Annotated in this window: 34 protein-coding genes (1 of these 34 only partly in view); 15 read left to right on the top strand and 19 right to left on the bottom strand. The window is 55.6% G+C overall.

Annotated elements, in window-relative coordinates:
• The first annotated feature begins 240 nt into the window (after positions 1–240).
• Positions 241–651, top strand: coding sequence for an Imm63 family immunity protein (locus ACIQUH_RS13280; protein WP_400815680.1), 411 nt, complete (start codon positions 241–243; stop codon positions 649–651).
• Between the two features lie 352 nt (positions 652–1,003).
• A complete protein-coding gene (locus ACIQUH_RS13275) occupies positions 1,004–1,462 on the top strand; it encodes a hypothetical protein (RefSeq protein ID WP_400815678.1) in 459 nt (152 codons plus the stop codon).
• 131 nt (positions 1,463–1,593) lie between these two features.
• Here ACIQUH_RS13275 and ACIQUH_RS13270 read toward each other — a convergent pair whose 3' ends face one another.
• Positions 1,594–2,649, bottom strand: coding sequence for an aldo/keto reductase (locus ACIQUH_RS13270; RefSeq protein WP_400815675.1), 1,056 nt, complete (start codon positions 2,647–2,649; stop codon positions 1,594–1,596).
• Positions 2,650–2,814: 165 nt separating this feature from the next.
• Between ACIQUH_RS13270 and ACIQUH_RS13265 the strand changes: the two genes are divergently transcribed.
• Entirely contained in the window at positions 2,815–3,720 is a 906-nt protein-coding gene (locus tag ACIQUH_RS13265) for a LysR family transcriptional regulator (RefSeq protein ID WP_400815673.1), read from the top strand.
• Positions 3,721–3,799: 79 nt separating this feature from the next.
• Here the strand turns inward: ACIQUH_RS13265 and ACIQUH_RS13260 are convergent, their stop codons facing one another.
• Positions 3,800–4,585 carry a 2-keto-4-pentenoate hydratase gene (locus ACIQUH_RS13260; RefSeq protein WP_400815671.1) on the bottom strand — a complete coding sequence of 262 codons (786 nt, stop codon included), beginning with the start codon at positions 4,583–4,585 and terminating at the stop codon, positions 3,800–3,802.
• A gap of 283 nt (positions 4,586–4,868) precedes the next feature.
• Between ACIQUH_RS13260 and ACIQUH_RS13255 the strand changes: the two genes are divergently transcribed.
• Positions 4,869–6,053: an AGE family epimerase/isomerase gene (locus tag ACIQUH_RS13255; RefSeq protein ID WP_400815668.1), complete on the top strand. Its 1,185-nt coding sequence runs from the start codon at positions 4,869–4,871 to the stop codon at positions 6,051–6,053.
• Between the two features lie 150 nt (positions 6,054–6,203).
• Positions 6,204–7,490, top strand: coding sequence for a glycosyltransferase family 4 protein (locus tag ACIQUH_RS13250; RefSeq protein WP_400815665.1), 1,287 nt, complete (start codon positions 6,204–6,206; stop codon positions 7,488–7,490).
• 230 nt (positions 7,491–7,720) lie between these two features.
• Here ACIQUH_RS13250 and ACIQUH_RS13245 read toward each other — a convergent pair whose 3' ends face one another.
• The 5 genes from ACIQUH_RS13245 to ACIQUH_RS13225 all read right to left on the bottom strand — a co-directional run bounded on the left by ACIQUH_RS13245 (position 7,721) and on the right by ACIQUH_RS13225 (position 13,687).
• Positions 7,721–9,655, bottom strand: coding sequence for a hypothetical protein (locus ACIQUH_RS13245; protein WP_400815663.1), 1,935 nt, complete (start codon positions 9,653–9,655; stop codon positions 7,721–7,723).
• A 126-nt stretch (positions 9,656–9,781) separates the two neighbouring features.
• Entirely contained in the window at positions 9,782–10,519 is a 738-nt protein-coding gene (locus tag ACIQUH_RS13240) for an SDR family oxidoreductase (RefSeq protein ID WP_400815660.1), read from the bottom strand.
• Positions 10,516–11,841, bottom strand: a complete 1,326-nt coding sequence (locus tag ACIQUH_RS13235) for an FAD-dependent oxidoreductase (protein WP_400815658.1) — start codon at positions 11,839–11,841, stop codon at positions 10,516–10,518. Before ACIQUH_RS13235 ends, ACIQUH_RS13240 begins: the two co-directional genes overlap by 4 nt.
• Positions 11,838–12,260 (bottom strand): GtrA family protein, encoded by a 423-nt coding sequence (locus ACIQUH_RS13230; protein ID WP_400815656.1) that lies wholly within the window; start codon positions 12,258–12,260, stop codon positions 11,838–11,840. Before ACIQUH_RS13230 ends, ACIQUH_RS13235 begins: the two co-directional genes overlap by 4 nt.
• Positions 12,257–13,687, bottom strand: a complete 1,431-nt coding sequence (locus ACIQUH_RS13225; RefSeq protein WP_400815654.1) for a UbiA family prenyltransferase — start codon at positions 13,685–13,687, stop codon at positions 12,257–12,259. Before ACIQUH_RS13225 ends, ACIQUH_RS13230 begins: the two co-directional genes overlap by 4 nt.
• 281 nt (positions 13,688–13,968) lie before the next feature.
• Between ACIQUH_RS13225 and ACIQUH_RS13220 the strand changes: the two genes are divergently transcribed.
• The 7 genes from ACIQUH_RS13220 to ACIQUH_RS13190 all read left to right on the top strand — a co-directional run bounded on the left by ACIQUH_RS13220 (position 13,969) and on the right by ACIQUH_RS13190 (position 23,778).
• Positions 13,969–14,949, top strand: a complete 981-nt coding sequence (locus tag ACIQUH_RS13220; protein ID WP_111817904.1) for an NAD-dependent epimerase/dehydratase family protein — start codon at positions 13,969–13,971, stop codon at positions 14,947–14,949.
• 34 nt (positions 14,950–14,983) lie between these two features.
• Positions 14,984–16,336: a UDP-glucose dehydrogenase family protein gene (locus ACIQUH_RS13215; RefSeq protein WP_400815650.1), complete on the top strand. Its 1,353-nt coding sequence runs from the start codon at positions 14,984–14,986 to the stop codon at positions 16,334–16,336.
• Entirely contained in the window at positions 16,333–18,159 is a 1,827-nt protein-coding gene (locus ACIQUH_RS13210; protein ID WP_400815648.1) for a hypothetical protein, read from the top strand. The genes ACIQUH_RS13215 and ACIQUH_RS13210 overlap by 4 nt, the downstream gene beginning before the upstream one ends.
• Positions 18,160–18,307: 148 nt before the next feature.
• Positions 18,308–19,090, top strand: coding sequence for a class I SAM-dependent methyltransferase (locus ACIQUH_RS13205; RefSeq protein WP_400815645.1), 783 nt, complete (start codon positions 18,308–18,310; stop codon positions 19,088–19,090).
• Between the two features lie 66 nt (positions 19,091–19,156).
• A complete protein-coding gene (locus ACIQUH_RS13200; protein WP_400815643.1) occupies positions 19,157–19,699 on the top strand; it encodes an NUDIX hydrolase in 543 nt (180 codons plus the stop codon).
• On the top strand, positions 19,617–21,707 hold the full coding sequence (locus ACIQUH_RS13195; RefSeq protein ID WP_400815641.1) for a class I SAM-dependent methyltransferase: 2,091 nt from the start codon (positions 19,617–19,619) through the stop codon (positions 21,705–21,707). Before ACIQUH_RS13200 ends, ACIQUH_RS13195 begins: the two co-directional genes overlap by 83 nt.
• Entirely contained in the window at positions 21,682–23,778 is a 2,097-nt protein-coding gene (locus ACIQUH_RS13190; RefSeq protein ID WP_400815639.1) for an NAD(+) synthase, read from the top strand. The genes ACIQUH_RS13195 and ACIQUH_RS13190 overlap by 26 nt, the downstream gene beginning before the upstream one ends.
• Positions 23,779–23,855: 77 nt before the next feature.
• Here ACIQUH_RS13190 and ACIQUH_RS13185 read toward each other — a convergent pair whose 3' ends face one another.
• Positions 23,856–25,286 carry a mannose-1-phosphate guanylyltransferase/mannose-6-phosphate isomerase gene (locus ACIQUH_RS13185; protein WP_400815637.1) on the bottom strand — a complete coding sequence of 477 codons (1,431 nt, stop codon included), beginning with the start codon at positions 25,284–25,286 and terminating at the stop codon, positions 23,856–23,858.
• A gap of 36 nt (positions 25,287–25,322) precedes the next feature.
• Positions 25,323–27,086, bottom strand: coding sequence for an ABC transporter ATP-binding protein (locus tag ACIQUH_RS13180; protein WP_111817297.1), 1,764 nt, complete (start codon positions 27,084–27,086; stop codon positions 25,323–25,325).
• Positions 27,087–27,563: 477 nt separating this feature from the next.
• Between ACIQUH_RS13180 and ACIQUH_RS13175 the strand changes: the two genes are divergently transcribed.
• Positions 27,564–28,856 carry a glycosyltransferase family 4 protein gene (locus tag ACIQUH_RS13175; protein WP_400815634.1) on the top strand — a complete coding sequence of 431 codons (1,293 nt, stop codon included), beginning with the start codon at positions 27,564–27,566 and terminating at the stop codon, positions 28,854–28,856.
• A gap of 42 nt (positions 28,857–28,898) precedes the next feature.
• Here the strand turns inward: ACIQUH_RS13175 and ACIQUH_RS13170 are convergent, their stop codons facing one another.
• The 5 genes from ACIQUH_RS13170 to ACIQUH_RS13150 all read right to left on the bottom strand — a co-directional run bounded on the left by ACIQUH_RS13170 (position 28,899) and on the right by ACIQUH_RS13150 (position 33,749).
• Complete coding sequence (locus ACIQUH_RS13170) at positions 28,899–29,795, bottom strand: MurR/RpiR family transcriptional regulator (RefSeq protein WP_269343237.1); 897 nt, start codon at positions 29,793–29,795, stop codon at positions 28,899–28,901.
• A 97-nt stretch (positions 29,796–29,892) separates the two neighbouring features.
• Positions 29,893–30,855, bottom strand: a complete 963-nt coding sequence (locus ACIQUH_RS13165; RefSeq protein ID WP_400815631.1) for an ABC transporter substrate-binding protein — start codon at positions 30,853–30,855, stop codon at positions 29,893–29,895.
• A gap of 7 nt (positions 30,856–30,862) precedes the next feature.
• The gene (locus ACIQUH_RS13160) at positions 30,863–31,900 is read right to left on the bottom strand and encodes a FecCD family ABC transporter permease (RefSeq protein ID WP_400815629.1); all 1,038 of its coding nucleotides are present in this window, start codon (positions 31,898–31,900) and stop codon (positions 30,863–30,865) included.
• Positions 31,897–32,940, bottom strand: coding sequence for a FecCD family ABC transporter permease (locus tag ACIQUH_RS13155; RefSeq protein ID WP_400815627.1), 1,044 nt, complete (start codon positions 32,938–32,940; stop codon positions 31,897–31,899). The genes ACIQUH_RS13160 and ACIQUH_RS13155 overlap by 4 nt, the downstream gene beginning before the upstream one ends.
• Positions 32,937–33,749, bottom strand: coding sequence for an ABC transporter ATP-binding protein (locus tag ACIQUH_RS13150; RefSeq protein WP_400815625.1), 813 nt, complete (start codon positions 33,747–33,749; stop codon positions 32,937–32,939). Before ACIQUH_RS13150 ends, ACIQUH_RS13155 begins: the two co-directional genes overlap by 4 nt.
• 282 nt (positions 33,750–34,031) lie before the next feature.
• On the opposite strand from ACIQUH_RS13150, the gene ACIQUH_RS13145 reads away from it, so the two are divergent.
• Complete coding sequence (locus tag ACIQUH_RS13145; protein WP_400815623.1) at positions 34,032–36,203, top strand: TonB-dependent siderophore receptor; 2,172 nt, start codon at positions 34,032–34,034, stop codon at positions 36,201–36,203.
• A gap of 59 nt (positions 36,204–36,262) precedes the next feature.
• Here the strand turns inward: ACIQUH_RS13145 and ACIQUH_RS13140 are convergent, their stop codons facing one another.
• From ACIQUH_RS13140 to ACIQUH_RS13120, 5 genes are all read right to left on the bottom strand, one after another.
• Positions 36,263–38,329 (bottom strand): ATP-dependent helicase, encoded by a 2,067-nt coding sequence (locus ACIQUH_RS13140; protein WP_400815621.1) that lies wholly within the window; start codon positions 38,327–38,329, stop codon positions 36,263–36,265.
• 321 nt (positions 38,330–38,650) lie between these two features.
• Positions 38,651–39,388, bottom strand: a complete 738-nt coding sequence (locus ACIQUH_RS13135) for an ABC transporter ATP-binding protein (protein ID WP_400815618.1) — start codon at positions 39,386–39,388, stop codon at positions 38,651–38,653.
• On the bottom strand, positions 39,385–40,230 hold the full coding sequence (locus ACIQUH_RS13130; protein ID WP_400815616.1) for an ABC transporter ATP-binding protein: 846 nt from the start codon (positions 40,228–40,230) through the stop codon (positions 39,385–39,387). The genes ACIQUH_RS13135 and ACIQUH_RS13130 overlap by 4 nt, the downstream gene beginning before the upstream one ends.
• Entirely contained in the window at positions 40,217–41,116 is a 900-nt protein-coding gene (locus ACIQUH_RS13125) for an ABC transporter permease (RefSeq protein ID WP_400815613.1), read from the bottom strand. The genes ACIQUH_RS13130 and ACIQUH_RS13125 overlap by 14 nt, the downstream gene beginning before the upstream one ends.
• Positions 41,113–42,141, bottom strand: coding sequence for an ABC transporter permease (locus ACIQUH_RS13120; RefSeq protein WP_400815610.1), 1,029 nt, complete (start codon positions 42,139–42,141; stop codon positions 41,113–41,115). The genes ACIQUH_RS13125 and ACIQUH_RS13120 overlap by 4 nt, the downstream gene beginning before the upstream one ends.
• A gap of 206 nt (positions 42,142–42,347) precedes the next feature.
• On the opposite strand from ACIQUH_RS13120, the gene ACIQUH_RS13115 reads away from it, so the two are divergent.
• Positions 42,348–42,589 carry the beginning of a FadR/GntR family transcriptional regulator gene (locus ACIQUH_RS13115; RefSeq protein ID WP_269343259.1) on the top strand. 472 nt of this gene lie beyond the right edge of the window, so only the first 242 of its 714 coding nucleotides appear in the window; the start codon lies at positions 42,348–42,350; the stop codon falls past the right edge of the window.

Here is a 42,589-nt window from a genome sequence, read left to right as displayed (position 1 = left end):
CGCTTAAACTCTTCGCTGAAATTCGATTTGCCCATGATGCTCTTCTTGCCTCAAAATTAGGAAAGAAGGTGTCTACAAATCTTGGGGCTATTCAGAATATGAAACTTCTTTCACAAGAATTCACAAAATAGCTGGTCGTACACCCAGGCACCGAAACCTAGTTCCGATAGCCGGAGCGCTGTCGGCTTGATTGTTCCTGCAGTCTGTTTTTTTTGACGAGAAAAGTTCATAAGCAAAAAAATGGAAATAACAGCTTCCGATTTATTCAAGAATATCGAAGACGAGTATATTCGTTATCGCAAGAAATGGGGACAAAACGTTGACCGTCTCCCATTTGGCAGGCGTCCAAATGGTGCTGGCGGTTACCATCTGGAAATCCATGATGACGGGAGGATGGCGCTTGTTGGAACAGATCGAGATATGGAGACGGAGAGGCGGGAGACCTGTTCAATAGACGAACTGCTGTATTGGATTTTTCAAGGTAGTGCGAATTCCAGAGCCGGGATGTACCAGCCCTCCGAGATGAAAGATCCTCGGCAGGCTTGGTTTCCCAAGGCCCTTGACGAAATCGAAAAACTCAATCCAGCCTGGCGCCACCGGTTGGAGCTTGAGCAGCAGGAGATCTTGCGAAAGCATCCGTTTTCCAATTGATAATCGGCTCACGGAGATTGAAATAAGACGAAGCAAGTCGTCATAGGGCCTTCGCAGCGTCAAATTTGGAAAGATGCGATGTCGATTGCCAGGAATAAACTTCAGTGAAAACTAAAAGATAGTCCACAGAAGGAGTAGGCGCGGGCGTTCGCCGCGCACTCGGCCGTTGCACCGGATAGCTACGGATGGATCATCCTGTCGTTCTCAGCGACATCGAGTTTTCCATTCTTATTGAGGATGTCCACGTCGTCTTCGCGTGATCGTTAGAGAGGCCACTTTTAATTAAATGACAATGTCCAAATCATTCTCAACTATTATTGTCGGTTCTCTTTTCCTGTGTGGATGCACCCCGTTGAATACAACATCTTCGGCGATCAACGGAGTGAATGATGGTTTCGTTACCACCATGTTGTCACCATACCGCAAGCTGGATGAACAATGGCGAGGCAAGCCACTTGCAGACTTTCAGAGCAGGTTCGGGGCGTCGACAGGTGAGGACAAGGAAGGGAACCGCCTGTGGTCTCGCACCATTGTCGCGCATATTCCGGGACAATACGTTGAGACAGCGGACTATATGCAAAATATGACAATTAGACGCAGGGAGTTCGTTCCGGCGCACGAGGCGCAGAAAAGTTGCGAGATCGCCGTCAAGGTGAAAGCAGGACGGATAGCAGCGATAAGCGCGGCGCGATATCGGTATTCCGACGGACAGCTATCGCCTGTCTTCAGGCATGGAATCGACGTGCCAGCGGATATTTGGCTTATAATCTTTGGACGGGCGGAACAAACCGCTGGAAGCAAGGCGGTCTGAACCTCCTTGCCGTAAGATCACCCGCCGCCAGGCAAGTCTGCCAGCCGCTCGCCCTGTCAAAAAGATGCGGGGAAGCCCGGCCGCTCAAGGCAGGGCTTGGCAGGGCCGCGTCTCTCCCTACCGCGTCCCGCTCAAAAGGACGCGTTCTGGTGCGTCACAGTCGATGGATTAAGCTGCGCAAAACCCGCCTGCCGCTGGTACGGGAAATGCGGATAGGGCGCCGTCGTCTCACTCGCCTCGTCCAGCCTTGCCACCTGCGCAGGCGTGAGTTCCCATCCCACCGCACCGAGGTTCTGGCGAAGCTGTTCCTCGTTGCGGGCGCCGATGATGACCGTGGAAACGGTGGGGCGCCGTAGCAGCCAGTTGAGTGCGACCTGCGGCACGGTCTTGCCGGTTTCTTGCGCCACGGCATCCAGCGCATCGATCACGCGGAAGAGATGCTCGTCATTCACAGGCGGCCCGAAGCTGGTGGTCTCATGCAGGCGGCTCCCTTCGGGCAACGGCGTGCCGCGGCGGATTTTCCCGGTGAGGCGTCCCCAGCCAAGCGGGCTCCAGACCATGGCGCCAAGACCCTGATCGGCGCCGAGCGGCATCAGATCCCATTCGTAGTCACGGCCAATCAGCGAATAATAGACCTGATTGACCACATAACGCGGCCAGCCATAACGATCCGCAACGGCGAGCGATTTCATGATCTGCCAGCCTGAAAAATTCGAAACGCCGGTATATCTGACCTTGCCGGAGCGGACGAGTATATCGAGCGTCGACAGCACTTCTTCAACCGGTGTGAAGGCATCGAAGGCATGGAGCTGGAGGATATCGATATAATCGGTCTTCAGCCGCAGCAGCGCATCTTCCACCGCCCGCAACAGCCGAAAACGGGAAGAGCCGGCATCGTTCGGCCCATCGCCCATCGGCAGGCTTGTCTTGGTCGAAATCAGAACGCCGTCGCGCCGACCGCTTATGGCTTCGCCGAGTACCTCTTCGGATGCGCCGTTGGAATACACATCGGCCGTATCGAACAGATTGACGCCGGCCTCCAGGCAGATATCGACAAGACGCCGGGCCTCCGTGGCATCAGACGTGCCCCAGTTGCTGAAGAGCGGGCCAGTGCCGCCGAAGGTTCCCGTGCCGAAGCTCAAGACGGGCACCTTCAGGCCGGATTTGCCGAGGGAGCGATATTCCATTGGGGCATTCCTTTCATGCTTTGTGGTCGTGCCGCGCCCTGCCGTTCATGCGTGACGGTGCGGCCGTGTCGGGCTTCTATGGCCTGACCGCACTCTGAAGGTAGACGCCATCACTCCCATGAAATAGAATGCCGAAAATACTATCACTTGTGAGATGAAGTCATCATGGCACGACTGGAGATTAATCGGGCAGGGGAGATGGAAATCTTCGTGCGGGTCGTCGAGCTCGGCGGTTTTTCCCGCGCGGCCGCGGCGGCAAACATGACGCCTTCTGCGGTGAGCAAGCTCATCGCCCGGCTGGAAAGCCGGCTTGGCGCGCGTCTCCTCAATCGCTCCACCCGCCAGCTTCAGATAACGCCGGAAGGATGCGCCTTCTATGAAAGGGCCACCCGCATCCTCGCCGATCTCGAAGAGGCAGAACGCGCCGCCGGAGAGGGCGAAAAGCCCATCGGCCGCGTGCGGATCAACACCAGCGCGTCCTATGCGACCCATATTCTCGCGCCGATCCTGCCGCGGTTTCTTGCGCTTCATCCGGGTGTTACGCTTGATATCGTCCAGACCGATCTGGTGGTCGATCTTCTTGCGGAGCGCATGGATGTTGCGGTGCGCGCCGGGCCTTTGAAAAGCTCAAGTCTCGTTGCCCGGAAGCTCGGTGAGACAAGGATGATCATTGCCGCCGCCCCGGATTATCTGGAGCGCTGCGGCGTGCCGCAAACCATTGATGATCTTGAAGTGCATAACCGCCTTGCGCTTGGATATGCCCGGTCGACCGATGGCTGGCCGCTGCGAGAGGACGGCAAGACCGTCGTCATTCCCGCAACGGGGCGTGTGCAGGTCAGTGATGGCGAAGGCCTTCGCCGTCTGGCGCTTGCCGGTGTCGGGTTGGTGCGCCTTGCTGCCTTCACCGTAAGGGAGGACATCGCCGCCGGCCGACTGGTCTCAGTGCTCGATCATCTCGATACGGGTGAAACGGAAACGTTTCACGCGGTTTATGTCGGCCAGCGCGGACCGCTGCCCTCACGCATCCGGGCGCTGCTTGATTTTCTCGGCGAATATGGGCGAGTTAAATGACCTTTCGATGGCATCGGAAGTCGTGGCGGCGATGAAGACGGTAGACGGCTGAAAAAAGAACGTCCGGCTGACCGGACGCCTATGGTCTCGGACCGGACAGCGTGAAGGCGCCAGCCGATTTCAGCGCAATGTGCGTCTCGCCGGCTAGTGTGCTCGGTATCGCGCCACAAAGGCTGCCCGTGGTTACGACATTGCCCGCCTTGAGCATTTCGCCTGTGTTGAATGCCGCATTGGCAAAGGCAACCAGCGGTGCGAGCGGATCGCCATTCGGATGTTTTACCGTAGCATCGAACAGCGATACCGACCCCTCGGTAACGGTGAGCTGCGGCAGGTTCTCGCCATTTCCGGCAAAGATGTCCACGACGGCTTTATCGACTTCCGGGCCGATGACGAAACCGTGGTTGGCGAGGCGATCCGCGAGGAAAAGAGGAAACGGCACCTGATTTTTCTCCACCAGCCTATAGCGGAGAAGTTCAGCACCAAGGTGAACCTTGTCTATAAATCCTATCAGGTCGGCCCTCGTAAGTGGCCCCGCTGCCGCCGCAGGAATATCCGCCGAAAGCGTAAAGCAGATCTCGACCTCGATGCCTTCGGTGCCGTAATGGGAAAAAGAAGCAGCATTGGCTTCATCGACCCGCACACAATCGAACATGGGCGCCCCGATGGCCTCGCCATCCGCGCGGATCGCCAGTTTCCAGCCGGCAACCGGTTCTGCCCAGCTCTCAGCAAAAGCCCGCTGGACCGCCATAGCCTCTCCAAGCGTAGCAGGAATGAGACCCTCCGCCTGCACCGCCGCCAGAGAGATCTTCGCCTCCTCGCGGCTCGCTGTGATGAAGCTTTCCGCCAGTTTTTCGATTGCCGCCATTGCGTCCATGGTCCCCGTTGTTCTCTAGCGCCAAACTGTTGTCATGATTTGGCGCTCAGTGCCAAGGCCATCAATGCCGGGTTTGACCACATTGCCAACTTTAAGGACGTGCGGCGAGGGCATTGTAGAGCCAGCACCCTGCCTCCCGTGCCGCAGGCTTTATGAGAGAGCAAATGAATAGCGTTTATGGTTGACAGCGTCACAAAACATAAATTCAAGCGTTTGCTTCTGGGTTCTCTTGGCGTATTCGTCCCTACCACGACGTAAAACAGAGAGTTGACGCATGACCTTGCCATTTCCGAGCATTTCGCAGACGCTTGCCGAAGAGATCGGAAGATTACGCAAATGGCTGGATGAGGACGCCCTGCCCCTGTGGTGGGAGGCGGGTTCGGCCCGGCCGGATGGCGGTTTTTACGAACGTCTCGGCCAGGATGCCAAACCGGTTTTTTCCGATGACCGCCGCGCCCGCGTGCAGCCGCGCCAGGCCTATTGTTTCGCCGCCGCCGGTCAGCATGGCTGGCAGGGGCCGTGGAAAGACGCGCTCCTGCATGGGCTCTCCTGGTTCGAGACGGTCTATCGCCTCGAAAACGGCCTTTACGGCAACCTTGCCGACCAGACCGGCAGGCTGATCGATCCCTCCTTCGATCTCTACAATCAGGCCTTTGCGCTGTTTGCCGCCGCACAGGCGGCGGCAAGCCTTCCCGAACGCAGGGATGAGATGCGCGGCCGGGCGCTCGATATCCTTGCCATCCTTCAGCGCGATTACAAACATCCGGTCGCCGGCTTCGAGGAAGCAAACCCGCCGCGCGCGCCGCTCTGCTCCAATCCGCACATGCATCTCTTCGAGGCGATGCTGGCCTGGGAGCAGCAGGACCCGGATGGTCCGTGGTCGGCGCTGGCCGACGAGATCGCGGGTCTTGCGCTTGAGCGCTTCATCGATGGCGGCAATGGCGGCTTGCGCGAATTCTTCGCTCATGACTGGACGCCGCATGCGAGCGACAAGGGCCGGATCATGGAACCTGGCCACCAGTTCGAATGGGCCTGGCTTCTGGTGCGCTGGGGCAGCCTGCGTGGAAACGACGAGGCGATCGACAAGGCCAAACGGCTGTTCGAGATCGGCGAGGAATACGGCATCTGCCCGCGCCGCAAGGTGGCGGTGATGAGCCTCTATGACGATTTTTCGGTGCATGACGGGTTGGCGCGGTTATGGCCGCAGACGGAATGGCTGAAGGCTGCGGTGCGGCTGGCGAGCGTCACGGGCGGTGAGGAACGGCAGCGTTACCTCGCCTCCGGTCTCAGCGCCATCGGTGCGCTGCAGCCTTTCCTCGACACGCCGGTCAAGGGCCTGTGGTTCGACAAATGGCCGGCCGACAGGCCAATGCTCGACGAACCGGCGCCGGCAAGCACGTTTTATCACATCGTCTGCGCCATCTATGAGGCGGAGGCGGTGCTGGCAGCGGGGAAATGAAAATGCTGCCGACAACCGCTGGACTTTGAATTGGCTTGTTTCATGTTATTCCCATGTTTTAAATGGGATAGTGCTTTTGCGCTGTCTGCCAGCTCAAAAGAAAAAGCTGGGGGGCATTAAAACGATGGTCACTCTTTCGAAAGGCACATAATGGCCCTTGATCTTCTGAACCATGAAGATGAGCTGAAAATTGCTAGAGAACTAAACTACCTGCTGGCTTCAAAGTATGCCCAGGAGGTAGTCAATCGTGTTGCAAATGATGTGATATCAGCGCAAATGAGTGGAGGCCGAGTTGGCGACGAAAAAGGGAAAACTGACAGAGGTGGTTTCAGGACGACACTTCGCTCCCTTAATCCTGAGCGTTTGATACGAAGAGCGATACGAAAGCGCTTTCCAAAACAGGGAATCGTATCAAGGTCCAGTGAGGCCATCGAGTGCCCTGAATATTTTCCTTTATGTGTTCAGGGTCTCAATATCCAGTATAGTACGGGTACTTTAGTTGATAGACGAGGTGTCGGTAGAGTTGCGCGTGAAATATTGAAGGAATTAATAAAGCGAGAGGTACTCGCGACGCTCGACGTTTTATCAATTCGCGAAAAACCCATTCATTTTTTTCCGTCTGTTCATTGGTGTCCCTCTGAGTTGCCTCCTCGATCCGTCGTTATGGTGCACGACGTTATTCCTTTGCTATTTGAGAGCATATTTCAAAAGTCAACAATCGGCGAATGGAAACAAAAATACATCCATACAATTAGAAACGCCGATCTTATTGTGACTGTGAGTGCAAGCAGTGCGGACGATATTTCACGGATTATCGGTATTTCGAAGGAAAAGATACATGTCGTTTATAATGGCGTCGATGTTGTAGAATGGGACGAAGACGAGAGCGTCGATTTACTTACGCCCGACGCGCCTTACTTCGTCTGTATAGGTTCTAACGATTACCATAAAAATATCGACGTCGTGATTAAGGCAATGGGCCTCAGCAATGCCCAAGACTATCATTTGGTCGTCGTCGGAAAATCTCCGAAAGGATTCTCTACGGAGTTGACCTCTAATAGCAGAGGAAAGATACATCCGGTTGGACGTCTGACGGATGGGCAGTTGGCTAGGGTATTGAGACGATCCAAGGGACTACTTTTTCCCAGTTTATATGAAGGTTTTGGCTTGCCTCCGTTAGAGGCGTTGATGCTTGAAGTTCCCTGCATCTGTAGTGCGAGACCCGCCATGACAGAATTGCTGCACGATATGGCGATTTTTTGCGATCCAGAGAAACCGCAAGACTGGGCAGATGCCATGCATCAATTGGCTAACTTTCCACCAGATTTTGAGACTAGAAGTCGAGTAGCAAGTGAACTTCGGAGCCAATTCAATTGGGCGAGATCCACAGACTTGCTTCTGTCAGTTCTTAGTAAACTCAAAGATGTTGAGCACTGAAAATATGATAGGCAGGCGGCTGGTGGCGTGGTGCGCCACCGCACGTTAGTACAACGGTCTACCTATGGCTCCATAGTGCTTTGTGACGCGGGGAGGAATATCATGCGTCCCTAGTTTGTGTAGGCTATGATGCACTTCGTGCTGGGTCTGGCGAGTTTCCTCCCTTTAATGCGGCAGAGTTGCTGCGGCCAGATTTTCGGTCGGAAAGCGACTGGGATTGCCGCGGTTGATCAATTCCCAGGCACACTCTCAGTTGCATCAGTTTTGTCGCCCTGGCCGAGTGAACGGAGCCAGACGCCCGTAATACGGATGCCGTGCAGGTTATTTCCCGAAACGCGAAACTCCCAATTGCCCTGGTGGTGCCGCTGGATGGTAAATTCAATGTCGGTCGTGGCGGGGCTGCCGCCTAGCCCGCGCTGCAGGGGGGCAGAAATAATGGAACCAGTTTGGGTATTATACACCTCCACCATGGCTTCATCGGCGTGATCGTCGAAAATTCGCATATCCATTTCGAGGCGGTATTTGCCTGGGGGTAACACCAAACCAGGGCCATACAGTTTGTGTTTCCCGCCATTGCTGGCCAAATCGAGAATAGAGGCGTTTACTTGGCCGTACCGCGTTTTCATCAGCGGCAGCATGTTTATGTCCATCATCGGTCGCAGTGCGAGACCGGCACTTTCAAGTTGAACGCGCGGCAGATGTGAGGCGAGGTAGAATGGTGTGTCAGTAATCCGATACAGCATTTCGGCCTCAAAGTTTTCCAAGTGCTGTTGTACTTTACCAAAGCGGATGCTGTTAGCATGCCAGATTAATGTTTCAGGTGCCGGTTCGTTGCCAATATCTGGATCATCGAGATCGTCTTCTTGCAGAAATGCGCGCGGCCGCAGCGACAGCATAGCTGGATCGGCTTTGATGCGTCCCAAGAGATGACGGTTTTGCACTATAGTGTCTGCTGCTTCCTCAGTAGCTCTTATTACGCCACCGTTCCAGGCAGGCAGAATGGTACTCCATGGGAAACTCATGGAAATGCCGGCAATCAAAAATATTGGAACCAATATCTTCGTGCTTGCCTGCTGACGGAGCGTGTCGGTAACCACTAGATGTGATATTTGCGGAACTCCGGTCCACCATAAAAACCAGAAAATAGCGATCTGAAAGGGAAAGGGATAATAGACGTCCATGTGGCCCGCAGCATCACTGAAGGCGGTTAAATTGAGAAGTGACCATGGAATATAGGCTACGAAACCCAAAATAGGTACAGGATTTCGCCATATGATCGTCGCAAATAAGGCGACAGCGGCGGGCTGCAGGAGGTAGAGCCGTTGTGAAAACAAGAGGGTGAGCCGCTCCTGCATCAGTGACCACGTCAGGTGGGCATAAGGTGGTACGCCTGTGTAGATGCGGGTAAAGGCGCCATCGGCTGGAAATTGCCAACTGCGGATCAGCACGGCGGCCAGCGACAGGCAGAACGCCAGCGTCAGCAGCGCCAGCACATCGCTCCCAGCTGTCACACGGCGGTTACTCCACATGGTCCAGATCCATAAAAGCCCCAGCGGCGCAACGACGTGGAAGCCCATATCTTCTCGAACCGAAAGCGCTATTAGCAAAAACAGCACCGCCAACCGCCGCTTGCCGCTGAAGAAGGCGGCGAGGCAGGCGCAAGCCATCAGTGCTCCCAACGCTTCGATATGCGGATAAGCCAAGATAAACATAGCTAGGCCATTGAAGGCGAAAGCCAGTGCCAGAAATGCCTGCCAAAGCGGTTTCTCTGCAAAACAGGGTATTCTGCGCACAGTGATCCAGGCCATTAGGCCGCTGCCACCCAGAATGACGCCTTGGAAGCTGGCAAACCATGTTATCGGTCCCCAGGGCCAGAAGAAACTCAACAGGCCGATACCATAAAGGATCGGCGACAGATGCGTGCTATAAAAAAGATTGTTGTCTATAACAGGTGGATTGGTGAGGTTGAAGTCCAGCGGGCGCCACATCAGCGCCGCGAACCAGCCGCTATCGTGCAGATAGCCGCCCGCCACATAGAAATGGTTCATCACAAAGCTGAAGCCGGCTAGAAACGGCACGAGAAAAGAAAGGGACACAGCCATGCCTTGCACCACTAGCGCGCCCTTCGGGCCGGTTGGTTCAGGTGTCTGCCAAATCATTCCCATTCGTTGCTTCTCCGTCGCCGCCCCGCGACGATCTCTCTAAAATGCCAGGCAAGGACTATGCCAGTATCGGCGTGATCAAACTAAAGTGCTTCAGTATTTGGAAGAAATGGTCTAGATATATGGTGCTTATATCTTCATCATTTTAAAAAAACGCTCCGGAATATTGCGTATGATCAACATTATCAATCGCCAGATAGAGCGTACGTAGACGATATTCTTTTTTTGTATAACGGCGCGCTCTATTGCTACTGCGACTTCAGTCGGCTCTGCTGTAAGAGCTGCGGGCAAATCCATCCCTTCTGTCATTTTGGTGGCGACAAATCCGGGTAGAACCGTAACGACATGGACCCCACGCTTGGCCAGGCGATTGCGCAAGCCGGAAAGAAACGCGGTAAAAGCAGCTTTGGCGGAACCGTAAACATAATTGGTTGCGCGACCCCGCTCCCCAGCGACGGAGCTTATCCCGACAATCGTACCCGCGGCCTGTTGTTCGAACCGATTGGCTAGAAGCGCCAGGATACTCGCCGGGCCCTCGTAGTTACTGCGCATAACGTGGCTTGCGGCGATAGGATCACGTTCGCTTTCCTCTTGTTGGCCCATCAATCCGATGGTCGATATTGCAATTTCAGGCAATCGGGGAAGACTGTTCAGGAATTCTTCGTGGGTCTCTATCGAGAGCGCGTCAAATTCATGCAACGTCACCTCGACACCATAACGAAGTTCGATATCGCGTTTCTCGACATCAAGGCCTTCGGCATTGCGCGCTGCAAGTTGGATAGCGTATCCCCCTGCAGCAAACTTATGGGCTACAGCCTTGCCAATATCTGACCGGGCGCCAATAATAAGGACAGGTGGTTTCGTCATATAGAGAGCCTTTCTGCCTGGGACGAAATAAAACGGCCTCTCCAGCCTTTCTCATCCCTATTCTGTACGAACTTTTCTGCGCGCTCATCTGAAACACGTAACGTGCGGGCCGACATGCGGCTGTCTTTTGCAAGATAGAAACGCCCACCATTTTCAATGGCAATTTCATCTAGACGATTCAGCAAAGTCAGGGTTTTCTGTGAGATCGGAAAATCAAGAGCGAGGGTGTAACCCTCCATGGGAAAGGAAAATCTGCTTTCCTGTGGACCGAGTTTCTTAAGAACAGCGAGAAAAGAGCCGGCTCCGGCAAGGGAAATGGCGTCAAGCAGGGCACAAATACCTCTTTCCGAACGATCAAGAGGTAAGACACATTGAAACTGCGCGAACCCGTTCCGACCATAAATCCGGTTCCAGCCAAGTATGGTATCGAGAGGGTAAAAATATGAATCGCAATCGACCAGGGATTCTCCAGCTTTTCTGGCGCCATTTTTGTAATATAGCTGATTGAATAAGCTCACGCTTACTCGATTCAATATGCCGCTCGGCATGGTGATTGGAAATCTTACTTGACGTTTCTCTGGTTGTTCAAATGGTTCGCCGATATGCTTTGCCGGAAGGTCGGATATAGACGCATGTTCACCCAACATAATCAGGGAGCGCCCCAGGTTCTTTCCCCGTCCGAGGCAATCGATCCAAGCAACCGAGTAAGTGGCATCCTTGTATTTTTCGAAGACTTCCATTGCCGCTTGCAGGTTCGGAGCAGGGACGGTTGTTTGCCGGACCCACGAAGTCCCGACGCGTCTAAGTCGGAAGGCGGCGCGTAGAATGATGCCGGTCAACCCCATGCCGCCCAACGTATATTCGAAGAGATCAATGTTCATCTCCCGGGAGCATCGGGTAATTTCCCCGTTGACATCTAGGACATCTATCCAGTCGACACACGTTCGAAAACTACCCTCCTTGTGGTGGTTTTTACCGTGGACATCCGCGGCAATCATGCCGCCTAGGGTAACGAATTTCGTTCCTGGGGTGACCATGGGAAACCAACCCTTGGGTAAAAATGTTTTGATGATGTCGCCCAACAATACGCCGGCCTCGGCGACTAGCTGACCAGTCTTGGGGTCGAAAGAAACCATGTGGTTAAAATATTTCATTGAAATAGTGCTGAATGGATTAATCGCACTGTCACCATAGGCGCGGCCGTTGCCACGGGCTATGACGCTGTGCCTGGAAGTGACTAAGCCAAGCAGTGTTTCCACATCACGCGGAAAATGAAGTTGGGTATCTATCGACGGATATCGACCCCAGCCAGATATTTTCATAACGTGATCTCTTTGCGCTTGTCGTTAAAAACAAACCGCTTGTCGAGATTGTATTTAACAACATATCCGATGGCCAACCCAATAATGGCGCCTGCTTCTCGCATGAGATCGGTTTGCCAGATTAGCCAAAATACCGTTTCGGCTGTCCAGAATATCAGAGTGGTAAAAATGCCCATCAGGGTATAAAGCGAGAATTTTCGGGTGTTGTTTTTCAGTCCCGCATCTTGGTCATAAAATATCCACTGCTTGTCGAGCGCATATTTTATTACGAGACCTACGATTGTTCCCATTCCGATTGCTGCGATAAAGTGGACTTTGGTACTTCCAGCCTGAAGAACAAATCTTTGTGTCGCAAGATTTGCTAAAGTGGCGATAACCGCAAATATCGAATATCGAAAAGTCAGAACGCCGAGTGTCACAACAATGCACCTCCCAGTGTGAAGGCTAGGATTATCAGTGCGCATATTTGACTCGTGCCATCTTTGGCCGCGTAGACAACTGGATCGTCATGCATCAAACCACGGTGTGCCATCATCACGGCACGGGTGATCCAATATAATATAATCGCGCAAACGCCCCAAAGCGCCTCCGGACGCGCGTATAGCTGCACCACAGCGGGAGAATTGACATAAAGTGTCATCACGAGCACGGAAACATAGCCAGCGGCAATTGCAATCATTGAAATTATAGGCAAATCATCGACATGATAACCTCTGCCGCTCGGTTTCAGATCGCCCCGCTCTGCGCTGTCGATTAACTCCGCCTGTCTTTTGATAGCTGCTAAAGATAGGAAAAAGAAAACAGAAAAAGCCAGCAGCCAGATTGATATGTCAATCGATGTCGCTACAGAGCCGGCAAACATCCTTACCGTATAAAGTGCGGCAAGCATGCAGATGTCAAGGATGATCAACCGCTTCAGATAAAGCGAATAGGCGGTTGTCAGCAGATAGTAGCCAACCATGACTACCAGAAATTTCCAGCTTATCAAAATTGCGAGAAGAGAGCCGAAACCTACAAGTGCTCCCGCCATTAGCGTGCCGTGCGCGATGGGAACAGCGCCTGCGGCAAATGGTCGGTTTCGTTTTCGCGGATGTGCTCTATCTGCAGAAAGATCAAGCAGATCGTTCAGGATATATACGCCTGATGCTATCAGACTAAAACACACAAAAGCCGTCATCGATAAAACGATGGTTCCTCCATCGAATTGATGCGCGGCAAGCAGTGGTACGAATACGAGAAGGTTCTTTAGCCACTGGTGAGGCCGGAGCGCCTTGATGTAAGGTCTAAAGTTATCTTTCTCGCTTTGGAGATGCTCGACTGTATCGCAGAGAGCGTCGACTTTCGTGCGTACTTTCCTCGGTACATCCACCGTAATTGCTTTTTCTGCACGCTCCCATACAGGCAAATCGGCGGCGGCGTCGCCCATGTACAAGAAACCGTTTTCACCGAAACGCTCTTCCAAAAATGCGGCTTTCGTGGCGCCTTTCAGGTTTCGCGTGCCGTCGGAGCCGTGAACCTCATCAAAGATACCGAGGTGGTCCGCTATTCCTTGCGCAATCTGCTGATCAGAAGCGGTGACGAGAGCGGTACGCCCACCTGCGCTTCTCCATTTTTCGATATAGGCAAGCACCTTGGTGTTGTAAGGAAGCACCTGAGCGTCGACGACTGCCGCGCAGGCGAGGTGACGTTTCAGGTGAGCGCGTCCGCGTGGCAGCGCCGATATTGTGCTGAAAAGACAGCGCCAGTCTGAGCCGAAAGCCGACCAGAAGTTTTCGTACAACATGTCTGTGCGGAGAAGGGTTCCGTCCAGATCAACGACGAGGATTTTTCGAGTATCGAAATTCAACGGTTCATCGCTCTTTTGTCATGCGTTTTTATCATGGCGGAGTTCAGATAGGCAAAGGCACTATCCTGCAGTTGTTCGGCCGCATATGCCGCGGAGTCTCGCTATGCTTTTTAGCGCGTCCTAACGTATAGGGGGAGGTCACGCAATCGATTGATGGCCGATTAGCGCAGAAACATTCTGAAAAGATCGGAAATAATTCGAAACCTATTGAAAACTTCCAGCATAATCTGATAGCTGCTGCCGGCGCATAATTACGGATTTTTCTTGTTGGGAAGAGACACATGAAAACGGCACTCGTCTGCGGAGCAGGTGGATTTATTGGCGCACATCTGGTTAAGCGCTTGAAACGTGAAGGTTTTTGGGTGAGGGGTGTAGACCTCAAGTTCCCAGAATATGCCGCAACAGAGGCTGACGATTTCGTTATTGCAGACTTGCGTGAGCAGTCCAATTGTCGCGCGGTGATTGATCGCAGGTTTGATGAGGTATACCAGCTAGCTGCTGATATGGGTGGTGCGGGATATATTTTTACGGGCGAGAACGATGCCGATATCATGCACAATTCGGCTACCATCAATCTCAATGTCTTGGATGCCTGCTACCGTCGCAACATAAAGCGGGTCTTTTACAGCTCTTCGGCCTGTATGTATCCCGAGCATAACCAGACCGATCCCAATGCTCCCGTGACGCGGGAAGATAGTGCCTATCCCGCAAATCCAGACAGTGAATATGGTTGGGAAAAGCTGTTTTCCGAGCGACTTTATCTCGCTTACAACCGCAATCACGGGATGGAATGCCGTGTCGCGCGTTATCACAATATTTTTGGCCCGGAAGGATCCTGGGTCGGCGGACGTGAGAAGGCGCCGGCTGCGCTCTGCCGCAAAGTCGCCGAGGCTGAAGCCGGTGGAGCGATCGAAATTTGGGGCGATGGTCTGCAAACTCGATCGTTTCTATTCGTCGATGAATGCCTCGAGGCTACTTTGCGTTTGACGCGGTGCGAAACCTTTGCCGGTCCGGTGAATATTGGATCGGAAGAGATGGTTTCGATCAATGAACTCGCCAGGATTACCATGCGAGTGGCTGGCAAGGATCTCGAAATTCGTAATATTCCAGGCCCGCAGGGTGTCCGTGGACGCAATTCCCACAATGACCTCATTCGGGAAAAGCTGGGTTGGGAGCCAAGTCTAACGCTTGAGCAGGGGTTGGCTCGTACCTATCCTTGGATTGCTCGTCAGGCCGAGCTTGCACGTGGAAAAAACAAGTGACGGCCAGTGGCCTGATCCCTAGCGAGATATTATCATGAAGCCGAAACTTTCTGTAATAGGTCTGGGCAAACTTGGTGCACCTATGCTTGCCGTGTTTGCCAAAAAAGGCTTTGACGTCATTGGTATGGATTTGAATTCCGCTTTTGTGGATTCGATCAATCGTGGCGTGGCGCCGGTTCCTGAGCCGCAACTTCAGGAATTAATCACGGAAAATGGTGGGCGCATTCGAGCTACGACCGACATGCGGGAGGCGGTGCTTTCCTCGGACGTGACTTTCATCATCGTCCCCACGCCAAGCGGTCCGGATCGTTTTTTCCGCAATGACTACGTAATCTCCGCGCTCGAGAGCATCGGTGCGGCATTGCATGACAAGATCGGCTATCACAACGTTGTTGTCACCTCCACCGTCATGCCCGGCTCCACAGGCGGTATTCTGCGTCAGACGCTGGAACGTGCGTCTGGTCGAACCGTGGGCTCGGATCTCGGCTTGTGCTACAATCCGGAATTCATCGCGCTCGGCACGGTCGTCCGCGACATGCTTTACCCCGATATGATACTTATCGGCGAAAGCGATCCTAAAGCGGGAGATTTGCTCGAAAGCGTCTATCGTGGTTCGACCGAGAGCAATCCTGAGTTCCAGCGGATGAACTGGGTCAATGCAGAACTTTGCAAGATCGCCGTCAACACTTACGTGACCACCAAGATCAGCTATGCGAACATGATCGCTGACATGTGCGATCATCTCGATGGTGCCGATGCCGATGTCGTGACGGACGCTCTCGGTGCAGATAGCCGCATCGGAAAGAAATACATCAAGGGCGCCATTGGTTATGGTGGCCCCTGTTTTCCGCGTGATAACAAGGCATTCGCGGCGCTTGGGCGCAGCCTCGGCGCGCGCACGGATCTTGCCGAAGCGACAGATGTTATCAATGATCACCAGACGGAGCGGCTTGTTCGGGCGATAGCGGCCTCGGTTGATCCGGGGGCCCAGGTGGCAATCCTCGGGTTGTCCTACAAGCCGGAAACCCCGGTGATCGAGGAAAGCCAGGGATTGGCACTGGCTCACAAACTGATCAGCATCGGTTATAAAGTGCGGATTACAGACCCGCAGGCTCTCATCAGCCTTCCGGATCAGATCGCCGATGGGATCGTGATCAAGGTAGATGCGGAAAGCGCCATGGCGGGAGCGGATGTTGTTGCCATCGTGACGCCTTGGAAAGCCTATCGCAATCTCGACATTGCTGCGGCGGGACCGAAGGCTGTTATCGACCCGTGGCGTGTTGTTGATGCTGCGAAGCTTTCGGCTGCGATAACGCTGATCAGACCTGGCATGGGGGATTGGCTCTCTGACGCTGCCGCAGCGAAACATGCCCGGGTAATGTCATGATATCGATCGTTCTCTATGGAAGGAACGACAGTTACGGCTATAACCTCCACAAGCGGGCTGCTCTCAGCCTGAATTGTATGGCGGAAGTGCTGACCGACGAAAACGATGAAATTCTTTTCGTTGACTATAACACACCGGATGATTTTCCGACCTTCCCGGAGGCGATCTGTGACACGCTGACAGATCGTGCGAAGCGTCTTTTGCGGATCATCCGCATAAGGCCGAGTCTTCACAATCAGCTGTTTGCGTCTCGTACGCACCTGAAGGCTCTGGAGCCGATTTCGCGTAATGCTGCCGTCAGGCGATCCAATCCTGCAAATCGTTGGATATTGTCGACCAATACGGACATGATCTTCGTACCACGCGGGTCGCAGTCCTTGTCTGACCAGTTGGCGAGACTGGAAGACGGATTTTATTGTGCCCCTCGTTTCGAGATACCTGAGACGCTGTGGGAGAGCTTTAATCGGCTTGATCCGGCTGGGGTTATCGCTGAAACGCGTGAAGCGGGAGAGAACTTCTATTTGAATGAGGTAGTGTACGGGATGGACTCTATCCTGTACGATGCGCCTGGTGATTTTCAGCTAATAAAACGAGACGACCTCTTCTCCATTCACGGTTTCGATGAGAGGATGCTGCTGGGTTGGCATGTAGACGCAAATATTTCGAAGCGTCTCGTTATGCGTCATGGCAAGATTGATGACGCCTTACCTTTTGTTCTTGGTTATCACTGCGACCACACTCGTCAAACCACTCCGGCTCACGCACATAAGAGTGTGGAAAACAGTGCGGACGATTTTTTTCACAATCTTTTGCAGCCGGAAATACCGGATCAATCGGAAATTTGGGGTCTTGCTGGGATCGACTTGGAAGAAATCAGCCTAACTGACACCATAAACATGGCGTATCGCAAAGCGCTTAGCCAAGCAATCGATCAGCCTCTGAAAGGTTTGATTGAGGCGCGCTATAGGCCAGAGTCTTATGATCTTGAAGTCGGAACGCCGGAACACGTACTTCCATTTCTTGTTGATCTATTTGCCAACGCTCCAAGAAATACGAATGTCATCTGGCTTGGTCCAAAAGACCGGATATATGATCTTTTTACGAATTGTTGGCGAAATTTAGGATTCCTAACGGATGTATCTTGTTGGCAAGGCGATATAGACGTTATTGATCGCGCAGATACTTTTATAATTAATTTTGGACTTCCAAAAAAGGTGGAGGGCGATGCTTCGTCCGCCTTGATGGAGCAATTTTATACAGTCGTAACAAACGAGCGGGATCACTTAGCGTCGAATAAAGAGCCCCGCCGGATTATTGGTGTGAATGCCATACATAATGGTTTCGAGTCTGTAATGCAGCGTTTCGTTGGCTGCAGTCGAACGCCGTTCTCAGCCAGATTGCGGCACGGCTATTTGCTAAAGTCTGCGTTTGTCGATGCGCAAGACTGGACCGACGAAATGCATGCAGGTGCAGCTGGAAAAAGGGATGAAAATGTAATTCACTCCACAGGAGCGAGTGGACATATATTTTATGGTCCTTACGCCAATTTGATGCCCGGCAACTACAGAGTCGATGTGAGTCTCATAAAACGCTGGAATCACTCGCCCACATCGAAGTTACAACTCGAAATTATGCAGGGTGAGAAGACGGTAGCGGTTGTAAAAGTCAAATTTTTCGGATCAAGGAAAATCATATCTCTACCACTGCAAATCACAACGCAGGATTTACCTCTTCCTATTGAGGTACGCCTTCACTCGATTGGGAGATCTCGAATAGCTCTTGAACGGATAACTGTAAAAAGGGTTCAACCAGTTGATGCATAACTTGGTTGAAACATCGGTGTGACATGCGGTGTTGTTCCTGCATCTCTATAAAAGATGAGAAGCCTGATCGATTTAGAGCTCCAGGCCGCTGCAAGACAAACCGCTGAGTAACTGAAACTGCTATCTTCATTCAATAAAGGATTCACCTGTGACTAACAACGCCACCATTGAAGATGTAAAAGAGTACTGGAATCGCCGCCCCTGTAATGTCCGACATTCAAAGCGCGAAGTGGGTTCTCAAGAATACTTCGATGAAGTTGAAGCCCGGAAGTACTTTGTCGAGCCCCACATTCCGGGTTTTGCGGAATTCTCACGTTGGAACGGTAAAAAGGTACTGGAAGTCGGATGCGGCATTGGCACTGACGCGATCAACTTCGCGCGTAACGGTGCAATATATTCTGGGATAGAGCTTTCGGAAGCAAGTCTTGCAATCGCCAAGTCACGATTTGAAGTGTTTGAACAAGATGGAAACCTTCAACAGTTGAACGCTGAAGCGCTTACACAAGGCTTCCCCGAGAGCAACTTTGATTTGGTATACTCTTTTGGCGTGATTCATCATACACCCAATCCGCGAGGCGTAATTGAACAAATCCGTAAAGTTATCAAGCCGGATGGTGAACTGAGAATTATGCTATATGCAAAAAGGTCTTGGAAGGCTGCTATGATTGAAGCTGGGCTCGACCAACCAGAAGCTCAGTCAGGGTGCCCGATTGCCTTCACCTACGATGAGCGCGACGTTCAAGAGCTTCTTTCTGGATGCTTTGAAGCTACTGAAATTCGACAGGATCATATTTTCCCGTATCAGATTGAGCAATACGTCAACTACGAATATGTGCGGCAACCATGGTTTGAAACCATGCCGCCGGAGTTGTTTCGTGCGCTTGAACAGAGCCTGGGATGGCATCTGCTAATAACTGCTAAGCCGATTTGAGGTTAGACCAGACACTACGTGCGCTTCTTGATAGGGTTGTCACAGCTTGAGGGGGCTGAAGCAGCGATGACGAATATCTGGTCCGTAAGAAATCGAAGGGAGGTCTATGCGTCTCCCTTCGTGACCCTTTCGATCGAAGCCGTGTCGTTGCCGGATGGGCGCGTTGTCGATGACTATCATCAAGTTCAGTTACCTGATTTTTCGATTGCCGTGCCCATTCTCACAGACGGCCGTATTTTGACTTTGTGGCAATATAAGCATGGGGCCCGATGCTATTCCATGACCTTTCCTGCTGGCCATTTGGAGCCCGGGGAAGATGCCGTTGAAGCGATGCTGCGGGAGCTGCGCGAAGAAACCGGTTATGTGGCTGAGAATGCCATTAGCTTTGGCAGTTATGCCGTTAGCGGCAATCAGGGCTGCGGTCGGGCGCATCTTTTTGCTCTGACGGATTGTCGTCTTGCGGGCGTTGCTGATCATGACGATCTTGAAACTTTCGATCTTAGAGTTATGACAGTGGAGGAAATAAATGCGGCGATCGATCAGGGACATTGTGCAATCCTTCCTCAACTCGCCGTCTGGCTCGCAACCAGAGCACATTTTGGATTCTGAAGAGCAACAACTGGTCGAACGCCAGACAGATGCGGCCGTTGAAGCTCCGGCTCCCGCTGTTCAGCTCGATCTGGCTCCGATCTGGACCATGGTTCCCGAGGCAGAGCCAATTCGGCTTGGCGCCTATTACGCTCATATGCGGGGCTACTATCCTTATTGCGAGATGCAAACTAAACGTTGGTGTGTCCGCAACATTGGCCCCGATTGGCGCATTTTTGATGTCGGGGGCAATATCGGATATTATTCGGCACTTTTTGGTCGCTGTGCGCCTGAAGGTCGCGTTGTTGCATTCGAACCGACGGAAACGCACCGGATGCTCAGGCAAAATCTTGAGCTCAACGGGATTTCAAATGTCGAGGTTCGCCAGATTGCCCTAGGGGAAGCTGAAGGCAACCGTCGTGATGCGATATTCCGCGTCTGGGGCAGTCCTGCAGAAGTGGAGGAGTTTCCTTTCTCCACAGTGGACGCGGAAATGCGGCGTTTGGAATGGGACAGGCTTGATCTTCTTAAGGTTGATGTCGACAGCTTCGACCTAGAAGTTTTGAAGGGCTCTCTTCAGACACTTGACAAATTTAATCCCTGGATTCTTGTTGAACTTAACCACGCATTAGCGGAAAGAAAGCAGAGCGTTTCGCAGGCGCTGGAGTGGTTGGCATCGGTGGGGTATCACGAAGCCCTCGTGATGGACGGTGAAAATTTCCTTCTGCGTCGTCCGGAAGGCGTGCCGGTTGCCGTTGACGGATTGAGGCTCATACATGAACGCGAGCCTGTCTATGTTACCCCTGTTCTTGTAGCGACGGAAGAATCGGCGGCTGATACTGCTGATTCATTCGAACTAGCTGGTATGGGTGTTTTGGATGAGGAAACTGGTGATCTAATTATCGATGAGCCCGCCTGGGGTTATGGCTTGATCTGGAAAGCGCAACCGATCTGTGAGGGACCGGCGATCGTGCGTTTGTCGGTCGGTGTTTCGGGGGCGGATATTGGCATTCTTTGCGTTAGAGAGGGCTTTTCTGAGCTCATTGGATCGGAAGCTTTTGTCCTGCCGGGTGGAGAAACTGCTGTCGAGATAGCGCTTGATCGGGTCGAGGATCTGCGTGGCATTGTTATCAGAAGGGGTCCGACGCTACCCGGTGTGGCTCGAGTACGTTTCAATGAGCCTGTTGTCTTGCAAGCGGAAGCCCGGCGGAATGTTTCACCATCGCTTTCGATGAACCCTGCACAAAAAGAGATCACCTTGAGGGACGTCGCGCGAGGGCTCTCATCATTGCCTTTGGATGTTCCCGACGACACGCTCGAAATTGTTGACGTTCATATCTTGGGAGAACGTCTTGGTTTGAGCTACTCGTTCCGAGCTCCTATAAACCTCGTTAACATGCCGCTTACCCAGTTCCGTATGGAGGTCCATGATGCGAAGATTTTGGGACAACTCTACCGCGCGTTTCGACCACGGCATCATCTGGAGTTTGGAACTTGGGAAGGGTTCGGAGCGCGACTTTGCCTGCAAAATTCTGAAGCACTTGTCTGGACGCTGAACCTTCCCGATGGAGAAAGGGACGCTGATGGGCGTCCTCTGTATTCAGATGCATCCGGCGTCACGGATGGTGGAAGCCGGATCGGACGACTTTATCGCGAAGCTGGATTAGCTGGACGAGTTAGCCAGATGTTGATGGATAGCCGGGAGTTCGACACAGCTGCTTTCGGTGCCGATTTCTTCGATACTGTCCTGATTGACGGTGGCCATACAGCCGATGTAGTGGCCAGCGATACCGAAAAGGCGTTGCAGGTGGTTCGCCCCGGCGGGCTTGTCATGTGGCATGATTTTTGTCCGGATCCCTTGATCGTAGCCGAACAAAATGCTGCTCAAGGCGTCGTTGAAGCGGTGTTGCTGAATTGGAAACAGTGGCGTCCGCGCTTTTCATCCTTATTTTGGGTAAGACCGTCCTGGCTTCTCGTCGGGATTGTTGCTGATGGCGGCATGAATGCAAGTGAAGACAATGATGCGTAATAAACAGGTTACATCCGCGACTTTTTTTTCGGCGTACGCGCAAGGCTTCCTTCGTTGTGCCGTTGCTTCACATTTGGTGACGCCTGCTTCGCCATTGGCGAACGCTGCGGCGACGATACCGCTATTGGAAGCGGCGGATGAACAGTCTGTGGGTCTTCTCGTTTTGCCCGAGCTGGGTCTGACCGGTTACGCAATTGATGACCTTCTGCATCAGCAAACGCTGCTTGATGAGGCTGAATCGGCTCTTGAACTACTACGCAAGCGCACCGAGACGCTAATGCCTGTGGTTCTTGTGGGAATGCCGGTCCGCTGGCAGGGCCATCTTCTCAATTGTGCGGTTGTGCTGCACAAAGGTCGACTTTTAGGTATTGTACCCAAAACTTATTTGCCCAATTATCGCGAATTCTATGAGGCTCGGCACTTCGCATCGGGTGCAATAGTCGAAAAAGGCGCTGTGATAGAGATTCTGGGGTCCGATGTTCCTATCGGTACAGATCTTTTATTTACCGCGCAGGATATAGAGAATTTTGTGCTCGCGATTGAAATTTGCGAGGACGTGTGGGTTCCGACACCACCCTCATCCTTGGCTGCGCTTGCTGGTGCTACAATCATAGCAAATCTCTCGGCATCCAATGCTATTATCGGAAAATCGGCCGAACGTCACGCGCTTTGCCGCGTGCAATCTGCCCGTTGCAATGCTGCTTACCTCTATTCGGCAGCGGGATTCGGTGAATCAACCACCGATCTCGCTTGGGACGGCCATGCAATGATTTACGAAGCTGGAACTCTTCTGGCTGAGTCGGAGCGTTTTTCCACAAGTGCCGGTATGATTGTTACGGATATCGATCTGGAACTTCTGGCAGCGGAACGTCTACGAAATGGCAGCCTCGTTGCAAATCGACGTGATCTTGCGCCAAAACCCTATCGACACATCGGCTTTCATCTTCAGCCCCCGGACACTGACATAGGCTTGCATCGAAAAATTGCTCGCTTTCCATTCGTTCCGGATGAAAAAGATCAACTTGACGCTCTTTGTGAGGAAGCTTTTCAGATACAATCTCAAGGTCTTGCGCGCCGTTTGAAGGCGAGTGGCATCGAGCGGGTTGTCATAGGCGTTTCGGGTGGACTGGATAGTTCGCACGCCCTGCTGGTTGCACTTCACGCCATGGATTTGTTGAAACTTCCACATTCAAATGTTCTGGCATGGACTTTGCCAGCTTTTGCGACGTCTAATAAGACGAAATCAAACGCTTGGCGTCTCATGCGGGCGTTAGGAGTGACTGCCGACGAGATTGATGTAGGCCCGGCTTCGATGCAAATGTTGCGGGATATCGGACATCCTGCCGGAGAAGGTGAGAAGGTTTACGATATTACTTTCGAGAACGTCCAGGCCGGGGCCAGAACGTCGCTGCTTTTCCGGCTGGCAAACCGTCATAACGCTATTGTCCTTGGCACGGGTGATCTTTCTGAACTGGCCCTTGGTTGGGCAACATATGGCGTCGGTGATCACATGAGCCATTACAACGTCAATTGCTCGGTTCCCAAAACACTTATTCAGCATCTTATTCGATGGGTGGCTGGCCGTGGACTTTACGGTGAAGAGGCATCCGCAGTTCTTCGAAATATTTTGTCAACCGAAATCAGCCCGGAGTTGGTTCCGGGTGACGCAGATGCGCCAAGTCAGAGGACCGAAGATTTCGTAGGACCTTATGCGCTGCAGGATTTCAACCTTTTTTATACGGTAAGATATGGCATGAGACCATCTAAGCTGGCTTTCCTTGCATGGCACGCTTGGCGGGATGTCAAAACGGGTAGCTGGCCACCGGATTTTGCAGACACCGATCGGCGGGATTACGATTTGGAAACCGTTCGATTATGGCTAAGAGTTTTTATCAGGCGCTTTTTTCAAACCAGCCAGTTCAAACGCAGCGCCGTTCCAAATGGTCCGAAAACAAGTTCCGGGGGCTCTTTGTCTCCACGCGGGGATTGGCGTATGCCATCAGATGCTTCGGCAGATTCTTGGTTGCGTGAACTTGACTTGGCACTCGCTCCGCCACAGAGAAATCAATAAAGGCTTAGCAGAACATTGTAGCCTGAGGGAACTATCGATAGTGAGCAGGAATGCTCCCCATAGGGAGCATTCAGTAATCACGTTCGTTTATAATCGTCCTCGATGCGGATGACATCATCCTCGCCGATATAGGCTCCGGTCTGGATTTCGACCAGTTCGAGCGGGATCTGCCCCTCATTGGCAAGCCGGTGCGGCTGGCCGATCGGAATATAGACCGACTGGTTCTCCGTCAGAAGCCGGGTCTCATCGCCAATCGTCACCGTCGCCGTACCCTTGACGACGATCCAGTGTTCCGAGCGGTGATAATGTTTCTGGAACGAGATGCGGTGGCCGGGATCGACCGTGATGTGGCCCACCCGGTAACGCTCGTCCACATACATGTGCTCGATGAAACCCCAGGGCTGATAGACCCGCTTGTGGCTTTGCGTCTGCGGCGCGTGGTCGCCAGCTTTCAGTTTTTCAACCAGCCCCTTCACATCCTGCACCCGGTTTTTTGGCACCACCAGAACCGCATCCTTGGTGGCCACGACAACCAGGTCCTTCGCGCCCACCACCGTCGTCAGCAATTGCGTGGAATGGATCAGACAACCCTCGGAATCGATGAAGACGCCGTCGCCTTCCAGCGCATTGTCATTGTCGTGCTTGTCGGCAATCTCCCAGATCGCGTCCCAGCTGCCGATGTCCGACCAGCGGAAGTGACCATGCACCACCGCCATGCGCCTGGTTTTCTCGATCACCGCATAGTCGATGGAGTTTTTCGGCGAGGCCTCGAAGCTTGCCTGATGCAGGCGCACGAAACCGAGGTCGCTTTCATATTGCTCGACCGCCTGCGTCACCGCCGAAAGAATCTCCGGGGCGAAGGCCTTCAGTTCGGCGATCATCACATCGGAGCGGAACAGGAAGTTGCCGGAGTTCCAGAGATAACCCTTTTCCAGATAGGAGATCGCCGTCTTCACATCGGGCTTTTCCACGAAGGCATCGACGGTGCTCAAGTCTTTTTCGCCGTCGATCGCATCGCCCGGCTTGATATAACCATAGGAGGTGCGCGGCTCGGTCGGCACCAGGCCGAAGACGACGATATTGCCCTGATCGGCGGCTTTCGCGCCGAGCTTCACGGCGTCGGAGAACTTGTCGGCATCGAGCACCACATGGTCGGCGGCAAGCGCAAGCACCAGGCAGCCGGGCTCGCGGCGCTCGGCCAGCACGGCGGCGGCGGCCATGGCGGCGGCGCTGTCGCGGCGGGCGGGCTCCAGCACCACGGTTGCCGGCAGGTCGATCTCTTCGGCCTGGCGGCGGGCGAAGAAACGGAAATCCTCGTTGGTGATGACAAGCGGCTCGGCATAAAGGCTCTTGTCGCCCACCCGCTGCAGCGTCTGCTGGTAGGTCGAAAGATTGCCGACCAGCGGCTGGAACTGCTTGGGCAACTGATCGCGCGATACAGGCCAGAGCCTGGAGCCAGCGCCCCCGGCCAGAAGAACCGGCGTGATCTTTCGAGAGTGTTCCTTCACAACAAAACCTTTCCAATGCGGCCTGATAAATCAGGATTATGCTACGTCCGCATCGAACTGGATGCTGTGCAGGCGTTTATAAAGGCCATCCGTTGCAAGTAGTTCACGCCGACTGCCTTCTTCTACGACCTGTCCATTATCCATAACGACGATCTTGTCGGCTCGGTTTATTGTTGAAAGTCGATGAGCGATGACAATAGATGTTTTGTTCAGTGTCAGGCGCTCAAGCGCATCTCGCACAAGAGCTTCGGATTCCGAATCCAACGCACTGGTCGCCTCGTCAAGGATCAAGATATCTGCGTCTCTCAGCATGGCGCGAGCGATCGCAACACGCTGTCTCTGACCGCCGGAAAGGCCTGAGCCATTTTCACCAAGCTTGCTGTCGTAACCGTCAGGCATCTTCATGATAAAGTCATGGGCATTGGCAGCCTTGGCAGCAGCAATGATCTCTTCTTCTGTCGCATCGTCCCGACCAACGGAGATATTGTGCTTTACAGTACCCGAAAACAGGAAGGTTTCCTGACCGACATAAGATACGTGCTCGCGCAGGCTCGCAAAGGAAACATCGCGCAAATCCATACCATTGATTTCAACGGAACCATTCTGAGGATCGTAAAGGCGCATCATAAGATTGATGATTGTGGATTTGCCGCTGCCGGAAGGACCGACCAATGCGGTCATCTTGCCGCCCTCGAAGAGTACGCTGACGTCCTTCAGAACCGGCTGGCCAGAAACATATTCGAAGCTGACGTTCTTTAGTTCCACGTCGCCACTGGCCTTGGGGAGAGGCAGAGCATCTTTCTTTTCGGCCAGCGTCAACGGGGCGTCCAGAACCTCGAACATCATACGGACACCGATCATGCCTCCTTCGATCTGGATTCTCATACGCGCCAGACGTTTTGCTGGTTCGTAAGCAAGAAGCAGAGCGGTTATAAAGGACATCAGATCGCCCGGAGACCCGCCTTTCTCCAGAACGGTGTAGCCGGAAACGGCAATAACGACGGCAATCGCAAGGCCGGACAGCGTTTCCATGATCGGACTGGTCGCCGCTTCAAGCTTCGCAATACCATTGGCTCGATGCTCGACGTCAGACACTGCCTTGTTCATACGTTGACGCATAAGCTTCTCAAGCGAAAACGCTTTAATCACGCGGACGCCGATGCTGGTTTCCTGCACGACGTTGACGATTTCGCCAAGCGAAGCAAGCTCCGCCTCCATGATCTTACGCACCCGGCGCAAGACAAGACGGACGCTGAAGATGGCAAGAGGGCCTATAATCATCGAAATCGCGCTCAGAAGAAAATTCTGGGCGAACATCACCACGATCAAACCGATGAGCGAAAGCAGGTCGCGGATAAAGGACGTCACGATTGTATCGATAACGCTCCTGGCAGCCTGTGCATTGTAGGTTACGCGAACTAGCAATTCCGACGATGGCAGGTTTTGAAAGAACGATACGCCTTGCTTCAGCAGGCGATCATAGATTTTACGTTGCTGCTCCGCGACTATGCTGTTGCCGGCTTTGCTCAGATAGTAGCTCTGAACGAACGTGGCGAGGCCCTTGACGATGAATATCGCGGCAACCGCAAACGCAATCTCAAGGACGACATCAAAGCCACGCTTCAAGTAGACGCTATTAACGATATCGCGCATGATCCAGGCGCTGAGAGAGGTCGTTGCGGCAACGACAACCATTGCCGCGATTGCCATCGAGTACCAACCGACATGCTTCTTAAAGTTCTCTTTGAACAGTCGTACCAGCAGCTTCTTGTCGTTTTGCGACAAAAATGATCCGATCACAGCGATATTCCTAATTTGTGCAGAAACTACATTTGGTGAGTGTTTATCACGTTAGACGAACAAACCCAAACGGATGGAGTGATGTTCGGTGGGTAGCGCTCATATATGATGGCTCAAGTTTCATGCTCGCAAAACTCAAAGCTTAACACTGGTCCAAATGCCGAGGCACGGCTAATCCAAAATTGGCTTAGTGCACTTAAATGGGTGATCACTAAGTGTCAATCTCCCTCTGGCTAGGATGCCATCACGCCCCGTTTCTGGCAGCGGGAAGAACGGGAGAAATCGCCGCTTTAGATGTTGGATGGAAATGTGTAGTTTTGCGCGACTAGAAGGTTCTCGACGTTGACAAATGTGCTGTCCAAAATCTATATGCCAAAATGCATGGTGGGCGATCGGCAACAGCGTGGCATATGAGCTCGTAAGTTTTTGCAATCTAATATGTTTCATGACGGAAGTGTCCGTCAGGCAGGACGGTAAATGCCCCAAGTCTTTTTTGATCTGTCGGAACTTTTCCTGAATTCAGGAGTCAAGTTTAAATATTACGGAATTGCGCGAACCGTAATGGAAGTCGCTTATGAACTGACTTTGGCGGATAAATCTGTAAGGTATGTAATCTATTCGCCGCTGCATCGTCGGTTTTTTGAGGTTTTTCCCCGTACGGGTGACGCGTCGCCAACCGGTGTTCTGGATCCCAATATTCCTTCAAGCGCGACGCCATTGCGTCTGAGGCAGAATCTTTTTGATACTAACTTTTTGAAGTCTTTTTTCTACGGGATGGTGCGCACGATAGTCGAGCATCGCAATCGCAAACGTTGGGCAACTATTCCGGCGAGTGCTGTTCGGGAGGTTAATCTCGACGGGCAGATTCTGGTTTCGCTGGGCAGGCCAAAAATCATGTCTGACTATATCATGGCGTTGAATGAACGGGGCGAAAAAGCCACTTTCATTCCGATGCTCCATGACATGATCCCATTGCATAATTTCACACATCGGAATCAGTTTTCGTTTCCGCGGAATTTTATTCACGATAACAAGGTCGCTATCGGAGCAGCGGCACTGATTTTGACAAATTCGGAATTTACGGCGCGGGAAGTAAAGCATTTTTCAGATATGGGGACATTGCCGCCAGTGCCGGACGTTGTCGCTATCCCGCTTTGTAATGAACTTCGGCCGACGGTTGAGCCAATAGATAAGAAGCCCCCTCAAGGTCGTTACCTTCTGGGCGTCGGTATTTATAACGGCCGTAAGAACTTGGAATGTGTTGTTGAAGCCATGCTTCTATTACAGGCTTCCGGTGTCGTTCCGCCCGCACTGGTGTTGGCAGGCGCGAGACGTAAAAGAGTTGAAAAATTCTTAAAGCAGGAGAAGTTTCGCCCTATAGTCGACAAGTTCCACTTTGTTCTTAACCCGAACCAAGCGGAATTACGTCTGCTTTACGAAAATGCCTACGGCCTCGTTTTGCCGAGCAGGATGGAAGGGTGGGGCTTGCCGATTAGCGAAGCTCTTTGGTGCGGGACCCCGGCTTTTGCCGCGGATGTGCCGGCCTTGAGGGAGGCAGGGGGTACACTCGCACTGTATTTCAATCCGGAGAAACCGGATGAACTGGCGGATTTGGTTCGCGGGTTGTTGCTGGAGCCGGATAGGTATGCTGCCTTGAAAATGAAAATAGCCGAATTCAAACCACAAATGCGGACATGGCGAAATGTCGCGTCAGATATACTTCATTCGGTACACAAATTTGACCACAAAGAGAGACGGGTGGCGACCTAAGGCTGCAAGCTGACATCGGACGAGTTCGATGCGGTGCTAGTTCTAAACCCGCTTATGCGGCCTGATCGACGTCCTCAGCTCCACCAGCCGCTCCAGCGTCTCAAGGCTTCGCTCGGGGCATGCGGCGGAGAGAGCAAGCGCCATGGTTTCCATGGCGATGAAGGTCGGGGCGTGCAGCGCCACGCCTTCGTTTTTGGCACGGGGCAGGAAAAGGCTGGCATTGGCGTGTTTTTTGAGCACGCTGTCTTCCTGGCCGAGCAGCATGATGATGGGGACATCGAGGCGGCCGGCCTCGGCTATGGCGGTCTGGGCTTCGCGGTGGGCGCGGCCGTGCAGGAGCATGATGAGGACGTGGCCGTTTTCAAGCTCGAGCAACTGCTCGGCAAGGGTGATGCCGGTGGCGTTGAGCGCATAGGAGCGGACGCCCGAGCGCTGGAACAGCCTTGCCGCATAGGTGGCGATGATGCCGGAGGCGCCGATGCCGAGCACGCCGATGCCGCGCGCCTGCGAGAGAAGCCGCACGGCCGCCGCCATGGCTTCGCGGTTTTCCACGCTTGAAAGCATCTCCAGCGTGTTCTTCTGATTGTCGAGAACGAAATCTATCGCCGCATCGCAGTCGCCGGATATGGATTTTGTCGTCGCCGCCATTTTTTCGACAGGCGAATCCGTCACGCCCAGATAGGCCTCCAGCGTTTCCTTGAGATCGACCAGCCCCTGGAAGCCGAGCGCCTGTATGGCGCGGATGACGGTCGCATCTGACGTATTGGTCTCGAAGCCGATTTCCAGGGCCGATTTGGCGAGAACGGCATGGCGGTGGCCGTCAATATATTCGGCAACGGCAAGCAGGCCCGGCGACAGGCGGTCGCGGCGCCTGCGCAGCTGCTCACCGAAACGGTCGGTGCGCCGAAGCCTTGATGTGTGTGTTTCGCCAGCCGACATGGGTTGTTCCGTGAAGCTGAGTTTTCTACTCTTCTTCTCGGATTAGCAGCGTGCCAAGCCGGGAGGCAAGCGCTTTTGTCCGCGATGGTCGCTACCGTCACTTTTCGGCCGCCGGCCGCACCGTCAAATGTGACTGGACGGCGGAGACCATGAGGCTGAGCGCGGCATAGGAGTTGGAAATCGCTTCCTCGCGCGGCAGGAGAATGTAACGGCCATTGCGGCAGGCCTCCAGAAAATTGCAGAAACCCGGCATCACGGCTTCCATCATGTCGATTTCCGCCTGCGGCGAGGTGCCGGTATCGGAGCGATAGGGATCGAAGATGACATCGGCATCGAGTTCCGGCAAACGTTCGGCGCTGATTTCGATGCGATCGCCATCCGGAATGGTGTCGATGATGGTGGGGAAACGGAAGCCCGCATCGCGCAGCACGCGCCCGAGCGCCCGATAGGTGTGGTAGACGCTGATCTTGCCATTGAGCGGCTGGAACACCGAAACGGTGATGGCGCCGGTATCGACCGACGCCTTCAGCGCCTCGATCTGCGCGCGGTAGCGCCGGTCCAGCACGGCAAGACGTGCCTGTGTGCCGGTCAGCTCGGCCAATACCTTGTAAATATGCGGAGCGCCGTCCTTGGTATTGTCGATGGCGACGGTGGGGGCGATCTGTTCCAGCTTTTCGATCGGGGTGGGGCGGTCCGGTTCGGTCACGATGAGATCGGGTTTGAGAGCAACGATCGCCTCCAGATCGGCATTGATGGAGCCTATATAGGCGATGTCGCTATTGTCGAAATCAACGCCGGTTAGAATGGCGCTGGAGCGCAGATATGGTTTGCCGTCCGCTCCCATGCGGCCGTGACTGCCCACCGGCGTCACGCCCAGCTCGATCAGCGGAATGGTGAGGTCTATATCGTGAAGTGTCACGATACGTTTCGGTTTTACCGGAATGGAAACGTTGCGGCCGAGATCGTCGGTAAAGGTGCGGAGAGGCTCTTCGGCATGTGCCATGGCTGTGCCGAGGAACAGGCACGCGGCGGAAAGAAGAGCGAGAAATGTTTTGCGCATGAGGAACCTATAGGCGATGCCGGTGAAACCAGAGAAGGGCAAGAAGCGTGGGTGCGCCGACGGCGGAAAGAACGAGGCCGGTCGGCAGTTCCAGCGGTGAAAAGGCGGTTCGGGCGATGGTGTCGGCAGCCGCTACCAGCGTTGCCCCGGTCAGGCCCGCGCCGAGCGTAAGCCCGAGATAGGAGCCACCCGGCAGCAGGAGCCGGGCGATATGCGGGCCGATCAGCCCGACAAAACCGATGCTGCCGGTGAAGGACACGCAGGAGGCGGTGAGGGTGACCGCAAGCGCGACATGCAGCGCCGACAGCAGGCGCGTATGAACGCCAAGCGCCGTCGCGGCATGATCGCCGAGGGCCTGCACGTCGGCGGCGCGGGCGGTCAGGGCGAGAAGGCCAAGGGCGATGACGAGGATGAAAGAGAGGATTGAAACCGCTGTCCAGCTTGCGCCCTGCAGGTTGCCGGCCATCCAGATCATCGCCGTCTGCAAATTGCGAATATCGAGCGATGCCATGAGGATAAGCAGCAAAGCCGATAAAAACCATGAAAAGCCGATGCCGGTCAGCACGAAGCGCAGGCGCGAGGTCGCGCCGGAGAGCATCAGAACGATTGCGGCACTTGCCATGCCGCCGGCAATACCCGCGACGGGGCGTAACGTTACCGGCAGGGAAGGCAGCAGGAACAGGCAGCCCAGCACGGCAAGGGACGCGCCTTCCCGCACGCCGAGCAGGCCGGGATCGGCAAGGCCGTTGCGGGTGGTGGCCTGCATGATGGCGCCGGCAATGCCGAGCATGGCACCGGCCAGCATTGCAAGCGCCAGACGCGATAGCCGGAAGTCGAGAACCACGGCGTCGGCCATGGCGGGATTGACATCAGTAGCAGTCAATAGCGACCAGAGCGCGGATGCCGGAATGTGCTGGCTGCCGGCGGTGAGCGACCATGCGGCGACGAGCACAAGGAAAAGGGCGAGTGCCAGCAGAATGGCGAGCCTTAGCGGCATGAAGCGAAGGGAAAAACGTCCCAGTCTCAGGGCTTGGTAGCGGTTCATTTCAGCACCCTGCGCACCAGCCAGAGGAAGACCGGCGCGCCGACAAGGCCGGTCATCGCGCCGGTGGGCAATTCTTTCGGCAGAAGGATCAGGCGGGCGGCGAGATCGGCGGCGATCAGCAGAACCGCGCCACCGAGTGCCGCGATGGGTATGGAAAGCAGCAGCCGTCCCGTTTTCAGACGCGCGACGAGCGGCGGCACCACCAGACCGACGAAACCGATGGGACCGACGACGGCGATGGCCGCGCCGCAGAACAGCGAGATGGAGACAAGCGCCAGAAGCCTGGTTGAACGGACCGGCACGCCGAGCGCTGCGGCCGTGCTGTCGCCCAGCCCCAGAAGATCGAGCCGGGGCGCGACGGCGAAAGCGAGGAGAAGCGCTATCGCGGCCGCGGGCAGGGCGGCGGCGATGGTTGCCATCGACACGCCGGCCGTATCGCCCACCAGCCAGAAACGCATCTGCTGCAATGTTTCTTCATTGAGAATGAGGATGGCGGAGGTGAGGGTTCCGGCAAGCGTGGAAAGCGCAATACCGCAAAAGACGAGTTTTGCCGGCGTCAGCCCCTGCCGACCGGCGGAAGCAAGGAGAAGCACGAGCGAGAAGCTGATGCCCGCGCCCGTCGCCGCCAGCAATGGGCGGAACAGCGGCGTTGCGATCAGCCCGAGCGGCAGCACTGTCGCCAGAACGACGGCGAGGCTTGCCCCGGCATTCAAGCCCAGAATATGCGGCTCGCCGAGCGGATTTCGAAGCAGGGTCTGAAGCAGAAGCCCCGCTATTCCAAGGCAGGCGCCGGCCTGCAGCGCAGCCAAAAGACGCGGCAGGCGCAGGCGCATCAGAACCTGCTGGTCGAAATTGCGGGCGTCATAAGCAAATATCAGGTCGTGCAGGACATGTGGCGCAACGGGGCGCGGGCCGGTGGCCATATGCGCCAGCACCAGAAGCAGCATGGCGAGCAGCAGGAGAAGTGCTGCCGCGAGCGTGCGCCCATAGGCTCGCTCTCTAAGGGCAAGGATGCTTGCGCTGGTATTGCTGGGGGTCATGCCGCGCCGGCCCGTCCGGGCAGGGGAAGAAATACCGGCCGCGCCGTGACCGGATGCGTGAGCTGGGCAACTGCCATGTCGAATACATCGGCAATGATGCCGGCATCGCAGGCTGCCGCCGTTTCCAGCCGGTGCCGCAGCCGCCCGTCCTTCAGAAAAATCAGGTGATCGGCATATTGCAGGGCAAGATTGATGTCGTGCAGCACCGCGACGATCGTGCGGTTGTGGAGGGTGACGAGGCCCGCCAGCATGTCCAGCACCTCTATCTGGTGGTGCAGATCCAGGAAGGTTGTCGGCTCGTCGAGAAGAATGATATCCGTCTGCTGTGCCAGCGCCATGGCGATCCAGGCGCGCTGGCGCTGGCCGCCGGAGAGGCTGTCGACCGCTCGTTCCGCCAGTTCGGACATGCCGGTCACGGAAAGCGCCTCTTCCACCGCGCGGGCGTCTTCCTCACTCCATTGCTTCAGAAATCCCTGATGCGGGTAACGGCCCCGGGAGACGAGATCGAAAACCGAAAGCCCTTCCGGCGTATGGTTCTGCTGCGCCAGCATGCCGAGTTTCTTTGCCACATCCCGTGTCGGGTGGCGGAAGATATCGCTGCCGTTGAGAAGAATATGGCCGCGTACCGGCCGGTGCAGGCGGGCAAGTGCTGAAAGAAGCGTGGATTTTCCAGAACCGTTGGGGCCAAGCAGGACGGTGAAGCGGTTCGGCGCGACATCGATGGACATATCCGCAAGCACGGGCGTGTCGCCATAGGCAAGCGCGATCGTCTGCGCCGCAAGGCCTTTATTCGTGCTTGTGGGTCTCATGCCGTCGTTCAAATTCGTCCCCGTCTGGATGCGTTGCCACCAGAATTATTGATGACTGTAGTAGTCAAGTATATAGCGTTCAAAAATGCGGTTTTTGCCGGTCGATTTGAACAAAAAGCGGCTGTCATGGGCTGAAATGACACGCGCGGAGGCACGAATGCACCGCTCGGTGCTGACGTTTTGCCCCGTTTATGCGGAAATAAAGTTGACTACTACATTCATCAATTGAAAGAGCGGTGCATCGTCGCGATGACGATTTGGGACAGTCGGGGACAAGACAGGATGCATGACGGTTCGATGATCATTGGGGTGCGCTCGCGGGCGCTGCTGGCGTTTCTTCTGGCCGGGGTTGCCCTGCCTGCTTTTGCGCAGGAGAGTGCAACGCCGAAGAAAAATGCCGACGGGACGACCGTGCTCGAAACCATAACCGTCAATGCCGATGTCAAAAAAGGCGCGCGCGGTTATCAGCCGGTAACGACGGGCACGGCGACACGCACCGAGACGCCGATCCTCGATATTCCGCAATCGGTCAATGTGGTGACGGCTAAGGTGTTGCGCGACCAGCAAGCGCGCTCGCTGGACGAAGCGCTGGCCAATGTCAGCGGCGTCACCCAGGCCAATACGCTGGGCGGTACGCAGGATGCCGTCATCCGCCGCGGTTTCGGCGACAATCGCGACGGCTCCATCCTCGTCAACGGGCTGAAGACGGCATTGCCGCATTCCTTCAACGATACGGTCGAGCGAGTGGAAGTGCTGAAGGGCCCTGCCTCGACGCTTTACGGCATTCTCGATCCCGGCGGCATGGTGAATGTCGTGACGAAGAAGCCGGAAGACACGTTCACGGCGGAGGCCTATTCGCGCTTCTCAGCCTATGGGGCGGGCAAATACGGCACATCAGCCGGTTTCGATGTGACCGGCCCGATTGCGGGCACGGATTTTTCCTATCGCCTGATCGGTCAGGGAGAAAACAGCGATTACTGGCGTAATTTTGGTGAGAAGAAGAACTGGCTCATCGCACCGTCGCTGAAATGGAGCGGCGAGGATACCGACATCACGGTTTCCTATATGCATGAGGACTATAGCGTGCCGTTCGATCGCGGCACGATCTTCGATCCGGCGACCGGCAGGGCGATCAATGTCAGCCGCCGCCTGCGCCTCGATGAAGCCTATAACATCACCGACGGTAAATCCGATCTGGCGAGCATCGCCATAGACCGCCAACTTTCCGACGACTGGAAGCTGTCGCTGAATTACGCCTATAGCCGCAACGAATATTCTGACAATCAGGCGCGCGTGATGGGTTATAATTCCCGCACCGGGCAGGTGACGCGACGGGCCGATGCGACGCAATATTCGACGATCTACAATCACGCGGTCCGGGCGGATCTGACGGGTGAGGCCGAAATCGGCGGGCTGCGCAACGACTTGCTGTTCGGCGCGTCCTATGACTACAGCGATACTCTGCGCACCGATATGCTGCGCTGCGCGAATTCCACGAATTTCAATATCAACAATCCCGTCTATGGCCGTTTGCCGGTCTGCACCACGGTGCGGGCGGTCGACAGCGACCAGACGGAAGAGCTTTCCACCGCCTCGATCTATATGCAGGATGCCCTGCATCTTAACGATCAATGGATCGCGGTCGGCGGTTTGCGTTACCAGTATTACGACATTTATGCCGGCAAGGGCCGTCCCTTCGTCGTCAATACAGAGAAGGATGGCGGCGAACTCATCCCCAATGCCGGTCTGGTCTACAAGCTCACTCCGAATGCCTCGCTTTACGCCAATGTGGCCAAGACCTTCCGTCCGCAATCCTCCATCGGCGCCTATTATGGTGGGCTCGATCCGGAAGAGGGTATTTCTTACGAAGTAGGCGCGAAGTTCGATCTTTTCGCCGGGCTCAACGCTAATATCGCCCTGTTCAACGCCCGCAAGCGCAATGTCGCCTATTCGGAAGATGTCGGCGGCGTCTCCACGGTGAAGGCCGCCGGGCTCGTCCGCTCGCGCGGTGTCGAGGTCGATATTGCCGGCAGTCTGACCGACGATCTCGATCTCATCGCAAGTTATGCCTATACGGATGCGCTCGTGCTCGAAGATCCCACCTATGCCGGCAAACGCCTGCCGAATGTGGCGCGCCACACCGGCTCGCTTTTCCTTGCCTATGATGTCGGCGAGGTCGGTCCGAACGGCAATACGTTGCGCATCGGCGGCGGCGTCCGGGCGGTGGGTGAGCGCGCCGGTATCAACGACAATTCCTACAATCTGCCGGGCTATGCGGTTTTCGACGCCTTCGCCACCTATACGCTTCAGTTCGAAAAGCCGGTGACGCTGCAGCTCAATCTGAAGAACATCTTCGACAAGACCTATTACACCTCGTCCATCGGCTCCACCAGCTATGCCAATGTCGTGGGTGAGCCCTTCAATGTCAGCCTGACGGCCAGCGTGAAATTCTGACGGCAGCGTCGACCGGAAAACAATCACAAGTCATGAGAGCGGGGTGAATGCCCCGCTTTTTATTTCCACATGGCGCGCATGCGTGCACCCACATCGATGCGGATCTGCTGCGCGCTGCGTTCGGAAGCGGCAGCCGACACCAGTGGCCAGGTTGCCGTTTCGAAGAATTGCAGCAATGTCGCCGGTATGAAGCGGGTTCTGGCGGCGTAAACATGCCTGTCGCCCTGCTGGTTCTGCCCGCCGGTGAAGAAACGTTGCGGCGTGATCAGCGCGAGACTGTCCTTGGCGCGCGTCATGGCGACATAAAGCAGCCGGCGTTCTTCCTCCAGCTCCTGGGTGGTGCCGACCCCGAGATCGGAGGGGATGCAGCCATCGACCACATTCAGGATGAAGACGGAACGCCATTCCTGGCCTTTTGCCGAATGGATGGTGGAGAGGCTGAGATAGTCTTCATCGAGCAGCGGCACGCCCGCCTGATCGCTGGTGGCGTCCGGCGGATCGAGCGTCAGCTCGGTCAGAAAGCGCTCGCGTGACGGGTAGCCGGCGGCGATCTGCTCAAGCTGCAGCAGATCGGCCTTGCGGGTGTCGGCATCTTCGTGGAGGCGCTCCAGATGGGGTTCGTACCACAGCCGCGCCTGACCGATCTGGCCCGGCCAGTCGTTCGGGGCCTGCCGCAGGCCCACCAGCATCTGCGTGAAAGCTGTCCAGTCGTCGCCGGTCTTCGGCGGCGGCGGAATTTCGGCAAGGGCAAGCAAAGGCTCGGGGTCTGTCGCGATCGCATCGAGAATATTGCCGGCCTTCTTCGGTCCGATGCCGGGCAACATCTGCAGCAGCCGGAAGCCGGCGACACGGTCGCGCGGGTTCTGTGCGAAGCGCAGCACGGCCAGCATGTCCTTCACATGGGCGCTGTCGAGGAATTTCAGGCCGCCAAACTTGACGAAGGGGATGTTGCGGCGGGTCAGTTCCACTTCAAGCGGCCCGCTATGGCTGGAGGTGCGGAACAGCACGGCCTGCTGTTTCAGCGTCATGCCGGTTTCGCGGTTGGCGAGAATCTGGTCGATGATGAAGTTCGCCTGTTCGGTTTCGTCCTTCACCGTCACGAGTTTCGGGCGCTCCAGCGACTGCCGCTCGGTCCAGAGGTTCTTGGTGAACCGCTCGCGCGCCAGATCGATGACACCGTTGGCGGCCGCAAGGATCGGCTGCGTCGAGCGATAGTTGCGGTCAAGCGTGATGATATCGGCCGCCGGGCTGAAGGACGTCGGAAAATCGAGGATGTTGCGCACCGTCGCGGCGCGGAACGAATAGATCGACTGCGCATCGTCACCCACCACGGTGAGGCCGCGGCCACCGGGCTTGAGCGCCATCAGCACCGAGGCCTGCAGCCGGTTGGTATCCTGATATTCGTCGACCATCACATGGTCGAAGCGGTTGCCGATATCATCAGCCAGAACCGGATCGCTGACCATCTGCGCCCAGTAGAGCAGAAGATCGTCGTAATCGAGCACGTTCTGGACCTGCTTGGCCTCCACATAGGCCGCAAACAATTCCTTAAGTTCGCTCTCCCAGTTGGCGACCCAGGGATAATGCTGGCGCAATATCTCCTTGAGCGGCGTCTGGGAATTCACCACACGCGAATAGATCGCAAGACACGTGCCTTTCGTTGGAAAGCGGCTTTCGGTCTTGGAAAAACCCAGCTCGTGCCGGGCGAGGTTCATCAGGTCGGCGCTGTCTTCGCGGTCGTGGATGGTGAAATCGATGTTAAGCCCGATCTGCTCGGCATAGATGCGCAACAGGCGCGCGCCGATGCCGTGAAATGTGCCGGACCAGGCCAGTGCATCGGTCATGATCGCCGAATTCGCCCCGATAACGTGTTTGCAGATACGCTCGACCCGCCGCGACATTTCCGTGGCGGCACGTCTGGAAAACGTCATCAGCAGGATACGGCGGGGATCGGCGCCATTCACGATCAGATGCGCAACACGGTGGGCGAGCGTATTGGTCTTGCCCGAACCGGCCCCGGCGATGATCAGCAGCGGCCCGGCCGTGTGTCCGTCTGCCAGCCCAACGCCATGCTCCACCGCCCTGCGTTGCTGTTCGTTGAGCTTTTCCAGATAGGCAACCGCCATGCCAGCAATCCTTAGATAACCTGCCTGTCCCCACGGGTGAGAACCTTGTTCAGAGATGGCAGTCGTCGGAATGTCCGGCCATTGTCTGCCCTGTCGTCGCAATGATTAGCAAAGACTCAAACAGCAATCCAGAACAAATGCTGAACGCATTGTTCCGGTGGTTTGAAGGCGGTCGGTGGTGAAATTTATCGGCCCAGAAGGTCGCTCGTCCCCTGCCGGCGATTGTCGGCTGGCGGGCAGGCGAAATCCCCGAAATCGCACCACATGAGAAAACGGGCGGCCGTGGATGGGCCGCCCGGTGTGGCCGTTGTGGGGTGAGCGTTACAGGAAACTGCTTTCGAACAGCTCACCTGAATAGGCCGCATGGGTAACGCCCGCTTGAAGATCGGCCTTGGTCAGCTCATCGACAAAAACGCCGTTCTGCATGACCAGCACGCGGTCGCACATATGGGCGATCACCGCGAGGTCATGGCTGACGAGAACGAAGGTGAGGTCGCGTTCTTCGCGCTGGTCGGCAAGCAGGTTCAGGATTTCCGCCTGAATGGAGACGTCGAGCGCGGATGTCGGCTCGTCGAGCAGCAGGATCGGCGGTTCGAGGATCAGCGCGCGGGCGATTGCCACGCGCTGGCGCTGGCCGCCGGAAAGTTCATGCGGGAAGCGCTCGGCAAAATATGCGGGCAGGCCCACCTGCTGCAGGGCAGCCGGAACCTTCGACCAGCCATCGCCAAGCCCCATAGCGCGGATCGGTTCGGCCAGAGCCCGGCCGATGCGGTGGCGTGGGTGCAGCGAACCGTAGGGATCCTGAAACACCATCTGGGCCAGTTTCAGTTCGTCGCGGCTGCGGGTCTTGCCGACCGGTTTGCCGTCAAAGCTGATCGAGCCGGTCCAGCCGGCTTCCAGCCCGGCCAGCGACCGCAGCAAGGTCGACTTGCCGCAGCCGCTCTCGCCGACGATGCCAAGGGTTTCACCTTTTTTGACCGTGAGGCTGACGCCGCGCACGACGTGGTTGCGTTTTTCCTTGGCGCCGTAAACGACGTCGAGCTTGTCTACCGTGATCATCGCATCACCTCCGCATCGATGGCCTGACGATCCAGCACCTTGAGACGCCGCACCGGATTGCGGGGATCGGGCATGGCCGCGATCAGGCCCCGCGTATAGGGATGCTGCGCATCTTCCAGCTTCGTCAGCGTTTCCACCACGCGCCCGCCATACATGACCAGCACGCGCTCACAGAAGGCCGCAACCATGCGGATGTCATGGCTGATGAGGATCAGGCCGGAATTATTCGCGCGCACCATCTCGTCCAGCAGCAGCAGGACGTCCTTGCGGACGCTGACATCGAGGGCCGAGGTCGGTTCGTCGGCGATGACCAGCTTCGGCTTGGCGAGCAGCATCATGGCGATCATCACGCGCTGCCCCATGCCGCCCGATATCTGGTGCGGATAAAGCGCCATGACGCGGTCGGGATCGTTGATGCGCACGCGCAGCAACATGTCGCGGGCGGCATCTCGCGCCGCCTTGCCGGTCAGCGCCAGATGCAGTTCGGCGGCCTCCGCCACCTGTTTGCCGATGGGCAGCACCGGGTTCAGCGAATAACGCGGGTCCTGCATGATCAGCGCCATCTCGCTGCCGCGGATCGCGCCCATCTGCCGCTCGGACTTTGTGAGCAGCGGTTCGCCGAGGAAGTCCATCTTCTCCGCCGTCACCGTCGCGCTTTTCGGCAGGAGCCGCATGGCGGCCCGGCCGGTGGTGGATTTTCCGGAGCCGGATTCACCGACGATACCGACCCTTTCCCGCCCGACGTCGAAATTGACGTTGGACACGGCGGGAATGGTGTTGCGGCCGAAACGGACATTGAGGTCGCGAACCGAGAGGATGGGAGAGCTATCAGGAACGGGCATGGCGCGGATCCAGCAGGTCGCGCAGCGTATCGCCGGCGATGTTGAAGGCAAGGCTCGTCAGCAGGATGGCGATGCCGGGCATGACGGCGACCCACCAGTAATCGAGCATGAATTTGCGGCCGCTGGAAATCATCGCACCCCATTCCGGCAGCGGCGGCTGCGCCCCGAGGCCTAGAAAGCCGAGTGAAGCGGCGGTCAGGATGATGCCCGCCATGTTCAGCGTCAGGCGAACGATGACCGAGGGGATGCACATCGGCGCAATGTATAGAAACAGGATACGCAGCGGCGAAGCACCGTAGAGACGGGCGGCGGCGACGTAATCGGTATTGCGCACGACGAGCGCTTCCGCCCGGGCAAGACGCGCAATCGGCGGCCATGCCGTCAGCGAGATCGCGATGATCGCCGTGCCGAGACCGGCGCCCATGGCGGCCGCAAAGGCAAGTGCCAGCACGAGCGAGGGAAAGGACAGGACGATATCCGTCGCGCGCATCAGGATCGCATCGGTGCGCCCGCCGAAGAAGCCGGCCATCACGCCGATTGCAAGGCCGATCGGCCCGACGATGATCGAGACTGACAAGACGGTCTGGATGGTGATGCGGGTGCCGTAGACGAGCCGGCTGAAAATGTCGCGGCCGAATTCGTCGGTTCCGGCCAGATGCGCCCAGCTGGGAGGCTGAAGCGCGTTTTCGAGCGCCTGCCGGGCAGGATCGTAAGGCGCAATCAGCGGAGCGAAAATCGCGACCAGAACCAGAATGGCCAGAATGGCGAAGCCGAACATTCCAAGCGGTTCGTCACCGAGCTTTCGAAGTGTCCGCACGGTGGTGGTCGACAGGCGCGACAGGGCGCCGGGACGATCGACGGTATTGTTATGCGCGATATCGGTCATCGTGCGGCCTCCCGTGTACGGGGATCCAGCGTTGTATAAGCCAGATCGGCGAGGAAGTTGAGCAACATGAATATGAAGCCGATGACGATCGTGGCGGCCAGAATTGCATTCATGTCGCCGATGAGCAGCGCATTCGTCATGTACTGGCCGATGCCGGGCCAGGAAAAGACGATCTCCGTGACAACGGCGCCTTCCAGCAGGTTGCCGTAGGAGATCGCCAGAACGGTGATGAGCTGCACGGCGATGTTGGGCAGCACATGGCGGGTTATGGTGCGTGTGGGGCTGACGCCCTTTGCCCGTGCCGCGATGACATAATCCTGGCTGAGCTGTTCGAGGGTGAAGGCCCTCGTCATGCGGGTAATATAGGCCATGGCCATATAGGCAAGGATAATGGCCGGCAGGATGATGTGTCCAAGCGCGTTCCAGAAGATTTCCGTCTCGCCCGCAAGCAGGCTGTCGACGAGCATCAATCCCGTCTTCGGCTCCACAAGGCCTTCGTAGAAGACGTCGACCCGGCCGGGGCCTGCGACAAGGTTGAGGTTCGCGTAAAAAATCACCAGCCCGACAATGCCGAACCAGAAGACCGGTATCGAATGTCCCACAAGCGCAAAAACGCGTGCGAACTTGTCGATGAAGGTATCGCGGAAGAGCGCGGCGGCAAGGCCGAGCGGCACGCCGATGACCGTCGAGATGATGATCGCCAGCGTGGCGAGCTCGAAGGTGGCGGGGAAGGCCTGCGCCAGATCGCGGGTCACCGGGTTGCCGGTGAGGATCGCAATGCCGAAATCGCCATGCAGCAGGCCGCGCAGATAGATGAAGAACTGCTGGTAAAGCGGCAGGTCGAGCCCGAGCCGCGCCCTCATCGCCTCATAGGCCTTCGGGTCCGCAAGTTCGCCGACGATCGCGCCCACCGGATCGGTGGGCATGACCCGGCCGATGATGAAGGTGATGCAGAGCAGGATGAAGAGGCTGACGATCAGTTGCAGGAAACGATGTCCAAGCCCGCGTAGTGAGATTTCCGTCATTGCAGGTCGCACTTCCCTGTAAGAAATACGTCAGCTGTGGAGCCCTCACACGCCGCTCGCCGCAGACGCGCAATTCTCCATTGCAAAAACTCTTGATGGTACTTCATCCCAACTCCTCCCTGAGCTAACATGAAAACATATGACGTGCAGCCATGTCATCATATGAGTAGCGAAGGGATTCGTATTCTGCAAGAGGGAAGAGTGGCATGATGGGCGACAGGGCGAGGCCGCGGGAGAGGCGGGCACAACAGATCATCGATAATCTCAGCGCAGAAATTCGCAGTGGAAAACTGAAAAACGGTGATCAGCTTCCCACGGAACCGGAGCTTGAACGCAGCTATGGCGTGAGCCGCACCGTGGTTCGCGAGGCGATTGCCGATTTGCGGTCCGCCGGTTACGTCGTTCCCATTCAGGGCAAGGGGGTTTTCGTCAGCAATGCCAGTGAATG

Origin of the sequence: Agrobacterium sp. NPDC090283, from assembly GCF_044769685.1 — a bacterium.
Classification (GTDB): domain Bacteria; phylum Pseudomonadota; class Alphaproteobacteria; order Rhizobiales; family Rhizobiaceae; genus Agrobacterium.
The sequence above is the reverse complement of the archived record's forward strand: the minus strand, read 5'-3'. Positions and strand labels throughout refer to the sequence as shown.

Coding starts and splice junctions, on each gene's coding strand:
- ACIQUH_RS13280 (WP_400815680.1), top strand. CDS start 241: ATGGAAATAACAGCTTCCGATTTATTCAAGAATATCGAAGACGAGTAT.
- ACIQUH_RS13270 (WP_400815675.1), bottom strand. CDS start 2,649: ATGGAATATCGCTCCCTCGGCAAATCCGGCCTGAAGGTGCCCGTCTTG.
- ACIQUH_RS13265 (WP_400815673.1), top strand. CDS start 2,815: ATGGCACGACTGGAGATTAATCGGGCAGGGGAGATGGAAATCTTCGTG.
- ACIQUH_RS13260 (WP_400815671.1), bottom strand. CDS start 4,585: ATGGCGGCAATCGAAAAACTGGCGGAAAGCTTCATCACAGCGAGCCGC.
- ACIQUH_RS13255 (WP_400815668.1), top strand. CDS start 4,869: ATGACCTTGCCATTTCCGAGCATTTCGCAGACGCTTGCCGAAGAGATC.
- ACIQUH_RS13250 (WP_400815665.1), top strand. CDS start 6,204: ATGGCCCTTGATCTTCTGAACCATGAAGATGAGCTGAAAATTGCTAGA.
- ACIQUH_RS13245 (WP_400815663.1), bottom strand. CDS start 9,655: ATGGGAATGATTTGGCAGACACCTGAACCAACCGGCCCGAAGGGCGCG.
- ACIQUH_RS13240 (WP_400815660.1), bottom strand. CDS start 10,519: ATGACGAAACCACCTGTCCTTATTATTGGCGCCCGGTCAGATATTGGC.
- ACIQUH_RS13235 (WP_400815658.1), bottom strand. CDS start 11,841: ATGAAAATATCTGGCTGGGGTCGATATCCGTCGATAGATACCCAACTT.
- ACIQUH_RS13220 (WP_111817904.1), top strand. CDS start 13,969: ATGAAAACGGCACTCGTCTGCGGAGCAGGTGGATTTATTGGCGCACAT.
- ACIQUH_RS13215 (WP_400815650.1), top strand. CDS start 14,984: ATGAAGCCGAAACTTTCTGTAATAGGTCTGGGCAAACTTGGTGCACCT.
- ACIQUH_RS13210 (WP_400815648.1), top strand. CDS start 16,333: ATGATATCGATCGTTCTCTATGGAAGGAACGACAGTTACGGCTATAAC.
- ACIQUH_RS13200 (WP_400815643.1), top strand. CDS start 19,157: ATGACGAATATCTGGTCCGTAAGAAATCGAAGGGAGGTCTATGCGTCT.
- ACIQUH_RS13195 (WP_400815641.1), top strand. CDS start 19,617: ATGCGGCGATCGATCAGGGACATTGTGCAATCCTTCCTCAACTCGCCG.
- ACIQUH_RS13190 (WP_400815639.1), top strand. CDS start 21,682: ATGCAAGTGAAGACAATGATGCGTAATAAACAGGTTACATCCGCGACT.
- ACIQUH_RS13175 (WP_400815634.1), top strand. CDS start 27,564: ATGCCCCAAGTCTTTTTTGATCTGTCGGAACTTTTCCTGAATTCAGGA.
- ACIQUH_RS13170 (WP_269343237.1), bottom strand. CDS start 29,795: ATGTCGGCTGGCGAAACACACACATCAAGGCTTCGGCGCACCGACCGT.
- ACIQUH_RS13165 (WP_400815631.1), bottom strand. CDS start 30,855: ATGCGCAAAACATTTCTCGCTCTTCTTTCCGCCGCGTGCCTGTTCCTC.
- ACIQUH_RS13160 (WP_400815629.1), bottom strand. CDS start 31,900: ATGAACCGCTACCAAGCCCTGAGACTGGGACGTTTTTCCCTTCGCTTC.
- ACIQUH_RS13155 (WP_400815627.1), bottom strand. CDS start 32,940: ATGACCCCCAGCAATACCAGCGCAAGCATCCTTGCCCTTAGAGAGCGA.
- ACIQUH_RS13150 (WP_400815625.1), bottom strand. CDS start 33,749: ATGAGACCCACAAGCACGAATAAAGGCCTTGCGGCGCAGACGATCGCG.
- ACIQUH_RS13145 (WP_400815623.1), top strand. CDS start 34,032: ATGCATGACGGTTCGATGATCATTGGGGTGCGCTCGCGGGCGCTGCTG.
- ACIQUH_RS13140 (WP_400815621.1), bottom strand. CDS start 38,329: ATGGCGGTTGCCTATCTGGAAAAGCTCAACGAACAGCAACGCAGGGCG.
- ACIQUH_RS13135 (WP_400815618.1), bottom strand. CDS start 39,388: ATGATCACGGTAGACAAGCTCGACGTCGTTTACGGCGCCAAGGAAAAA.
- ACIQUH_RS13130 (WP_400815616.1), bottom strand. CDS start 40,230: ATGCCCGTTCCTGATAGCTCTCCCATCCTCTCGGTTCGCGACCTCAAT.
- ACIQUH_RS13125 (WP_400815613.1), bottom strand. CDS start 41,116: ATGACCGATATCGCGCATAACAATACCGTCGATCGTCCCGGCGCCCTG.
- ACIQUH_RS13120 (WP_400815610.1), bottom strand. CDS start 42,141: ATGACGGAAATCTCACTACGCGGGCTTGGACATCGTTTCCTGCAACTG.